This window comes from Ktedonobacter sp. SOSP1-52 (genome assembly GCF_016587395.1).
Genome location: NZ_BNJH01000002.1, coordinates 1,326,443 through 1,384,113 on the forward strand (window position 1 = coordinate 1,326,443; position 57,671 = coordinate 1,384,113).

At 50.2% G+C, this 57,671-nt stretch carries 34 protein-coding genes and 2 pseudogenes (2 of these 36 running past the window's edge); 24 read left to right on the plus strand and 12 right to left on the minus strand.

The window, feature by feature from the left end; genetic code table 11:
* The 4 genes from JMJ16_RS21265 to JMJ16_RS21280 all read left to right on the plus strand — a co-directional run.
* Nucleotides 1–1,811, plus strand: the 3' portion of a protein-coding gene (locus tag JMJ16_RS21265; protein ID WP_201384789.1) for a helix-turn-helix domain-containing protein. 352 nt of this gene lie to the left of the window's left edge; only the last 1,811 of its 2,163 coding nucleotides appear in the window; its start codon lies beyond the left edge, outside the window; it ends in the stop codon at nt 1,809–1,811.
* The gene (locus tag JMJ16_RS21270) at nt 1,808–2,347 is read left to right on the plus strand and encodes a hypothetical protein (protein WP_201384790.1); all 540 of its coding nucleotides are present in this window, start codon (nt 1,808–1,810) and stop codon (nt 2,345–2,347) included. The genes JMJ16_RS21265 and JMJ16_RS21270 overlap by 4 nt, the downstream gene beginning before the upstream one ends.
* 36 nt (nt 2,348–2,383) lie before the next feature.
* Nucleotides 2,384–3,694, plus strand: coding sequence for an NAD(P)/FAD-dependent oxidoreductase (locus tag JMJ16_RS21275; RefSeq protein ID WP_201384791.1), 1,311 nt, complete (start codon nt 2,384–2,386; stop codon nt 3,692–3,694).
* Between the two features lie 477 nt (nt 3,695–4,171).
* On the plus strand, nt 4,172–5,278 hold the full coding sequence (locus tag JMJ16_RS21280; protein ID WP_201384792.1) for a restriction endonuclease: 1,107 nt from the start codon (nt 4,172–4,174) through the stop codon (nt 5,276–5,278).
* Nucleotides 5,279–5,280: 2 nt separating this feature from the next.
* On the opposite strand, the pseudogene JMJ16_RS21285 reads toward JMJ16_RS21280, so the two are convergent.
* Nucleotides 5,281–5,427: pseudogene (locus JMJ16_RS21285) on the minus strand (IS6 family transposase); the annotation flags it as partial.
* A gap of 149 nt (nt 5,428–5,576) precedes the next feature.
* Nucleotides 5,577–6,032, minus strand: coding sequence for a UPF0158 family protein (locus JMJ16_RS21290; RefSeq protein ID WP_201384793.1), 456 nt, complete (start codon nt 6,030–6,032; stop codon nt 5,577–5,579).
* A gap of 508 nt (nt 6,033–6,540) precedes the next feature.
* On the opposite strand from JMJ16_RS21290, the gene JMJ16_RS21295 reads away from it, so the two are divergent.
* On the plus strand, nt 6,541–10,137 hold the full coding sequence (locus JMJ16_RS21295; RefSeq protein ID WP_201384794.1) for a hypothetical protein: 3,597 nt from the start codon (nt 6,541–6,543) through the stop codon (nt 10,135–10,137).
* A gap of 14 nt (nt 10,138–10,151) precedes the next feature.
* Nucleotides 10,152–12,521: a hypothetical protein gene (locus JMJ16_RS21300; protein ID WP_201384795.1), complete on the plus strand. Its 2,370-nt coding sequence runs from the start codon at nt 10,152–10,154 to the stop codon at nt 12,519–12,521.
* Between the two features lie 354 nt (nt 12,522–12,875).
* On the opposite strand, the gene JMJ16_RS21305 is transcribed toward JMJ16_RS21300, so the two are convergent.
* Nucleotides 12,876–14,558, minus strand: a complete 1,683-nt coding sequence (locus JMJ16_RS21305; RefSeq protein WP_201384797.1) for a hypothetical protein — start codon at nt 14,556–14,558, stop codon at nt 12,876–12,878.
* Nucleotides 14,559–14,987: 429 nt separating this feature from the next.
* On the opposite strand from JMJ16_RS21305, the gene JMJ16_RS21310 reads away from it, so the two are divergent.
* Nucleotides 14,988–19,232 carry an NACHT domain-containing NTPase gene (locus tag JMJ16_RS21310; RefSeq protein WP_201384799.1) on the plus strand — a complete coding sequence of 1,415 codons (4,245 nt, stop codon included), beginning with the start codon at nt 14,988–14,990 and terminating at the stop codon, nt 19,230–19,232.
* A gap of 792 nt (nt 19,233–20,024) precedes the next feature.
* On the opposite strand, the gene JMJ16_RS21315 is transcribed toward JMJ16_RS21310, so the two are convergent.
* From JMJ16_RS21315 to JMJ16_RS21325, 3 genes are all read right to left on the minus strand, one after another.
* On the minus strand, nt 20,025–24,239 hold the full coding sequence (locus tag JMJ16_RS21315; protein ID WP_201384801.1) for an NACHT domain-containing protein: 4,215 nt from the start codon (nt 24,237–24,239) through the stop codon (nt 20,025–20,027).
* A 1,388-nt stretch (nt 24,240–25,627) separates the two neighbouring features.
* The gene (locus tag JMJ16_RS21320; RefSeq protein WP_201384803.1) at nt 25,628–27,280 is read right to left on the minus strand and encodes an MDR family MFS transporter; all 1,653 of its coding nucleotides are present in this window, start codon (nt 27,278–27,280) and stop codon (nt 25,628–25,630) included.
* Between the two features lie 106 nt (nt 27,281–27,386).
* Nucleotides 27,387–27,974 carry a TetR/AcrR family transcriptional regulator gene (locus JMJ16_RS21325; protein WP_201384805.1) on the minus strand — a complete coding sequence of 196 codons (588 nt, stop codon included), beginning with the start codon at nt 27,972–27,974 and terminating at the stop codon, nt 27,387–27,389.
* Between the two features lie 813 nt (nt 27,975–28,787).
* Between JMJ16_RS21325 and JMJ16_RS21330 the strand changes: the two genes are divergently transcribed.
* The 6 genes from JMJ16_RS21330 (at nt 28,788) to fxsT (JMJ16_RS21355) (ending at nt 39,934) form a co-directional block, all read left to right on the plus strand.
* Nucleotides 28,788–29,735, plus strand: a complete 948-nt coding sequence (locus JMJ16_RS21330; RefSeq protein WP_201384807.1) for a CBASS oligonucleotide cyclase — start codon at nt 28,788–28,790, stop codon at nt 29,733–29,735.
* A 2-nt stretch (nt 29,736–29,737) separates the two neighbouring features.
* Nucleotides 29,738–30,244: a hypothetical protein gene (locus tag JMJ16_RS21335; protein ID WP_201384809.1), complete on the plus strand. Its 507-nt coding sequence runs from the start codon at nt 29,738–29,740 to the stop codon at nt 30,242–30,244.
* Nucleotides 30,241–31,176 (plus strand): ATP-binding protein, encoded by a 936-nt coding sequence (locus tag JMJ16_RS21340; RefSeq protein ID WP_201384811.1) that lies wholly within the window; start codon nt 30,241–30,243, stop codon nt 31,174–31,176. Before JMJ16_RS21335 ends, JMJ16_RS21340 begins: the two co-directional genes overlap by 4 nt.
* The gene (locus JMJ16_RS21345) at nt 31,176–31,925 is read left to right on the plus strand and encodes a DUF6602 domain-containing protein (RefSeq protein ID WP_201384813.1); all 750 of its coding nucleotides are present in this window, start codon (nt 31,176–31,178) and stop codon (nt 31,923–31,925) included. Before JMJ16_RS21340 ends, JMJ16_RS21345 begins: the two co-directional genes overlap by 1 nt.
* Nucleotides 31,926–32,712: 787 nt before the next feature.
* Complete coding sequence (gene fxsT, locus JMJ16_RS21350) at nt 32,713–35,415, plus strand: FxSxx-COOH system tetratricopeptide repeat protein (protein ID WP_201384815.1); 2,703 nt, start codon at nt 32,713–32,715, stop codon at nt 35,413–35,415.
* An 811-nt stretch (nt 35,416–36,226) separates the two neighbouring features.
* Complete coding sequence (fxsT, locus tag JMJ16_RS21355; protein WP_201384817.1) at nt 36,227–39,934, plus strand: FxSxx-COOH system tetratricopeptide repeat protein; 3,708 nt, start codon at nt 36,227–36,229, stop codon at nt 39,932–39,934.
* Between the two features lie 247 nt (nt 39,935–40,181).
* Here fxsT (JMJ16_RS21355) and JMJ16_RS21360 read toward each other — a convergent pair whose 3' ends face one another.
* Nucleotides 40,182–40,328, minus strand: a complete 147-nt coding sequence (locus tag JMJ16_RS21360) for a hypothetical protein (protein WP_201383980.1) — start codon at nt 40,326–40,328, stop codon at nt 40,182–40,184.
* A 163-nt stretch (nt 40,329–40,491) separates the two neighbouring features.
* Nucleotides 40,492–41,124 carry a TetR/AcrR family transcriptional regulator gene (locus tag JMJ16_RS21365; protein WP_201384819.1) on the minus strand — a complete coding sequence of 211 codons (633 nt, stop codon included), beginning with the start codon at nt 41,122–41,124 and terminating at the stop codon, nt 40,492–40,494.
* 205 nt (nt 41,125–41,329) lie between these two features.
* Here JMJ16_RS21365 and JMJ16_RS21370 point away from each other — a divergent pair, with 205 nt between their 5' ends.
* Both JMJ16_RS21370 and JMJ16_RS21375 read left to right on the plus strand, forming a co-directional pair.
* On the plus strand, nt 41,330–43,387 hold the full coding sequence (locus JMJ16_RS21370; RefSeq protein ID WP_201384821.1) for a hypothetical protein: 2,058 nt from the start codon (nt 41,330–41,332) through the stop codon (nt 43,385–43,387).
* Nucleotides 43,388–43,540: 153 nt separating this feature from the next.
* Nucleotides 43,541–45,034, plus strand: coding sequence for a glycosyltransferase family 87 protein (locus JMJ16_RS21375; RefSeq protein WP_201384823.1), 1,494 nt, complete (start codon nt 43,541–43,543; stop codon nt 45,032–45,034).
* Nucleotides 45,035–45,100: 66 nt separating this feature from the next.
* Here JMJ16_RS21375 and JMJ16_RS21380 read toward each other — a convergent pair whose 3' ends face one another.
* Complete coding sequence (locus JMJ16_RS21380) at nt 45,101–45,892, minus strand: response regulator transcription factor (RefSeq protein WP_201384825.1); 792 nt, start codon at nt 45,890–45,892, stop codon at nt 45,101–45,103.
* Nucleotides 45,893–46,067: 175 nt separating this feature from the next.
* The gene (locus JMJ16_RS21385; RefSeq protein WP_201384827.1) at nt 46,068–47,042 is read right to left on the minus strand and encodes an ROK family protein; all 975 of its coding nucleotides are present in this window, start codon (nt 47,040–47,042) and stop codon (nt 46,068–46,070) included.
* A gap of 397 nt (nt 47,043–47,439) precedes the next feature.
* Between JMJ16_RS21385 and JMJ16_RS21390 the strand changes: the two genes are divergently transcribed.
* Nucleotides 47,440–47,967 (plus strand): hypothetical protein, encoded by a 528-nt coding sequence (locus JMJ16_RS21390; protein WP_201384829.1) that lies wholly within the window; start codon nt 47,440–47,442, stop codon nt 47,965–47,967.
* 14 nt (nt 47,968–47,981) lie between these two features.
* Nucleotides 47,982–48,368: a hypothetical protein gene (locus JMJ16_RS21395; protein ID WP_201383967.1), complete on the plus strand. Its 387-nt coding sequence runs from the start codon at nt 47,982–47,984 to the stop codon at nt 48,366–48,368.
* A 70-nt stretch (nt 48,369–48,438) separates the two neighbouring features.
* Here JMJ16_RS21395 and erpA read toward each other — a convergent pair whose 3' ends face one another.
* Together erpA and JMJ16_RS21405 are read right to left on the minus strand one after the other, a co-directional pair.
* Nucleotides 48,439–48,840 (minus strand): iron-sulfur cluster insertion protein ErpA, encoded by a 402-nt coding sequence (erpA, locus tag JMJ16_RS21400; RefSeq protein WP_201383965.1) that lies wholly within the window; start codon nt 48,838–48,840, stop codon nt 48,439–48,441.
* A 192-nt stretch (nt 48,841–49,032) separates the two neighbouring features.
* Entirely contained in the window at nt 49,033–50,667 is a 1,635-nt protein-coding gene (locus JMJ16_RS21405; RefSeq protein ID WP_201384831.1) for a S8/S53 family peptidase, read from the minus strand.
* Between the two features lie 262 nt (nt 50,668–50,929).
* Between JMJ16_RS21405 and JMJ16_RS21410 the strand changes: the two genes are divergently transcribed.
* The 7 genes and pseudogenes from JMJ16_RS21410 to JMJ16_RS21440 all read left to right on the plus strand — a co-directional run.
* The gene (locus JMJ16_RS21410) at nt 50,930–52,015 is read left to right on the plus strand and encodes a M20/M25/M40 family metallo-hydrolase (protein WP_201384833.1); all 1,086 of its coding nucleotides are present in this window, start codon (nt 50,930–50,932) and stop codon (nt 52,013–52,015) included.
* Nucleotides 52,016–52,260: 245 nt separating this feature from the next.
* Nucleotides 52,261–52,800 (plus strand): RNA polymerase sigma factor, encoded by a 540-nt coding sequence (locus JMJ16_RS21415; protein WP_201384835.1) that lies wholly within the window; start codon nt 52,261–52,263, stop codon nt 52,798–52,800.
* A gap of 12 nt (nt 52,801–52,812) precedes the next feature.
* A complete protein-coding gene (locus tag JMJ16_RS21420) occupies nt 52,813–53,487 on the plus strand; it encodes a hypothetical protein (RefSeq protein WP_201384837.1) in 675 nt (224 codons plus the stop codon).
* Nucleotides 53,487–54,311 (plus strand): WD40 repeat domain-containing protein, encoded by an 825-nt coding sequence (locus JMJ16_RS21425; protein WP_201384839.1) that lies wholly within the window; start codon nt 53,487–53,489, stop codon nt 54,309–54,311. The genes JMJ16_RS21420 and JMJ16_RS21425 overlap by 1 nt, the downstream gene beginning before the upstream one ends.
* A gap of 260 nt (nt 54,312–54,571) precedes the next feature.
* Nucleotides 54,572–55,521, plus strand: a pseudogene (gene trxB / locus JMJ16_RS21430) (thioredoxin-disulfide reductase).
* Between the two features lie 97 nt (nt 55,522–55,618).
* A complete protein-coding gene (locus JMJ16_RS21435) occupies nt 55,619–56,275 on the plus strand; it encodes a helix-turn-helix domain-containing protein (RefSeq protein WP_201384841.1) in 657 nt (218 codons plus the stop codon).
* Between the two features lie 132 nt (nt 56,276–56,407).
* Nucleotides 56,408–57,671 carry the 5' portion of a tetratricopeptide repeat protein gene (locus JMJ16_RS21440; protein WP_201384843.1) on the plus strand. 620 nt of this gene lie beyond the right edge of the window, so the window shows 1,264 of its 1,884 coding nt (coding positions 1–1,264); the start codon lies at nt 56,408–56,410; its stop codon lies beyond the right edge, outside the window.

Consider the following 57,671-nt stretch of genomic DNA (forward strand, 5'->3'; position numbering starts at 1 on the left):
TGACAGGTTTGCTTGACCGTATGGGGCCATCATCGTTGATTACGCTTCGGTTGCGTATGCAGTCGGCAGTTGCAAGCGTATGGCGAGAGCAGGGGGATATGGGCTTACCGTCTTCTTTGGAGTTGCCCTTTGGGACAACTATTGTGCAGGTTTATGATACTGCGTCGGGTGAATTGCTTGTGCTGGGGGAACCGGGGGCGGGGAAGACGACGCAATTATTGCTTTTAGCTCGTGAGTTAATTGAGCGTGCTTTTCTTGATCCGGAGCATCCTATTCCTGTTATTTTTAACCTGGCTTCTTGGGCTGGCAAGAAAGGGCTGCTTGTTGATTGGTTGGTCAGTGAGCTCAATGAGAAGTATCAGGTCCCGTTGCGCCTGGCGCGGTCGTGGATTGAGCAGGACTGTATACTGCCGTTGCTTGATGGTTTAGACGAAATTGATCCGCAAGATCGTCCTGCCTGTGTTGCTGCTATTAATAAGTATCGGCAGGAGCATGGTTTACTCCCAATTGTCGTGTCTTGCCGAACCGGCGACTACAACGAGATGGCCGTGAAACTTGTTCTTGGTGATGCAGTTCTTCTGGAAGCGCTCTCTTCAGAGCAGATTGATACGTATCTTGAGCGTCAAGGGGAAGCCGCAGCTTCCTTACGTGCTGCTCTGCAACGTGATCAAGGGCTTGCAGAGATGGTAGCGACGCCACTGATGTTGAGTGTCATCATCCAGGCATATAGTGGTCTTTCGCTTGATGATGTGCTTGTGGCTTCTACACTAGAGGAGCGCCGTCATATCGTGTTTGATCGCTATGTTGAACGCGTTCTTGCAAGAGGTTCGAGGAAGTATTCGGTAAAGCGAGTAATTGCTGGGTTATCATGGTTGGCGCGTCAGATGCGTGAGAAGAACCAGGCTGAGTTTTATGTTGAGCAGCTCCAACCTGATTGGCTTGCAGAGGTGTATCGGATTCGGTATCGCAGTGCTGTTTCGCGCTGTGTCTTTGGCTTGCAGGTCATAATATCCTATTTTTTTACTGCTTGTTTACGAGGTCCCAATGTGAGGACTCAGGGGTTCCCGTTTGTTGTCAGTAGTCGTGATATTCTGGGATGGATGTCGCTGGGTCTAGGTGGTATTTTTCAGGGAACAGCAAGCCTGGAGGCGATGTGGGCTGTTATCTCGGTACCGGTGGTTTTCCTGGTTTATCGGCAAAAATTGCCCCCGCAGCGGTTGTTTCGAGGTATTTGGCAGGCGTGCCGCTATGGGTTGGTAGTCTTTGTCCTCGTAGGGAGTATTTCGGTGTTTCTCTTTCGCTTTGCTGCTCCAGCAGGTGGTGATGGTAACGGTGGCATCATTCAAGGGTTGGGCTTAACGTTGCTAACCTCTTTTATTGTGTTTTTCTTGGTTCAGTTCTTTACGTTCATCCGTGGAGAAGGAGATGTGGCTCATGGAGAAGGGAAAGGGAGGAAGAGCGTTCGTCATTCTTTTTTCCAGTCTTCGGTGGTGAATAGTTTTGTTGTTGGTGTACTCGCTGCCAGCGCTTTTGTGATCATGTACACGGCCCAGGGTGAGCGTTTGGGGCAAGCTGTTGAGTATGGTATTGTTATGCTGTTGGCGTCATGGTTAATGAGTTTTTGGGTCGTGCGAGTTCATGATGGCTTTGAGTTCTTTCATGGACCTGGAGGAGAAGAGGTTATTACACCCGTCGAGGTTGTGTCGTGGTCCTGGCCCGCTTTGCGATCAGGGCATGGGAAAATGGGCGAAATGCGTTGGCTGTCGGCTCTTTTTATGCTCTTTGGGGAGTTATTTTCTTGGGGAGCATGAGTGCTCTTTTTCACGGATGGCTGTACGGTCTGCGGTATGGTCTGGCATATGGGATCATCATTGGCGTGGTTAGTGGATTGGCAATGTTATTGACGGCAATGATCAAAGACCTCTGGTCAAGTGATGTTATGCCAGTGCATCAACATAACCATCCAAATGTCGGAATTGTGCTTTCGGCTCGCCATGGCTTACGAGCTGCGCTACTTTTTGGGCCTTGCGCTGGGATAGGGAGTGGAATTGCCTGTGCGCTTGCTTTTGGTTTAATCGGCCAACTTGCGTCGTGGCCCATACTGAGTGCTGCGTTTACTGTTGTATTCACTCTCTACTTTGCATATGCTTTTTTCTTTGGCTTTGGTGGGAATGTTGTGGTGGAGCATTATATTCTCCGTTGGTATCTTTGGCGTTCCGGTGTTGTCCCTCTCACCATTGTCCAGTTCTTGGACTATACCACACATCATATTTTATTACGTAAAATTGGTGGGGGATATATGTTTGTACACCGATTGCTTCTTGAGTACTTTGCTGATCTTTCGTAAGGGAATATATCCATTTAGCAGATGAAAAGGAAACATATGAGTAATGCTTGTGGTACTGCGCTTGTGATTGGTGGAGGACTTGCTGGTTTGTTAGCGGCCCGCGTTCTTGTGGATCACTTTCAGGAAGTGATCGTGATGGAACGAGATCACTTCCCTGCTTCTCCGCAAGCGCGGTCTGGCGTTCCCCAAGGGAGGCAGCTTCATCTGCTCCTTTTGAAAGGGCAAACTGTTTTGAGGCAGTTGTTTCCTCATTTGGAGAAGCATTTGCTAGAGAAGGGAGCGTTGCAACACGACTATGGCTCTCAATCTCTTTACTACTATCGTTCTCGTTGCCGGGTCGAGACGGCACTGCCTGGCTGGCAATGTTCTCGGATCTTGTTGGAATGGCAGATCCGTGAGGAGTTGATTGCGTCTTCCCCGCAGATTCGTTTTCTGGAAGGGTATGAGGTTGTTGGGCTTTGGGATGTGGGAGATGGCACTGTTCGGGGTGTCAAGTTTCGTGAGCGCGGGGGTCAACAGGTGCAGGAACGGGCTGCTGATCTGGTGGTTGATGCTAGCGGAGCATCTTCACATGCTCCTGACTGGTTAAAAGAGCTAGGGTATGAGCCGCCAGAGGAGGTTCTAGTAAATGCTTCTCTGGGATATGCAACACGCTATTATGGCGTTCCTGATAGTGAATTACAGTGGCGTTTTATATCCATACAAGGGATGGGAGGAAGTCGATCTGGGACACTTATGCAGATAGAGGGTGGAAATGTCGTCGTTGTTTTGGCTGGGATGAGAGGAGACTATCCTGATCAAACAGATGATGGATATTTAGAGTTTGCCAAGAGTCTTCCAGACCCGACTCTTTATGAGACGGTGAAAGCCCTAAAGCCGCTGACGCCTGTCTATGGGTATCGGCGTACGGCAAATCGCTTTCGTCATTATGAGCGGGTGACCATGCCTGATAATTTTTTGGTGATGGGTGATGCTCTCTGTTGTTTTAACCCAGTCTATGGACAGGGGATGACGGTAGCCGCGCTTGAAGCCCAGGCCCTTGATACATGCTTACGGCGGCGGCATGGTAGATTGTCTTCCCGGTTTCATCGACGTATCGCGTACGTTGTACGGATGCCTTGGTTTCTTGCGACAGCCGTAGATACAAGCTTATTAAAGGAGGGGGCGGCAAGTGAGCAGAAACCTAAAAGTCTTCCACATCGTTATCTGGATCGAATAACAACGCTCATATCTGTGGACGCATATGTGTTGTTGACCTTCGTGAAGGTGGTACATATGCTCCACTCACCATTAGCGTTTTTGCATCCCGGCGTCATGTTGCGTGTCCTTTTTCGGCGGGTAGATTAGTGGAAATGCCCTGAAATCGCCCCCGTTTTTGCCCTGAAACCGGCACATGTGCCCCCAATCCTGCACATTGGGACAACGTTTCCCGGGAAAGCCGCTTTCCATCGGGGTTCCTCGCATCAAACGTTGGAAATAAAAAAACCTGGCAAGCTGGAATGAGACCCAACAACCAGGTTAAGAAGAAGCGAATGAGATCCTGAGCCAAAGGAGGACAGAGGAGAAACAGGGAAGAGAAGCGATACAAAGGTCTACTGTTTGCAATGCAAAAGGTAGACTTTTCTGAAGAAGATAGACCCTTAGAGCATCTCTACCCTATTGTGTATGTGGATTGCCTAGTGGTCAGTGTGCGCGAGAACCGGAGCATACGACTTTAATAGAGAGATTTTTAACAGCACCCAAGACATCTAGGTACTTGAATATCTCGATTTTTATCTTATTTTCAGTCATTTCTTGTCTTAACAAAGGAGTAAATCTTAGCTTATGTACTCTCTAACTGAAGCAGTTCTCGAAAAGTTTGATAATCCACATGACTTTGAACGAATGTGTGCAGATATATTGAATGCGTTAGGATACCAAAACGTTGTACCTATTGCCCCTCGTGGAGGAAGTGATGGAGGAAAGGATATTACGTTTACAACAGAAAATGGAGGAAGAGGATTAGCTTGTGTTACTCTCCGAAATGATATTGATAATAAATTTCGAGAAGACTTTACTCAAAGGCATCTAGGAGAATACGACAAGTATATGTTATTTTGCAACTCTTATCTAACCGCACAGCAAAAACAAAAATTTGAAGAATATTGTTCAAAGACTCTTAAGGCTGAGTTTATTCCCCGTGATTTAGAAGCCATTCGGAGTCTACTAGATAGTTCTTTGCAAACAATCAGGCAACAGTACATAGAAAAATACGCACGAGTACAAACAAGTTATGTTCTAGATGAACCACCAGAAGAAACGCTTTATGACTTGCTAACACTCTGTACAGTACACATAACAGTTTCTGGGGCAGGAAAACATGGAACAGGCTTTTTCATTGCGCCAGAACAAATTCTTACCAGTCTTGAAGTAGTAAAAAATATATACCATGCATTCGGAAATAATTGTCCAGAATCTCTCACAGTACATTGGAACGGATATGGGTACGCCGCTCGACTCGTCCAGATTACACCAACTTTTGTTGAATGTGGACTAGCACTGATCGAACTCCATATAGGTAAAGGACCCTGCGTTTTTTTGCATGAAGATGCACGACCATCAGATTTTCTCTATAGTTATGGGTATCCTGATGATTTTCTCTCAGGAGCAAGCTCTACCTTTGAATGTGAGGGAAAAACTAGATTACACAAAGACTTTATTAAATTTAAAGCCGGACATGTATCGTCTAGCATACTCGGTTCACCCCTCCTAAACCTTCGAACAGGGAAAGTCTGCGGCATTATTGCTCATGCTCGCGATAACGGAAATGCTGATGGAGGCATTGCAATACCAGCAAAAACGATTTTCGAGTGTTTGCCAGATTTAAAAAATATACAACAGCAGTATCACCAAGAAAATACTAGATGGCTAAATTCATTAAACCGAACTTAACAGGTGGGCACAATGCCACACTCAGCCATGAGTTCTTCGACATCACGATAGATGAGCGAAAAACGAAAGTACAACCAGACGCAATGACTGATGATTTCAGGTGGGAAGCGATAGCCTTTGTAGAGCGATAGAGATGCTTGTGTTTTCATGCTCTCAGTATGCCCTCTTTGCAAGTTGACAATACCGGAATATGACTATTCCAGTGTATTGCAGTCATGGTATCTATTGCTATTGCGTAAAAGGACTCTTTCGAATTCTCTTTATTTCCGAGGCAAGGGAGAGCTTATTTTGATCACCATCAATCTTTTATAATCTGTATTGGAAGGCTAGCAAACCATTCTTCGAGAGTTTCATAAAAATGATCGCTTTCCCATTGATACCACTTTCCCATCAACTTTTCATCTATACCAGATAAGGTATCTTTAAAACGCCTAAACGCACCTTTCCCAATTAATGCTGTAGACAATTTTTCAGCAAGCAATGTGTTTTGTGGGAAAACGATTTGATCAACGAAATCACACCTCCATTGATATGCTACCTGTGAAGTAATATGTTCAATGGGTATATATATATCAGCATTCTCCTCTATCTCTTCTAGCTGCTTTTCTTGAGCTTCAGAAGCGTGACCAAATTCAGAGAAAAATATTACTTCTCCTGTTTGTATATTCAAATAATAAGAGTATTCTCCGCTTGAATCCTGCATTGCTAACTCAATTTTACCAAGTCGATAGGTTTTCCATTCGAGAGTTTCCACATACTTGCGTCATTCCTTCTTTCTGTTTTTGCACCTGAAGTGATTATAGCATGGCATTTCTGGGACCAGGAGTACATGAGTTTAATGTATACATTACAGAATAAATTTGCTGAATTTCAAGAGGTAGCACTATTAAGGCATGAGATCACACTTGGCCTGGACCCATTAAGTTTTTACCCTCTTCTTTCCATACCTCATTTAGACCTCAAACCACTCTAACGTTAAATCTATGCTTGTGCTTTTATAAAAGGCCCTGCTTTACCCTTATTATTTAATGGTTTTCAATACTACGACTTTCATAAGCTAACATCAAGAAACTTCAAACTTTAGCAGTAGAGAAACGGAAGAAGGTAAAAAAATCACTATGATTAAGCATTACTTGCGTTTTGCTCCTAGTTAATATTTAACCATTCTAATACATTATATTTACACACAACAAAAACAAATATATAATTTTTGTACTTTTAATCCTTTTGCTCATTTTACTTACTTTCACATGAGGTACACTATGCTTGCTTTTAATGGCGATCAACCAGGATACGAACAATTTTATATCCCCGCAATTAGGAAACATGCTACAGGCTTAAAGCTAGCACCTGGCGGCACTGGGTTGGGGAAAACAAGTGTTATTGACAAGGTCATTCATGTTCCGGACTTTTCACAGCGGAAATTTATATACTTCGCGAATCTCAAACAACTTGTCGAGGATGTGGGGCATTTTGAACATTCCATTATTCTTCATAGTGATCGAGATACGGTTTTCTTTACTTTGCGCGATAAAAAACAAGCTTTTTACGAACTGTTTCATGATGAGGCACACTTTCGAGTCCCTATCTTGCAATGGAATCAACGTCACCGCAATATGAAAGTGGATTTAACCAAAGTAAAGCGTGCATGCCAAGCGTATGAAGAGATACTCACCGAGCATACCAGTATTCCCTCATCTATTGAGGAGCAAATGAGTGATCATGCCCGCACAATTATGCATTGCTTCCAGGCAGCAGTACTTGGGACGAAGACAAAACGGGGAAATAATGCTTCCTACCTTTTTCTCCTCGATCATCCAATCATTCAAACGTTATTTCCTTTTATTGCCTTTAAACGGCGTCCTGAGATTCGTCTCATCGCGCTCACGGTTCAAAAAGCATATTATGGCTTCTTTGATGGGTCAAAGAAGATAAATTTGGGAACACTGACAGAAGATGATGGTGGCTATATTCTCTTTTTGGACGAATTTGATTACCTGGAAAACACTCTTGCACATTTAATTTGTGAATCTGCACAAATTACCAATCCCTTTCATTTTGTCCAGCTCTTTTTCCATGCAATGGAAACCCACAAACTGCCTCATGGCACCTATCCCAGTTCAACAGAACTGAGGGAACAACTGATTTTGATCGGGCAAGTGATCAAGGACCTCCGAGAGGAAACGAAGTTACGATACCCCGACATTTATCAATTTACCGGAAATATTTTTGAAGATCATGAGAAGGCAGGAAACAAGCACCCTTCTCATGTTATCTTTCGTACTCAACATATCGTGCGAACTGCTTCTCAATATGTGCTTCAAACAGAGCGTTCATTCGAACTTCATTCTGGCCCAATTGCTGAAGAGGAAGATTTAGAAGAGGAAGAGCAGCGCAAGGCCCTTTCAGCCCTCAGACTTTTTAGCGCCGTGAGCCATGCGAGCGAGCTGATTATTCAGTTCTTTCGAGCATTACGATCTAGCAATGATGAGTTAGTGTACCAAGAAATTATGCGCCATTGCTTTCAGGACACTATTTATCCTGAGGAATTGGAACGTATTACGCAATATATTGTGCCTCATCAAGCAGAAGATGGAACAGACTTGGGAGCGCTCCTTGAGCGGGGATATCGCTTGTATGATATCTATGATCCTCAGCAAGTCACGGACGAGGAAGAAGTCGAAGTTCGCCACTATGGTATGCACGTGACACCTGAAGTGATCCTTCGTAGCCTGACCAAAGATAATTTGGTTTTTGGTTTATCTGCTACGGCAGATATTCCCCGTTTTGTGCATCACTTTCACTTGGATTGGATACATCAGAATATAACGGTCCATGAGGCAACACCGGACGACACCATACTATTACGAGAACTGAACCAGCGAAAAGCAGGGAAACGGGGCAACCGTATCACGCTCCACATTGTGCCAGAGTTGAATGCAATCGATGCTGACCAGCATGCCATCTCCCATTATATCCGCCAAGTAGCCAGTGATGAGGATTTTGGCAAAGATTCTTCTGGATATCTCAAGCATCGTGTAGAACTCTTCTTTTCTGTGCTGTTACAACTTTGCCAACCATCTGTAGTTGAAGAGAATGATGCTAATAATTCGCAAGCGATTGATACTACGCTTCTTTTCTTCAATACCTTTCGTCAGATACACCTTTTGTTTGAACGCTATCCGCAGCCAGAATCTGGTATCTTTTCTATTACCAAGCGTTCACACAGCAATGACCTCGATATTTTTGAGATAGCAATCAAAGGGAGAACATTTCTTGTCGCATTTTATAATGCCAAACAGGGCAATAAAATGCGACAGCTCGCACATGTACAGCACGCATTCGATCAACTCTTCTGGGAAGGCAAGCCTGTTGTCATCGTCACACAATATAAATCTGCGGCCATTGGCATTAACCTCCAATACTGGACATCGCCAGAAAAAGCACAACGCATGGATTTTACCCGCATTGGCCTTCTGGAAACTCCTTACTATTATTTTGGAAATCCTCTTGATGAAGATATGACCGAACCAGAGCGAATTACCTGTTTGAAGGAAAATATCTGGTACTTGGGGAAACTCTATTCAGGAAAACTAATTTCCTTAGGACAATTCCGCCAGATGCTTACTACCATACATGCTTCATCAAGCTGGAACAGTTACTATCACAAACATGCTCGCACGATGTACGACGCTCATCTAAACTCGATGACAAACTTTATTCAGGCTCTAGGTCGTATTGAACGCATTTGGGAAAAAATGCCCGACCAACAAGCGTTGGTTAGCAGAGAAGTTTATCAACACTTTCAGCGCTTTTGTTGTCCTGAGTTTGAGCAATTACGGGAAGATCGTGACGCCTTTATCCCTCACAATTTGCGTCAGATTCTCCAGCAAGTCAGTACTGCACTCCCACAAAAGCAGAGAGAAGCACGACAACTCAAAGATGCTCGTCTCGTCGCTCAGAATCATTACTGCCGAGAGGCTATTCGTCCTTTGCTGACCCGACTAGAGAAGATACGTCAAGGGAACAACGATCTTGAAGCGCGGCAGATATGGCAGCAGATGCGCCAGGCCGTACTTAAGCACGACTATTCCAATCCTGTGCTTCAACACTATGCATGTGTTGTTGAATCACCCTATTATCAGCAAGGGATGCTACTCTTAACACGCGAAAACGAAATTCTTCCTCCTCACATTCTTCTTGCAGATACCTTTCTCTGGGACATGAACCTCCTCTATCGAGTAATTAAGGATAACCTGGTTATCTCAGAGCATTTTCAGTCACAAGGTTATCGTCTAGCATTCCCACCTGCTGGCCGACACTTTCTTACACCTCACTGTTTCCAGGCTATTTTGAAAGGAGCTATTGGCGAAGAAGCCATCACAGCCATTCTCCTCGATGAGGGATTTGCTCTTGAAGAAATTCCACAAATCCTGACTGAAACGGCTGATCTCAAAGTTGCTCGTTATCCCTACTACTTCGATTGCAAGTTTTACAATGAATATACGCTTGGGCGTTTCTCCTTACCCAAAGAGGATCCTGAATGGCATATCAAACTGAACGATGAGGCGTTCCGTGAAAGCGCGCGTAGAAAAGTTGCACGCTTACAAGCGCAGCATGCAGAGCCAATCAAGCTCATCTATCTCAATCTTGTCACTACACAGCCTCGTTCTCTCGGTTATTATGACCTTGATTTCCAAAAGGCAAACCTCGCTGATGCCTCTATCATTGTTGTCCAGGGTATCCTCCAGGGAACAAAACCAAACGATTACCATACTGCCTTTATCCGCTTTCTTCGGGATATCTCGCAAATTGTACCTCTCGGCAAAAATCTTGCAGCAGAAGCTGTAGCAGAGTAAAAAGGAGTATTGATATGTCAGAAAAACGAACAACCACAACAACAACGTTACTTATTACGAAACCCACAGACTTCACCTTGTTAGAGGCAAAATACCAATTGTTGCGATATGAGTTGCCCGACGATTTGCGTTGGAAATTCAAAAATGCGAAAAAGCCCTCAGAGATGTGGGCAAGTATGCAAAATAGTTTGCAGGCCCAAATCAATTCTCCCTATCGGGTTTTCACCCATGATCGGCTAGATGGTAGAGCTTATCACAAGTGGGTCATCTATGTGCTTGCTCCTCGCCATACTTCACCTCAACCTATTACATTACCTCTCTGGAGTAATGGCGCACTACCATACAAACCTATAAAATTTACCAATCTAGCTTTTCATATGGTCATCAAACTGTTACAAGTTGCTCAGATGCATGGGAATCAGGCGGGACGCTTTACTGGTCAAGGGCGCTGTTATGTGCATGCAAAGCTTAAGACGAAAAGCTCCCATATCTGTGTGCAACTTGACTTGCATGAGGATATTCTTACGCAAGAGGAAGATTCGATACGCCAATTTAAAGTAGAGGCACAAGCAAAGCTTTTTCAACGCTGCTCTGCAAATGAGTATCTTTCTTATCATGAGACTTATTTTTGCAAAAGGAATGCCGCTGATAGTGCCGTCTATTTTCTCCAAATGAAGCTAGATGAAATCAAACGCCTAAAAGAAGAGAATGGTGTTTTCTATAAGATAGGAACAATACCAGGAAAAAAGACGACTCTCGCCTTTCACGATCTCAATCACATAGAGGAGAGTACCGGCAAAATCTTGGCTGATTTTATTCGCGATTTCCGCCAATTCCTGGCACATTGCGGCATCAAGAGCCAGTCCCAGACACGCACGTTCACCGAATATGTCCCTCCAAAAGAGGAAGAGTTGAGTCTGAAGAACACACCGTTTCAACCTGTCTATGTCTTCGACAATCGGAAAAATAAAACGCTCCCATTACATACCTATCTTCAACTCTTCGAGAATATGCGACCCGATATGCATTTTCTTGGCATCGATGACCTCTCTCAAGTTCAACGGCCCGTGCTGGTGCTTCAAGATTATCAGCAGAAGGATTTTCTTGATAAAGGGATATTTGCAGGGGAAGCTGATCCTTATCAGGAACTATACCGTAAATACCGCAATTTACCAAAGCAAGCTTTCAATATCAATCTTCTGGAGGCGCAAGACCTAGATGTCGATGAGTATTTATCCTATACTCTACCAGACCAGAATCAACTCAAGCATAAACTAGGTACGTCACTCCTGCAACTCGCATTGAAGGCAATTCTCTACTCAGACAAACCATTATCAGGATGTTTACCCTTTTTCCCAGAAAATCTGATGTACGTGTGCAAGCGACGCAATATCGCTGGACTCGCTCAACCATTTGAAACAATGATGTACGTAGAAGATGACCACCTCCGTTTTCTAGACCTGCGTGATCCAGAGCAACGGATACAGGCACAAGAGCGATGTCTGCGGCTAGGAGTTGATTGGTTTGAGTGTTCAGAGCAAATGATTTATAAATATAAACGAGAGGAGAGACCTCAAGACGAGCGAGCGCTGCCCAACTACCATGTGATTATCGGTCCCAACCTTTTTGTTGAAATCGAAAATTGTAAAGAGCGTGTGCTCTACGATTACGATGAAATTGTCAGGCGTCAAGATGAGGCAAAAACGTTGCTCCCTGTAGAAATGTTCAAGTTGCTACCCCATTATGACACTGTGAAGAATGAGGGTTATCTCAGCTTAGAAGAACTTCAACGACGTGGTCTTCTTCAGAGGAAAAAACCTGAAGGCAAAACAGAGATAGCTTCTTTACATTTTTATGCTCAACTCGAAAGATACGATGCCTATCTAGACGACATCCAACTAGAATATCCCATGCTTTCCTTCCTTCAGCTAACAGACGATGAGATGCCATTTATTGCAATGATTCGTTACATCTTTGAAATCAAGCCGAACAAACATGGTAAATACACAAATCACAAGTTTATCGGATATTATCAGAAACGTAAGTGGTTTCAAAGCGATAAGGCAAAGGATGTGCATATGTACCAAGGGATTTGGTATGACGATGAGCACTGTTACATGGTCGGGGCAACAGAGGGAATGCAATACCAGCAGCCACGCGCCCACCTCATTCGGCGTTTCGACGTTTATCAGGGAGCAGAACATTTTGATATTCAGTCGTTGTTACGGCTGCTCAGTGTCCAATTTGTTCGTTTGAATCAATATACTGTATACCCCTATCCGTTTCATCTTATTGATCTCTTTGTGGAAAATATCCTTCTCTTTAAAGAAGGGCAAGCAAGCAAAGAAAGATTAGCGATTGTGGGAACACCTGGAAACGAATAACATAACTGCTATATAGTGCGTTGTATATGTCTTGTAGCAATTCAATGATCTTGACCCAGAAAGGTAGTTCTCCATCATTTTCTATGCTCCTATAATAGGAGCAGTGTTCCAGAGTGGTAGCGAGATTAATTTCGTGCATGCAACACTAATCACGATGCTTAGAGGAATCCCTGCCACTCTCGGGGCTGCCCTCGTCTAAACAGTATCAAGTGGTTCAAACCACATACTATAAGCACAGATAAGAGACCTGCTGGAACGAAACTATCGCGGCCCAGAGAAGCTATATACTGTGCTAAACACAACTAGCGTTTTGTCTCGTCATGGAAAAATATGCGAGGCTTTCAATTGCTCAGTTTATTTTAAGCTGTTTTCTTCATTCCTTTTACGCACTATTATCGTTGCTCTTCCATCTCTCGCTAGCCAAACTGTAATTCCAAGTAAAGCATCATTATTGGGATTAGGATAAGGAAATTCATCCCATGACTCCCCAAGGAAAAACTCTTCTTTCCCATCTGCTTGAAAATATTCCCTACGCCAGGTAACACTCCTAGCATATGAAGGACGCAATTGCCGAATACATAACTCAACATACTCTTTGAGGATGGCATAATCCATCTGTGTAGACAAAATGCGAATGGCAATAGTAAAACGATCTTCGCGTTGAACAGAACCAAAAATATAATCATCCTTAAGCTGGGTACCTATCAGTAACTTACCTGTTTCCTTGTCTTCTTTGACAAATTCTGTGAGTGTCTCAAAGTTTATCTCTTCAGATTTCCTAGATGAGAGTAACATATACCTCTCCACTTGTGCTTCCCTTGGTTCATTATTTGTTCTTGGCCCACTATCTTCCTTGTTTGATAAAGACAAATTTTTTGGTCGAATGGTATCTGCAAATTGCGTTGCATCGCGTGGATCTGGCATTTCTGTTCTTAATACAACCTCTTGTTTGACTCTTTGTGACCTAAACTGAGCCAGCTTAAAGTCCTCAAGAACATCGTTTAAAATATCTTGCAAGTCTTCTGGAGTAATTTTTCTCAAGCTTTCTGTCTCAATTTCAGCATGTGTGAGCCTTTGTGAAACAGCGGCTTCTATTAATGTAACAGCCATAAATACTAACGTGGAAGCCATATTTTCAAGAGGGGAGTTTGGAATACGCTGAATGAATGCATTTAAAAACGCTCCAAAAATTTGATCATTCCCTGACCATATAGCTCTTTGCACCGAGCGATAATGAGCAAGAAATTGTGTGAGATTTTTATCAAGGACACCTCCCTTTGCTACTTTTTCTTGATGAAGCACGCTAATAACATTAGCTGGAGATGAAGCAACCTGGCTCTTCATGCACGTCTCGCAAGTAACTTTTGGAGAGCACTCAATTCTCTTTGCAAACTGAACACTATTGCGGCATGAGCCAATGATCCGGGCATCTGGGATAGCGCTCACCAAGACGTTTTTCGTAACAGCCATTGAGGAAATGCCTAGAGGAATCTGTTGTTTAATTTTGATTCGCGAACCTGCCCGTGCCTGTGCTAATTGTATAGTTTCTACCTGATCTTTACCCTTTTTGCGAAACTCCCGTATTTCCTGGCATAAATCATAGACTCCACTGCGAGAATTAATATTATGTACATCTTCGACACGTCCTTTGCATTCAAGGATATGAGCCATCTCAGCAGTACCAGTCGTTTGTATGAGGACAAAGTCGGGCATCTTCCCTTCAGTGATTTCAAGCAACCGAATAAGCTCAATATCTCCTCCTAACTCTTGGCAAAATAGCATAATGCCTATTAACTCACCAAGAGTGGATGCAAGCAAATCCTGTTTTTCTGGATGCAGATTGGTTAATTTGCCATTTAAAATATCGATCAAGCTATCAAATAAAATCCAGCGTGCGGGTTCGGTCATACGTCGACCGACAAGCGCCGACAGAATGTAGAGAGATCCTGGAGTAATGGTAATATATCTAGGTTTGGCTTGCTGAATCTCTTTTGCTTGCTCGCCTAACAATCTATCAGTAAAGCCACGTATCGACAAACGAAAGGGCATCTGGAAGGGTGAAGTCCAAAGCGTAATCCTCGGAGCGCTCAATTTCTACCTCGATATCTTGTTTTAAGTGTGTTTCAATTGACGTTTGTATGCCAGGAGCTTCCGATCATATCATTTTGAGGCCTGTAATGAGTAGGGGTACCGTATAGCACAAAACAGACATTCGAAGTGAGCAATGATGAACTACATTATAGCATCCTATGCCCAAAGATTGCGGTCTTTTCTCCCTCAAAACTCAATAACTGCACCTTTAACAGGCGAGTCAAAACCCGAAAAGCAGTAAGGGGTGTTCAGGACCTAGATTCGTTGAACTATCGATTCCTTCTCCTCATTCCCTATTTTTTTGCCGAAACTTGCATGCATACGAGCCAATAAGCGATAATCATTCTTAAGAAGAACATTGTTGAGGGCAAGAAATTGAAGCAGCTATATCCTTGGAGGCGGTTTTGGTTTCCAAGAGGGACGACCATTGATCAGACGGATAGAGGATATCTACGCGATCCTGAATCACAATTGGGAAAACTCACGCAACCTCATGTGGCATCACTACATGATCTTTTGGATCGTGCATGCATTATCTTGTTGGGTGAACCTGGAAGTGGGAAAACGGAGACCCTACGAGCAGAACGACAACAAATAGCTATCGAGATCAAAAAGCGTAATGATGATATTCTCTCTCTAGATCTACGTTCCTATGGGAGTGAAGATCGTTTGGTCCATTCCCTTTTTGAGTCACCCACCCTTGCTTCATGGAGGGAAGGAGACTATCGTCTTCACCTCTTTCTTGATAGTTTTGATGAGTGCCTTCTTCGAATCGACACCCTTGCCGCACTGCTCGTTGACGAACTTCAACACTTCCCCATTGAGCGCCTTTCATTGCGCATCGCCTGTCGAACTGCTGTCTGGCCTTCCAGTTTTGAACAAGAACTTTGTCTCCTATGGGAACGTCATCATGAAAAGGTACATGTCTACGAGCTTGCTTCACTTCGCCAGAGAGATGTCATCGAAGCCGCTCGTCACAATGGTATAAATGATCCTCAGACGTTTCTCAAAGAGATCGAGCGAAGAAATGCCGTACCATTTGCTCTAAAACCCATCACTCTCAATTTTCTTCTGAAAGCGTATAATCGGACAGGAACACTGCCTTCCTCCCAGGAGGAGTTGTATCACCAAGGCTGTCTTGCCCTTTGCTCCGAGATCAATCCGAACCGTCTCGCTGCTCATCGAACCGGAACACTCACTCCCGAAGAGCGCATGGCTGTTGCAGCTCGCATTGCCGCCATCATGGTATTCACGAATACATCAGCCGTGTGGAAGAGTCAGGATCAATCCGATATGTCTGAAGCCGACCTCGGAATCCATGAACTCGACGGGAGCAAGGAGAAGGCGAAGGGAAAGCAGTTTCCGGTAACGCTAGCAGGCATCGAAGAAGTTCTCGACACTGGCCTCTTCACCTCACGTGGACTTTCCCGAATCGGATGGGTACACAAGACGTATGCGGAGTATTTGGCCGCCCACTATTTGGTACAGCATCAGGTAAATCTCCTACAAGTCACAAGCCTTATCATTCACCCTGATGATCCCGAAAGGAAAATTGTTCCTCAATTGTATGAAACGACAGCATGGCTTGCGGCAATGCAGCCTGATTTGTTTCGAGAACTGCTCAAGAAGGACCCCAATGTCCTCCTCTCAAGTGCTGTGATTGCTACAGATGAACAAGGACGAATGGATTTTGTCGCAGCCTTGTTACAGTTAGGAGATGAAGAATGCACACTTGCTCTTTCTCGTCATTCCAGACAACTGTATGCAAAACTCACGCACCCTCAGCTTGAACAGCAACTTCGACCCTATCTGAGGGACCAGACCCAAACGCTTCCAACACGACTCCTCGCCATTCATATCGCTGAGGCGTGTGAAGTCCGATCTCTACAACAGGACTTAGCGACAGTGGCCTTAGATTCATCAGAGCCACCCTCAATACGAGAAGGCGCAGCACATGCAGTCGTTCATATTGGAGATGCTACTATAAAGGTGCAACTCAAATTGCTCTTGCAGCAAAGTCAGGAGGACGATGGAAATGACCAATTGAAAGGATATGGACTCCAAGCTGCATGGCCAGAACATATGACACTACCAGAACTCCTCAATGTACTCACTCAGCCCCAAAAGGAAAACTTTTTCGGAGCATACCAGTACTTCTTAATATCTCTCGCCTCACACAAGTTTAGGGCAACGGATTTACCAGTTGCGTTGGTATGGACAGAACAGCACCAAAACACCGACCCAGGGATTCCCTCTCAAGATGCTCTCAGCACATTTCGAGACGCGATTATGATACAGTCCTGGGATCATCTCGATATGCCAGAAGTCCTTCATGGATTCTCTAGAACACTGTTTGTCAGCTTCAAACACTATCATCCATGGCTTGAGACACATGAAAACAATGATGTCTTCCTCACGCGCGTCAGGCAAGAGCATCAAAAGCGTCGTCGCGTTCTTGTATCCTTGTTCCACTTGATGTTAGATGGGCAAAGTGATTCAATCGAACTCTTGAGTTGTAGACCACCGCTCGTCTTTGAGCAAGATGTCTATTGGTTGCTTGATATATTTGGCAGGACTAATGAATTTAAAGAAATACAGCCTGTAATGGCACAACTTCTCTGGAGAATTGCTGATATCAACAATACAGAACAAACGGAGGCGCTTCTTTTTGCTTGTGAGAGAACGCCAATCCTGGCCGCTGCATTCGCTCCACTTCTTCTCCCTGTAGATCTGAACTCTCCAGAGGCACAACACATGAAAGAAGAGTATCAGCGATCTCAAAAATGGCAGGCAATCAAAGATGCACAGGAACAACGAACTACATCCACTCCGAGAGAACGTATTTCTTCACTCCTTCAAGACTGTGAACTAACGGATATTGCTTTATGGCAACAGCTTATTTACGAGCTTACCTATCGACCAGATGGAAGTCCTTATCAAGACCCCTGGGATCGTAAAACATTTCCGGGGTGGAACGAGGTCGATCTGCCCCTTCAAAAGCAACTGCTCGAAACTGCAACAACATACCTTCATCAGCATGTTCCTGCTCATAAATGGAGGGAGGATAGCGAACTCCCCTATGAAGCATGGGCCATTTACAAATCATTACAATTGCTCTGTCAAGAGACTCCTCAGGTGATTTTCCTTTTCCCTCTTTCAGTATGGCAACGCGTATTACCAGCATTCCTTTGGCTAAGTGATCCTCACACGGTCACGATTGATTACAAACTACTTACAATAGCACATAATATGGCTTCCACAACGGTAGTGGAATCTATACTCCTTTTGATTGATGTTAAAGACAAAAGAGGGGAACAGATCGATATCCTCTCTAAGATAGAACTCTGTTGGGGCGATGAACTTGCTCAGGCTCTGCTGGAGAAAGCACAGGATCAATCAATGTCCTTAGAAAACTTAGGCCTCCTCCTTCGTACACTGCTGACTCATCAGATGATGCAAGCACAGGCCTTGGCAACGTCGCTCATACCCGTCCCTCTCCCCAATGACCAAGAAAGACGGGCAAAAGCACTTGTAGCGGCACACGCGCTTCTGACCTCTGCTCAGGACGCTGGATGGTCTCACCTATGGCCTCTCCTTCAAACGGATGCAGATTTTGGCCAGCAGCTCCTCTCACGTGGCATTTCTAATCCCAACTTTGCTGGTATGACCGAACACCAGGTCGCTGACCTCTACATTTGGTTGGTTCGCCAACGCTCTCCCAAAAATGATTCAACACAGGTCGCTGGCTTTGTCACAACAGCAGATCGCTTATCTATGCTCAGAAACACTATCTTGACCTATTTGCAGCGGCGAGGTACATTCATTGCATGTGAAGCCATTCACTACATTATGCAAGAACTGCCAGAACCAGCACCGGATCTTCCCTATATGCCGTGGGTCTTGCGAGAGGCGCAAATAATAGCACGTCAAAGCACCTGGATACCTCTTAGAGCGGAAGAGTTGCTCCAGGTCATCCGATCACAAGAGACACGTTTGGTCCACAATGGAGATCATCTCCTTGACGTCTTGATTGAATCGTTACAGCGGCTCGAAGCAAAATTACAAGGAGAAACCCCAGCCGCGATTGACCTTTGGAATGATCCAACAGACAAACAGGCAAAGAAGAGGATCTATACACCTAAAGATGAAAACCAGTTTTCCGATTATGTGAAACGTCATCTGGATGAGGATTTAGTACGACGAGGAGTGATTGCCAACCGAGAAGTGGAGCTACGTTCTGGTACAGGATCATCTGCCGGCGAGCGAACAGATATTCATGTTGATGCGCTAGTGAGGCAATCTTCTTCCTTTCAGGAAGTATACGATGTGATCACAGTTATCATTGAAGTGAAAGGATGTTGGCATAAAGAACTTAAGCAGGCTATGCAAACACAACTTGTAGACCGCTACCTCAAGGAGAATCGCTCTTGTCAACATGGCCTCTATCTCGTTGGCTGGTTTCTATGCGAACAGTGGGATGAGACTGTTGATTACAGAAAAAAACAGAGTCCCAAATTCAGCTTAAATGAAGCACGTCGTTTCTTTCTTCAACAGTCAGAGGCTCTTTCACAAGCAGACATTCAGGTCAAAGCCTACGTAATGAATACAGCACTCCGCTAGGAGGAACTTACCCTGTAGCGATTAAAATTACTTCCTGTCAAACAGGTACTCTTGTGTGCTTCAAAATGGAAGAGGCATAATTTAACGTCATTCTTATTTTGTGGAGACTGAGAACAGAAGAGGACCTTTCCCCAAGGAAGGGATATGTGTTGAACAAGGAAATATGCAATCGTCACTGTGGTATTTTTTCTCAATTGAAGCTTCACCAAGTTGATACGAAAAAAGAGGTGGAAGTGACATGATATCATTTCAACCTCTTCTTCTTGTCTCTTCTGATTAGATTGAGGCCACGATTTCCTTTTCTCTCCAACAATTCATGTATGTTACTGAGCAGGTTCTCTAATTTGGGAGATTCTATAAACCCAAGGTCATCAAGACGGAACTGTCGCTATTGTTCAGATTTGCCCACTTTCCACGATCACATCATTTGCAACATTCGCGATAGTGCGAAGGAGTAAACAGGAGAGGAAATAACTGCCACCTTCCTGTTTTGTATTATACGGCAATGCCCAGCAGCTTGGTCTATTCGGGCGACAGCTGAATTAGGTGTTGAGTCACTTTGGGTTGTATCAAAGAAAGTTACTAGCGTCTCTGTCTCGGTGCGCATATGCTTCTGTATCAGAATCCTATACAGTAACATTCCTCCCTTTGTTCTACTGCTTTCGGATATGGCCAACATTTCTGCAAAGATAGTTGTTCGCATAGCCTACTGACAATAGCAATTGGGCAATATTGGCTTGTTGAAAAACTCTGTAGTAACACCAAAAAGGTGCGAATTAGCTTCTTCCTGTGCTACTCAGATGACTCTATTACTGAAACAGTCTGGGTATTGTCCAATTCATGAAATCTCGGAATAAAACGCTGAAGCATTGTATATATTTGATTCCGTGCTTGCAGTGGTACAAGCTCTTGGTTAACCAACTCGATTAATGTTGGGATGTCGTGTATTGCTACGGGTTTAGGACTGCTCCAATGTTCGCTAAGGAGAACCCTGGCCTCTTGTTCTGCTTGCAAGGTAGGCACAATCTGTATAATGTGTGCTGTTCGAGACCATGACCAGCTATCTATGAACTGAAGCAATTTGACCAGTGCACTTCGTCGCTGTTCAAGAGAGAGCGTCGTGTCCTCTGTAATACGCACTAACAATTGCCAAGCCTTATCGTTTGCCCATGTTTTTTTGCGAAACTGTAGTAAGGTAACAGCCAAAGAGAGGGCTTGCTCGACAGAAAGATCAACGCTCTCCGCATAGCTCCTCAACCACTTTATGAGAACCGCCTGCTGGATCTCGAATAAACGTTTGCGACTAGAAGGTAGGGATAGCCTATCTAGGCTATCATTGCGTATAAGCTGAGCAATTTTGCTAGCATGCTCGATTGACATATCAGATCGCTGCATGATCTGCAAGAGGAGAAGCGTTAGCAAGAACAAAATTTTTCTACTAACATTCTTCTTCCAGAGCATGTGAAGTGTTTGATATGCTTGCTCAATTGTTATATCTTGATGCAAAGAGTAGAAGATGAGCAAGGCAGCTGTTAATTCTCTCTTCACTTCATCTACTTGAAAACTATGGTAATAGTCTTGTGCTGCTTGGAACGCTTGTCCCCTTGGCATATTTGAACATTGTTCATAGCTTTTTAAAAGGTGATACTCTAAAGGCACATCTCGATCCAGAAATAGGTGACGCACAAATTCAACAATTTTTTTGTCTGATAAACGAGGATGATAAAAGCGGTCCAATTTTTGGACAAGGGCTTGGTCCTTCTGTGACCTACTAAACCGTAAAATTCTTAGAGCGCTGTCTATGAGCATTTCAACTGAAAGATCAGGACGTTGAGCCAAAGACTCTAGCATCCCATAGAATAATTGCTCTGGCATACCGTGGAGCTGTTGCTCCAGCTCGCTTCCAGACTTGAGGTGGTTGTAAAATCTTTCGATCTCATCAATAATATCCTCAACTGAAAGATCAGATCGATGGATCAACACTGTCAGCGATTGGGCGATTTGTTGCCACATCTCGTTATCAATAGTAATTTTCTGATAGAAGCTCAATATTATTCCCAACGCTTGTTTGGGAGGAATAGCAGGATACGGCGCTAACTCCACCAATAGTTGAAAAGCAACATACTGCTCTGGAGATGCTGCCAAGCTGAGATTGAAAAGCCATTGCGCCACTTCAAATCTCTTCGCTGGTGGTAGTTGCGGATAGTTAGTAAGCTTCATTAGCAAGTATACAAGACAATAATCCTTTTTACGCTGATTTATACCTCTTGTCGTATATCCTACAAAGGAAATTGCATTGACCAAGTCAGGGCGCTGAATAATTTCCTCCAGCAAGTCCAAAAATTCCTGCTTGTCTTGCTGCACACTATCATCAGTACAAAACGTGAGTGCTATCCTCATCACGATATCTGTATCTAGCTTTTGCTTTTGCTTGGTCAGTTCACATAAACCAGCTAGAGCTGTCTCACTATACTGTTGCGTATTTAAGAGCGAATCCAGCAGTTCTATAGCTTGACGTCGCTGGGACACGAATAAAGATTGAATCGTCAGGTCAACCAAATCTGCTACGACTTTTTGTGCTAGTTCTTGCTGTACAACAATCTCTTCAACTAGACAAGAGCCAACGAAAAAGAGCGCCTGTTGCAAGATATCATTGTGAATGCTGCGAGGACTCATGATCCTTTCTTGCTTGACACTTTCTAACACCTTAGTAGCAGGCCTGGTATTAAGCTTACCAAGAAGCAGCAAAATCACTTCATGCCAGTGTGGATCATGCAGATGCTTTTGCAAGAAATCCTCGATGACTTTAAGGCTGACATCCTCCTGAAACTGGTCAAAGATCCAGAAGGCGGCAAAGTACTCTTGAAAGGTGCGATGAATGAAGCCGTAGAGGAGTTCACCATCGCTGCCAGTACCGCGTTCTACAATCAGGCCTGCCTCTTCGAGCATCAGGTCGCAGAATCGCTTAGCTTCTCTTTGTCGCTCGTTGCTATCTGCAATTACTTTGCGCTTCGCCAAAAAATTTTCAATGATTTGCAACAGAAACGTTTGAGGGACATCATTATCGCCCTCTTCTAGGACAAGTTTCTTTTCTGTTCCCAGCTCATACACCTGCTGTGCCCGCTCATGGAGGATAAAGCCAAGGTACGCGACACAGGCATACTGCTCATCCTTACCCATTTTCATATCTCTCCAACGTCCATCGGTACCACGTAAGCGAGCCCATGTATCTAGTAACAGTGCAGCGCAGCGATCATAGACGCGAACTCGTTTGTCGGGAAGGCGCTCATAGCGATGCAGGGCAGTAATGACTGTTAAGAGGAGCGGATTCTCGGCCAGTTTACGTAATCGTAGGTTTGTCTTTAATGTGTCAGAGATTTCTTTAAGCTCTCGCTGATCATCTTGCGATAAGGACGGGAGTTTGAGGACATGATGGTACCAGTTATTTAGAAACTGTTCAATTTGCTGTTCATTGAAGTTTTGCACTTGTGTACGAACAAATCGGAGATCTGTACAAGGCGCCAGGTCATATCCAACAGGACGTGAAGTTACTAGTACACGATTACCAGGGTAATCTATCATAAGCTGTTCGATTTCCTGAACGAGTAAATTTCGCTCATTGAGAGTGGCTGCTTCATCAAGACCGTCAAAGATCAGGAGCATAGCACCACGTTTCAACAAGATTTCGAACATTTGCTCATTTACTCCTACACCTTCTCGCTCTAGAAGCACATCTATTGTGTAAGAAAGAAAGGTATAGTTGGGCGTGCGCCGACGTTCTTCGCTATACCGACGCAGTTCAATACGCAGCGGGAGGGGCTTTCCTGGCAGTAATGAGAGAGCATCAGAGATGGCAGGCAGGTTAGCAGCGGCATGGCTCCAAGCAAGATGGCGCGCTGAGGTTGACTTGCCTGATCCAGGCCCACCGAGCAGAACGATATACGGATTGTTTATGAGCGCATCCAGAAGAGAGCCTTCCCATGCCTTCTTGGTAGCCTGATCTTCAATCGACACACGCAAGGGCACAAACGTTGTATTAAGTTCGGGGTCTGTTGTATTACGGTCTTTAGGCACGACGCCGAGGAGCTTGAGGTTGTGAAGTGTTTTTTCTATGTAGGTTGTGTACGTTCCGAGGTCTTGTTCAAACTGATCAGGAGCATAGTTTGGTGCTAATTCGCTATATGCGCGAAGTGCTCTCACTATATTTATCGGGTCGCGATATGATCCGGCTCGGTCACGCTGATGCACAACTTCTCCCGATGATGACCTCAACGAAAAATCACTAGATATTTCAGCTATGAATGCCTGGAAAAAGCTACGCAGATATGGTTTCATGTCCCTATCAATAGGAGCTTGCGTCAATGCGCTGATAGCAAGGAGACTACTACAGATATCGTTCAGGTTTTCCAGATTCGGTTCCCTGGATATGAATTCACGTACTGCTTCATATCTCAGTTCTCCGCTTAGTGAGGAAGGTTCAGCAAGCAGCGCAAGAAACGTACTATATTGAATATGCTGCTCGAAGCCTTGGAATATCAGTAACCCTTGCTCTGCTGCATTTCTTAGCGCCCGTTCTATAGAATGTAGTAAAAGTTTATCATCCATGGATTGTGGGTGAGATAGCAGTGTTTCTCTGCCCATGAACGGTAGATAAGAAGGCATTCCGGTGTCATCATTCCTAAGAAGTACCGGAAGCAATAAAGGAACCCACAGCGGGGCATTCTTTACAAGATGTGCAACTGCCCCATCAAATGATGAAGCATACTGTACCTGTAAAAGTCCGCTTAATGCTCCCTCCGAAAATCCCAGTGCTTCCTCATATTTCCGTAACAGCTCATGATGAAGCCGTTCTTTTCCATTTTCAACGGCAGAAAGATACCCACGAGAATACGTCAACCGTTCAGCCATCTCTTTGAGCGTGATACCACGTTCCAGGCGCAGCTGTCGTAACTGTGCACCTCCTGTAAACGCATTCGCTCCTTGCGGCAAAATTGGTTTGCGTCCCATAAATTTATAAACTCCAAACAAAAACTCTAAAGTTTTGCCATATTACCAAACAAAAACAGTTGATCACTTTACCGCGATAATGTATTGTTTACAACATGATTTTCTTTAACAAGAACAATCATACAAAAGTTTGGTTTAAATGTCAAATTATTACAGGAAGCAGATCATGAAAAAACAGATTCATCGTGCCAGATTGAAGAAGTCTTCCAAGCGTCAGCATCATTACAAGAATAGCAAGCGTTACGTTTCGTATAAGTGTGCTTGTCAGAAGCCTCACAAAGCAGATAGAGCATCATACATCGCTTCTCTTCTGGGATTAGCGATGTATGTTCTGCTTGCCATAGTTCTGGCGATAGCATGCTTCATTACCCAAAGCTACACAATGCTCCCCATCGTCAATGTTATGGTACACGAACTGGGATACGTTGTGAGGCATATGGCTGAATCGATATATGTCCAAAGGCGCAACCAGAAGAGCGTGGCGAGAGGGGACAGGAATGTCTTGATGCCTCTAAAAAACCAAGTCGAGATAATTGATGGATCGTATTGACAAGCCATTCAGGCCGACTGCGCATGATCGAAGAGGTTGTACGAAGATTGGAGGAGAGAAGCCACAACGGAGAGATACTCCTGTCTCGTCATGCAGCATGATAACCATACAGTACAATAGGAGACTGAATTTGCCCCAATTCAGTAGAAGCCAATAACAAAAGGAAATTTCCTTCTCATAGAGATCGAGGCTGAAGCGATACGATTTCACTTCAGCCTCGATCTCTTAATGACAGGACACAGTTAGATAGTGGCAAGTATTCCTTTCCATCTCAACAACACATGGACATTCTAGTAGCTCCTCTAAACTCTGGAGTTCTAGAAGAATACCTTCATCAAGACGAACTTTATCCCAGTATTGTTCAGATCTGACTGCTTCCCATGACTACAAATTTGCACAACCATGTTCGATGGTCAGAAGCATAAGGTCATGAGCGGTTCGTGCAGCGCTGCCTACATATCCTTTCATCAACCTGATCCTTTTGCGCTTTCAGACCCGAGCATATTCGAGCTAGCACTCGCAGAAGCTGGTTTTTCCGAGGTCATCACTCGTGCTCTTCCTTTTCAGTCCCATTACACTTCGCTCAATGTGTTCCTGCAATTGACAGCCAACAGGTTGACGCCGGTGCAATGGAGCATCTCCGCACACCTGGGCAGTTCCATCTATTGGAGGAGAGGAGGCAGGCATTGAGCCAGTTTGAGGGATCTGATGGCCTGGTGGCCCCGGCAGGACTCTCGCTCGGGCAGAAGGCAAAGAGATGCCCGAGGTCGGCTCGACCAACATGTGAATAACAAGAGGAGATGCCTGCCCCCATGAGGAAGCAGACATCTCCTTCCTGTTAGAGGTGCAGGGGTTCGGGTTTCTCTGTCGATTTTTTGCCGCGCAGGGGAATTTCTTTGAGGAAGACGACGACGAGCAGGCCAGCGCAGAGTAGCAGAGTGCAAAGCAGGAAGATCTGGTGAATGCCCTGGGTAAGGCCGATCTTGACAGCTTGCATGAGCTGGATGTAGAGGTCCTGGCCCGCTGGACCGAGCGCGGAGAGTCCGCCATGGACGCGGTTCTGCATCTGCTCGGAGAGCAGGATCTGAGGGTTGTCGAAAAAATGGAGGGTCCCGGCGGGCAGGACCTCTTTGTTGGCATCGGGGAGGGCGCTATGGAAGGCAGGGAGGTAGCTGGCATTCATGACGGAGCCCATGGCAGCAAGAGCGATAGTGCCGCCAATGGAACGGAAGAAGATCAGCGAGGAGGTAGCCTGACCGATCTTGTGCGGCAGGGCATTCTGCACGATGAGCGTGTAGAGAGACATGCTGGTTCCCATACCCAGACCAAGCATGATCATAGCGAGGAGCACATCACTGTCGCTGGCATTGATATCCAGGCGCATGAGCAGCCAGGAGCCCGCGATACCAATCAGCATGCCACTAATGGCGGCCCACTTGTAGCGCCCGGTGCGGGCTACGAGCTGACCCGAGATGACGCTGCCTACAACTGAGGTCAGCATCAACGGCGTCAGGACGAGGCCGCTACTGGTAGCGGTGGTGCCCACCACGCCCTGGACAAAGAGCGGGATAAAGAAGGTGCTACCAAAGAGCGCCATGCTAAAGATAACCGTGGCGATGGTCGAGATGGTGAAGATGCCATTGCGAAAGAGCGAAGGCTCAATGATAGGCTGTCCGCCCTCGCGTTGCACAATGGACTCATAGAGCACGAAGACACAGCCGACGCAGAGAGCCAGGACGAAGAGTCCCAGGATAATGGGTGAGCTCCAGGCGTACTCCGAGCCAGCCCAGGAGAAACCGAGCAGCAGCGGGAGCGCCGTGGCGATGAGTAATGCCGCGCCCAGGTAGTCAATCTTTGGCTTCTTGCTTGTCTGCTTGAGCGGGGGCATGAGGAAGATCAGCACAAGCATTGCCAATAGACCTATGGGCAGATTGACGTAGAAGACCCAGCGCCAGGTCGTATGCTCGGTAATCCAGCCACCTGCCGTGGGACCAACGATAGAGGAGAGGCCCCAGACCGCGCCCGTGACGCCCTGCCACTTGGCACGCTCACGGGGCGCGAAGAGGTCAGCAACGATGGCGATAGCGATAGGCATAAGTGCACCCGCGCCAATGCCCTGGAAGGCGCGAAAGAGCACAAGCTGATCCATCGTCTGCGCTGCCCCGGAGAGTGCGGAACCAGTCAGAAAGATGACAACACCCACCAGGAAGATGGGTTTACGCCCAAAGATATCTGAAAAATTGCCATAGATCGGCACCATCACCGTCGAGGCCAGGAGATAGGAGGTCGAGACCCAGGTATAGCGGTCGAAGCCTTGCAGATCGGCGATGATTCTAGGCGTAGCAGTAGAGACAATAGTCTGGTCCAGAGACGCCAGGAGCATCACCATGAGGACCGCCAACATGGTCAAGAGGGTCTCGCGGGTGGTGTATTGTGGCTCTTGGTAGGTCTCTTCCTGCCTGGTTTCACGGGGCCTGGAAACAGTAGTCATGGGCTTGTGTCCCCTTTCTACGCTCTTAGGCCTTCCCTGGCATGACTTTTCGCGCCTGCGGCACTCGCTAGGGAGTGTGTGGAGATGCCGTTGAAGTAGATGTGTTTCAGGTGCTGGACCTGGTCTTGAATGCCATGTGCTCACCCAAGACCAGGCGTTCGTAGCTGCGGGGCGAGAGCAGGCTGAAGAAGGTGGCGCTTGTGGGCGTTACAGAATCGAAGTCGCCACTGACCTTGCCTGCCTCTAGAATGGAGCCGGCGCGCATCGCGAGCTGCACCCACAGGCGCGGCCCCTCCTGCTCACGACTGACCTCAAAGAGGCGCTTCATGTCGACGCTATTGTAGAGTGGCTGGATCTGCTTGAGAGAGAAGCCGCCATACATGCACGCCAGGATCGTTTCAAGCTGCTGGCGCGGCAGCATAGTCTCGCTAATAACCTCATCAATAACGCGTACAAATGCGTCGAAGTTATGCAGAAAGATGGCGAAGACCAGGTCTTCCTTGCTCGGGAAATGCAGATAGACGGTACCTTTAGCAACGCCTACGCGCGCAGCGATCTCGTCGATGGAGGAGGTATCGTGATACCCTTTCTCGTAGAGTACCTCTTCCGCCGCGCTCAGGATCAGTCGCTCCCGCTCCTGGCGTTGTTTCTCTTTTAAGGTCTGTGTCTGCTCGCTCGTTGAGGTTTGTTCCATTGCTCCGCCTCCTCTGACCCTCTCGTCACAATTTTGCATACCGGTCAATCTATAGATCAGTGTACAACGCCCACAAACTCTCCTTAAAGGGAAGGGGATATGGGCGTGGTGCGCGGGCTCTGCCTGCGCACCACGCCCATATCCCCTTCTCCCGAGCAAGAGGGACGCGAAGGCTGATGAAGTTTCTTCTTGCCGCGTACTAGATTATAGCGTGTCGATATCTTCTCGTTAGACAAAAGAGCATTGGTAGCACCAGCAGCGAATCAAGTTTCGCGTGGGCTACCTGATCGCTATCGGTAGTCTCAGCAATCTCCGCCTGCTGGGCGAGGTTGGCAAATCGTTTGGCGGCTTCTACTGGGCTGTGAATACAGATGGGAAGGTGGTTATTATCTCGACGGTACCCAAGTTGACGAATTTCGATGTTAAGACCCATTTTATAGGAGATATCAACTATAAAGAGGGAATCTATGCATCAAACATCGGTCTATGCCGATCTCAGGTGGGTCAATTCGACATGAAAGTAGTTGCCACTTTAGCAATTATAATTGGCGTTCTGGGCTGTTGGTGGTTGGCCTTTCAACATTTTAGCCACAGTTCGCGATTCGCTATTTGTAACTGTCTACGAGCCGAACATTGGGAATCACCTATCATGACTTTTGGCACTCTAATTGACTGATTGCCAGTCATTGATTATAATCCTCCGTAATTACAATTAATGAGGGTAATGGTACGCCGAGAACGCTAACACTTTTAGTGAATGACTCGTTTGCTGCCAGCACTGCATAGGTAGAATGGGGTATATGAAATAACAAAATGAGTGAAATTACGCACGACGATATTGCCCAGTTCACCAAAGAAAGAATCAATCTCCCTAAAAAGATAGTTGACAAGCATCGTAAGCAAGTTAATCTGTTACGCGAGCGCTTAGAAGCGAAAATCGACGAAGATCCAGCGTTTGACCTTATTAAAATGCTCCATGCTGGTAGTGTAGCTAAGGGAACAGCACTGCGCACAGTCAATGACCTGGATGTAGCCGTATACGTCAAAACTGGCAAAGTGCCGAAAGCCGATAGCCAGCTCATTCCCTGGCTGGCAGAGCGCTTAGCGGAAGCGAATCCAAATATGAAGCCCGACCAGTTTGACCCACAGACTCATTGCGTCACCATCAATTTTCGTGGCACTGGTCTTGACGTAGATGTGGTTCCAGTGCTTTACGAAGGGGATGAAGATGATTGCGGGTGGCTGGTGCGCAAACATACCGGTGATCGTGTACTAACCAGTATCCCGCTGCATCTTCAGTTTATGAGGGACCGCAAGCTGCTTTACGGTGACGACTACAAGCAGCTCATCCGTATCGTCAAGTGGTGGAAGCGGCAAAAAGATTTGCGCTTCAAGTCTTTTATGATTGAGCTGCTATGGGCTCGGCTTGCCGCTAGTGGGGCATCACTGACTAACTACCCAACAGCCCTCGAAGATTTCTTTACGTATATCGTTAAAAGTGGGCTGAAAGAGCGTGTGTTCTTTACCGACTATTATTCTGTGGCCAACCTGCCTGCCAGCAATACAGGCATCATCGAAATTTTTGACCCGGTCAATGCAAGCAACAACATCGCAAAAAACTATGGAGAAGCCGACCGCCAAGCTATTGTTAATGCGGCACACGAAGCCCTTGATGCTATTGGCGAGGCCAAATACGCTACTACCAAGCACGAAGCAGTCGAGTGCTGGCAAGATATCTTAGGCAGGGGATTCAAGGGATAATTATGTCATCCACATACACAACTTCTGAAACCTTCACGCTTACCCATGCTCGTCGTCTTGCGGCCAAAGTTGCTGCGGATATGCACCAATGCCAACGATTTTACGGTCATCCCACGGATCAACAGATCAAGAACTACGAGCAGGAGCTAACTATTCTTTTACATGGTGGCTATGTTAAGTCGTATGAGTTCGGTTTCCAAACCAAGTACGAGCGGCGGATAGTGTCGTGGTATTACACGGTCGGTCCATCAGGCGGCTTAGAAGGTGGTCGGTCTGGCGGATTGTTTTCGGCAGCGGATGTCTCTGGTGCCGTTTTGTTTAACTTCCTTTCACCCAGTTCAGAGTGGTTTGCGCTCTCTACTATGGAGAGAGATAAGATTAAAGCCAGCTACTCAGTACGAAGAGCTGACGGGTCAGCGCCGCAGGATGGTAGTGGTTACTGGGATAGTTCGCGTCACTACACCTCTGGTGGTGTAGTCGTTACCCGGAAGGAGTTTAGACCGTGGTGAGTACCGACCTCTTTAGCGAAGTATTAAACTTTCCCGATCCAGATGCGCAACAACGCTTCGCCGCACTGGTTGGCGTGGAGGAGGTCAAGCAACGATTGGTCAGTGAGGCACTAATGTTGCTCGATCATCAGATCGTGATTACCTGGAGCGAGCGTCATCACGGCAATGCAATCCGGGCAGTTAACGAGCTAGCAACGCGCCCGCCACTTATTATTTTGGCTGGCGACGTAGGGACGGGTAAAACCGAGCTGGCTGAAACGTTTGTTGATGCTGTAGCCAGGCGCATGCACGTCAATGGGACACTCTACACTCTCAGTCTCGCGGCCCGTGGTGAGGGTGCGGTAGGACAGATGTCAACGTTAATCGGTAATGCGTTCAAAATTGTAGCCGATGAATCACGCGCTAGTAATCACAGTGGGAAACCCTCCAAGATCAGCGTCTTACTAGTGGACGAGGGAGACGCGCTTGCCCAATCGCGTGAATTAATCCAGATGCATCATGAAGACCGTGCAGGGGTAAACGCGTTAATTAAGGGTATAGACGGTCTAAAACGTCATAATACCCCATTGCTTGTTGTTCTGTGTACCAATCGGCTGGGTGCCTTAGACCCCGCAGTAAAACGCCGTGCAGCATATACAGTGACACTCCAGCGTCCGAATGACACTCAGCGGCGGTTGCTCCTTTCCGAACTTCTGGATGATATTGCCCTGACTGACAACGAGCTGAACCATCTTGTCGCACTGACAGGTCCAGTGGATGGGCATGATTTTGGTTATACCTATTCTGATTTAAGGCAGCGACTCGTGCCAGAGGCTGTAATCTTAGGAGTCACCTACAATGTTCCCCTTTCTTACCAGATACTGACAGAAGCCGTAAAACGGGTTTCGCCTACTCGACCTTTTGCACATAAGGGGGAAGGGAAAGCAATATAATGCAAGATGAACCATTTGATTTACACAGTGCTTTTTATGGCAAGCAGGATGAATTAAGGGCACAGCTAGAGACGGGTCGCAAAGTGGCCACCCATCCAGGGGCAAAAGGTGACAGCTCTGAGCTGCGTTGGAAAGAGATGCTTTCGGAGCTTCTCCCAAGCCGGTATCAGGTGTCAAAGGGATTTGCTGTGGATTCAGCCGGCAGGCGCAGCGAACAGATCGACGTAATTATACATGACCGTGTTTTTTCGCCCCTCCTATGGGAAGACGGTGGTTACCTCTATGTTCCCGCTGAAAGTATTTATGCTGTTTTTGAAGTGAAGCAGGATCACTGCCTTGATCACATTAAATATGCAGGTCAAAAAGCAGCTTCAGTACGACGTCGACGTCGTACTGAAGCTGAGTTTGGTTGGATAGGGGGCATAGCTAAAAAGAAGGCACTATTTACCCCCCTGGCAGGCTTGCTCACTGTTGACTCTGCCTGGACTCCAGCATTTGGTGACCCATTTTATAAGGCACTTGGTGGCCTCTCTCAGGATGAACATCTTGATCTTGGCTGCGCCCTCAAGCAAGGAAGTTGGGACCTTGAAGACCACACCAATCCGCGAAGCGCACAATTAAGTGTACCAGAGGCTGCATTGATCTCGTTCTGTATGCACTTGCTTTATAGGCTTCAGCAGCTGGGTTCAGTTGGTGCTATAGATTACAGAGCCTATGAGCGAAGCGCTGGCTTAACCCGCGAACTATAAACTAGACAATTCATCATACCTTCAGTAAGGTGAACTTTCTCTGGTTATTGCTCATATTTGACTGCTTTCCACTACTACATCATTTGCAACATTCGCGGTAGTAACAAGGAGCAGGAGGAGGGCGCCGCCTCCCTTCTGCTTTGGTTTAAACGGCAATCCCAAGCAGTTCGGCCAGTTCCGCCGTCACCGGCATTAGGTATTGTGTCACTTCGGGCTGCATCAGACGAGGCATAGTTATCAGACACCACCACTATCGGAAAAAGAGAGCCCAGCGGAGAGGCTGAAGCTTTTTGAGCTTCACCAACAATGCAGTTTTCGGATATGCTCATAGGCAAGGCAGGAGAGAAGAGTGCTTCTTCTCTCCCTCTCACATTAATGCCACAATGACAGAAGCTTCTTCGCTCCTTCCTGGATCAATTTCCCCCATGCTGACGCTACCTGCTTGCGCAGAATAGGGCTGCGTTGAAGACGTCTGACCCATGGAAGCGAAAAGCTCCAGGTAGAACGTCTTCTTCGAGAAGTGAAGGAGAATCGCCAGAAAAGAGCTGAAAGAACGAGCGACTCCAGTTTTGCCCCTCTTCCTCGTTTATTGAGAGAGTACGGAATGATGCTCAACACGAGCCAGATCCACCAGGGCAAGTGAAACAGAATCTCCATCAAAATCCTCCAGTAGGAATGATGGTGCGCACCACAGCGAGAGTTCCTGACCGGTCAAGCAAAGTATGAGGGAAAAAGCAGGATCAAGGATGTGCCAAAACAGTGCATTCGATGTGCAAAGGGGACATGGATGGCAAACAAAGCACAATTTGCTGAGCTTCTTGTTACCTATTACGGGCGATGTGGATGGAAACAGAGCGAACTCGCGAAGAGGATGGGTGTACATCGCAATACCATTGCCTCATGGGAAAGTGGAGCCATCCCCTCAAGAGGCATTGTTCTCCGACTGGCTGATGAGCTCTTACTTTCTCAAGAGGAACGCAAAGGATTGTTAGTCGCAGCAGGGATGAGCATCGAGCACTGGCCAGCCGCCTACTGGGACGTTCCCTATCCACGCAATCCCTACTTCATTGGACGTCAAACGGTTTTGCATACGTTACGACAAACCCTTGTTCCAGGAGCAAGAACAACCGCATTAACGCAATCACTTAGTGGCTTAGGAGGCATCGGCAAGACCCAGGTCGCAGTGGAGTATGCTCATCAATATGGGAAGTACTACGAAGCCGTACTCTGGATACCAGCAGACTCGTTGGCAGTTGCCACAGCAGTGTATCTTCGACTAGCGACCGAGGTGTTGGGACTCCCAGAACAGCAAGAGGCGGATCAACAGCTTGCAGCCGTCAAAGGCTGGTTACAGAAACATGCTGGCTGGTTGCTTATTTTTGATAATGTCGAGGACCCTCATGCCATTCTTTCCACCTTCGTCCCAAGTAAACATCAAGGAAGTGTGCTGATTACCACAAGAAGGCGCGAGTTAGGGACGCTCGCTCACAGTGAGATCCTTCCTTTGTTTTCGGAGGAGGATGCCATCCTCTTCCTTTTGCGGCGCTCCAAGCGTATCGCCAGGCAAGCTCCTGTCACGAAGGCGACCGAGAGTGACATCGTTCTTGCCAGAGAGCTATGTCAGCTTCTAGACCGGCTTCCACTGGCCCTTGATCAAGCGGGAGCGTATATTGCCGAGAATAGAAAATCACTGAAGCAATACATCGATCTTTATCATCAGCGTCGGCAGGACCTGCTGGATCGTCGTCAGGCCAAAGATCTGAGCAACATTACTGACCATCCCGATTCGGTCTTCATGACCTTCTGGCTCTCCTGGGAAACGATTCAGGAGCAAAATGCACTAGCAGGAAAAGCGCTCCAGTTCTGTGCCTTTCTCGCTCCTGATCAGATCCCAGTATCACTGGTGGTCGCAGGGATCACTGCATCTGAGCAGCCAAGCGATACCTTGGCGACCGATGAAGCCCTTGGACTCATTTACCGCTATTCATTAGTCGAGTGGGCAGAACAGATCCTCTCTCTGCATCGTTTAGTGCAGGAAGTCATCCAAGAGGTACTTGCTGAAGAGGAACGGCAGCAGTGGATGGAGCAAACAGTCCACCTTGTCAATGCCATTTTCCCAAGCGGAGAATATGGAACGTGGGCAGAATGTGAGTTTCTCCTTCCCCATGCGCTCATGTGTGCGAAGAAGTGGATCCCCGTCTTGAAACACAAGAAGCTGGAAGGAGCACAGTTGCTGCATGCGGCAGCTTACTACTTAAACAACCGCGCTCAGTATAAGGAGGCTGAACCACTCTACCAGCATGCCCTGGCGATTACTCAAGAGCAGTTGGGAACTGACCATCCTGCTACTGCCACCAGTTTTAACAATCTGGCGCTCTTCTATCATGAACAGAGTCGCTACGCTGAGGCTGAACCTCTGTATGAGCGCGCTCTGATGATTATTCAAGAGCAGCTTGGTCTCGACCATCTTGATACTGCTGCCAGTCTCAACAACCTGGCGGGACTCTATCGAGCCCAGGGTCGCTACACAGAGGCCGAACTACTGTATCAGCGCGCTCTGATGATTATTCAAGAACAGTTGGGAGCTAACCATCTTCAGACCGCCACCAGCTTCAACAATCTGGCAGGACTCTATCGAGCCCAGAGTCGCTACACAGAGGCCAAACCTCTGTATGAGCACGCACTGAAGATTACTCAAGAACAGTTGGGAGCTAACCATCCTCAGACCGCCACCAGTTTCAGCAACCTGGCAGGACTCTATCGAGCCCAGGGGCGCTATGCTGAGGCTGAATCTCTTTTCCAGCGTGCTCTGCACATTCGAGAAGAGCAGTTGGGAGCTGACCATCCTCAGACTGCCACCAGTCTCAGCAACCTGGCAACACTCTATTATGAGCAGAGGCGCTACGCTGAGGCTGAACCTCTGTATGAGCACGCTCTGATGATTATTCAAGAGCAGTTGGGAGCTGACCATCTTAAGGCTACCGCTAGCTTCAACAACCTGGCAGCACTCTATCGAGCCCAGGGGCGCTATGCAGAGGCCGAATCTCTTTTCCAGCGAGCCCTGACGATTACTGAAAAACAGTTAGGTGCTAACCATCCTGATACCGCCACCAGTCTCAACAACTTGGCAGCACTCTATTATGAGCAGAAGCGCTACGCTGAAGCCGAACGATTTTTCCAGCGAGCCCTGATGATTACTGAAAAACAGTTAGGTGCTAACCATCTCGATACTGCCATCGGTCTCAACAACCTGGCAACACTCTATTATGAGCAGAGGCGCTACGCTGAGGCTGAACCTCTTCTCCAGCGTGCCACAACCATTGCTCTTGCATCTTTAGGAAGGGAGCATCCTCAAACACAACAGATGCAGAAGGACTACTTCACCCTCTTATCGCATCTGTATACCAACGGAGACCTGGAGGCGCTTCTTCAATTGCTTGTGCAAAAAGAGCAGGGTGAAAACAGGGAAAGTGAAGAAACGCAAGAATAGATCAGTTCATCCCAAGTTTTTGAGCGACGAATCACAGTGCCCGAAGAGAACAATTGTGGGGGTTTTATTGGGGTTGTATACCCAAAGATAGGCAATGCTCCTGGTATCGTACGTTAACTATACAAACGTACGATACCAGGAGTATCCCAAGAGTTTACAGAGGCGTGCGGACTACTCCACCTCTTCCAGAGAAATGCTGGCCAGTTCGTTGTGACGTGTATTAGGTATTGTGTCACTTCGGGCTGCATCAGACGACGGTATAGTTACCAAACACCAATCCTCTCGGCAAAAGAGAGACCAGCGGAGAGGCTAAAGCTTTTTGAGCTTCACCTCGAATGCAGCTTTCGGATATGCACATAGGCAGGAGAGAAGAAGCGCTCTTCTCTCCCTCCCACATTAGTGCCACAATGACAGCAGCTTCTTCGCTCCTTCCTGGATCAGTTTCCCCCATGCTGACGCTACCTGCTTGCGCAGAATAGGGCTACGCTGAAGACGTCTGACCCACGGAAGCGAAAAGCTCCAGGTAGAACGTCTTCTTCGAGAAGTGAACGAGAATCGCCAGAAAAGAGCTGAAAGAACGAGCGACTCCAGTTTTGCCCCTCTTCCTCGTTTATTGATAGTGTACGGAACGATGCTCAACACGAGCCAGATCCACCAGGGCAAGTGAAACAGAATCTCCATCAAAATCCTCCAGTAGGAATGATGGTGCGCACCACAGCGAGAGTTCCTGACCGGTCAAGCAAAGTATGAGGGAAAAAGCAGGATCAAGGATGTGCCAAAACAGTGCATTCGATGTGCAAAGGGGACATGGATGACAAACAAAGTACAATTTGCTGAGCTTCTTGTTGCCTATTGCGGTCGATCTGGATGGAGTCAGAGCGAACTCGCGAAGAGGATGGGCGTGCATCGCAATACCATTGCCTTATGGGAAAAGGGAACCATCCCCTCAAGAGGCGTTGTCCTTCGACTCGCTGATGAGCTTGTACTTTCCCCAGAGGAACGCAAAGGATTGTTAATCGCAGCAGGGATGAGCGTCGAGCACTGGCCAGCCGCTTACTGGGACGTTCCCTATCCACGCAATCCCTACTTCATTGGACGTCAAACGGTTTTGCACTCGTTACGACAAACCCTCGTTCCAGGAGCAAGAACAACCGCGTTAACCCAATCGCTTAGTGGCTTAGGAGGCATTGGCAAGACGCAGGTCGCAGTCGAGTATGCTCATCAATACGGGGAGTCCTATGAAGCCGTACTCTGGATACCAGCAGACTCGCTGGCGGTTGCGACAGCAGCGTATCTTCGGCTGGCAACTGAGGTGTTGGGACTCCCAGAACAGCAAGAGGCGGATCAACAGCTTGCAGCCGTCAAAGGCTGGTTGCAGAAACATGCTGGCTGGCTGCTTATTTTTGATAATGTCGAGGACCCTCATGCCATTCTTTCCACCTTCGTCCCAAGTAAACATCAAGGAAGTGTGCTGATCACCACGAGAAGACGCGAGTTAGGGACGCTGGCTCACAATGAAATCCTTCCTTTGTTTTCGGAGGAGGATGCCATCCTTTTCCTTCTACGTCGCTCCAGGCGTATCGCTAGGCAAGCTCCTGTCACGAAGGCGACCGAGAGTGACGTTGTTCTTGCCAGAGAGCTGTGTCAGCTTCTGGACCGGCTTCCACTGGCCCTTGATCAAGCGGGAGCATATATTGCCGAGAATAGAAAATCACTGAAGCAATACATCGATCTTTATCATCAGCGTCGACAGGACCTCCTGGATCGTCGTCAAGCCAAAGACCTGGGCAACATTACTGACCATCCCGATTCGGTCTTCATGACCTTCTGGCTCTCCTGGGAAACGATTCAGGAGCAAAATGCGCTGGCAGGCAAAGCGCTTCAGTTCTGTGCCTTTCTCGCTCCTGATCAGATCCCAGAATCACTGGTGATCGCAGGGATCACTACATCTGAGCATCCAAATGATACCTTGGCGATCGATGAGGCGCTTGGGCTCCTTCACCGCTATTCATTAGTCGAGTGGGCAGAACAGATCCTCTCTCTGCATCGTTTAGTGCAGGAAGTAATCCAAGAGGTGCTTGCTGAAGAGGAACGGCAGCGGTGGATGGAGCAAGCAGTCTACCTTGTCAATGCCATATTCCCAAGCGGAGAATATGGAACGTGGGCAGAATGTGAGTTTCTCCTTCCCCATGCACTCATGTGTGCGAGATGGACTCTTGTCTTGAGGCAGAAGAAGCTGGAAGGAGCACGATTGCTGCATGCGATGGCTCGCTATTTATATGAAAGGGCCCAGTATGAGGAGGCTGAACCTCTTCTCCAGCGCACCCTAGCAATTACTGAAGAGCAGTTGGAAACTGACCATCCTCAGGCTGGTAGCAGCCTCAACAACCTGGCCGAACTTTATCGAGCCCAGGGGCGCTATGCCGAAGCAGAACTACTTTTCCAGCGTGCTCTAAAGATTGCTGAAGAGCAGTTGGGAGTTGACCATCCTCAGACTGCTGCCAGCCTCAACAACCTGGGAGCACTCTATCTTCAGCAAGGGCGCTATGCCGAAGCGGAGCCACTTTTCCAACGTGCCCTAGCAATTATTGAAGAGCAGTTGGGAACTGACCATCCTCAGGCTGGTAGCAGCCTCAACAACCTGGCGTTACTCTATCTTCAGCAGGGGCGCTACGTCAAGGCAGAACCACTGTATCAGCGCGCTCTGAAGATTGCTGAAGAGCAGTTGGGAACTGACCATCCTCAGACTGCTACCAACCTCAATAACCTGGCCGAACTCTATCGAGCTCAGGGGCGCTATGCCGAGGCAGAACCACTGTATCAGCGCGCTCTGAAGATTACTGAAGAGCAGTTGGGAGTTGATCATCCTCAGACTGCTACCAACCTCAATAACTTGGCCGAACTCTATCATAAGCAGGGGCGCTATGCTGAAGCAGAACCACTGTATCAGCGCGCTTTGCACATTCGCGAACAGCAGTTGGGAGCTGATCATCCTGATACCGGCACCAGCCTCAACAATTTGGGGGCACTTTATCATGAGCAGGGACGCTATGCCGAGGCAGAATCACTGTATCAGCGCGCTCTGAAGATTGCTGAAGAGCAGTTAGGAGCTGATCACCCTCAGGCTGCCACCAACCTCAATAACCTGGCCGAACTCTATCTTCAGCAGAGGCGCTATGCCGAAGCAGAACCACTATATCAGCGTGCTCTGCACATTCGTGAAATGCAATTGGGAGCTGACCACCCTGATACCGCTGCCAGCCTCAACACTCTAGGGGCACTCTATCGTCAGCAGGGGCGTTACACCGAGGCAGAACCTCTTCTCCAGCGTGCCCTGATGATTACTGAAGAGCAGTTGGGAGCTGACCATCCTGATACCGCTGCCAGTCTCAACACTCTAGGGGCACTCTATCGTCAGCAGGGGCGCTACGCCGAGGCAGAACCTCTTCTCCAGCGCGCTCTGCACATTCGAGAAGAGCAGTTGGGAGCTGACCACCCTGATACCGGCACCAGCCTCAATAACCTGGCATTACTCTATAGAGCCCAGGGTCGCTACACCGAGGCAGAACTACTGTATCAGCGCGCTTTGCACATTCGCGAACAGCTATTGGGAGCTGATCATCCTGAGACCGGCACCAGCCTCAATAACCTGGCATTACTCTATCTTCAGCAGGGGCGCTACACCGAGGCAGAACCTCTTCTCCAGCGTGCTATGGTAATTACCGAAGAGCAGTTGGGAACTGACCATCCTCAGACTGCTGCCAGCCTCAACAATTTGGGGGCACTCTATCTTCAGCAGGGACACTATGCCGAGGCAGAACCTCTGTATCAGCGCGCTCTGAAGATTACTGAGGAGCAGTTGGGAGCTGATCACCCTCAGACTGCCACCAACCTCAATAACCTGGCCGAACTTTATCGAGCCCAGGGGCGCTATGCCGAAGCAGAACTACTTTTCCAGCGTGCTCTGCACATTCGTGAAATGCAATTGGGAGCTGACCACCCTGATACCGCTGCCAGCCTCAACACTCTAGGGGCACTCTATCGTCAGCAGGGGCGTTACACCAAGGCAGAACCTCTTCTCCAGCGTGCCCTGATGATTACTGAAGAGCAGTTGGGAGCTGACCATCCTGATACCGCTGCCAGTCTCAACACTCTAGGGGCACTCTATAGAGTCCAGGGACGCTACGCCGAAGCAGAACCACTGTATCAACGTGCTCTGCACATTCGTGAAATGCATTTTGGTGTTTACCATCCTGATATCGCTACCTGCCTCAACAACCTGGCGTTACTCTATCATGAGCAGGGGCGCTACACCGAGGCAGAAGCGCTTTGTCGGCGCGCCGTGACTATTGCTTTCGCATCTTTAGGGAAGGAACATCCTCAGACACAGCAGATTCTGATGAACCACCTGACCCTCTTATCACATCTGTATAAGAGCGGAGATCTGAAGGCGCTTCTTCAATTGCTTGCGCAACAAGAGCAGGGTGAAAACAGGGAAAGTGAGGGCTCACAGGAATAGATCGGTTCATCCCAAATTTTTAAGCGACGAATCACAGTGTCCGAAGAGAACAAATGTGGGATTTTTATTGGGGTTGTATGCTCAAAGTTAGGCAATACTCCTGGTATCGTACGTTTGTATAGTTAACGTACGATACCAGGAGTATCCCAAGAGTTTACAGAAGCGTGCGGACTATTCCATCTCTTCCAGAGAAATGCCCAGGAGGTCGGCCAGTTCGAGGGTCAGGCGCATAAGGTCATGTGCGGTTTCATAGCGAATTAGTCTGGTCCAGCGAGGCTAACAGCATGACCATGAGGACGCCTAGCATGGTCAGGAGAGTATCGCGGGTGGAGTACTGTGGCTCCTCGTAGGTCTCCTCGTGTCTGGTTTCAAGTGGCCTGGAAACTGTAGTCATGGGCATGAATCCCCTTTCTACGCTCTTAGGCCTTCCCTGGCGGTATTTATAATAATGCTTCGCGCACTGGCTCGCGCCTACAGCGCTCGCTGGTGTATGTGGTTGTGGTGGGTCGTGGCAACCTCTGGCTGCCACGACCCACCACAACCACATACACCATTATTTACGCCTTGTGGGCTATGATGCCATTGAAGTAGATGTGCTTCAGGTGCTGGACCAACTCCTGGACATCCATGTGCTCGCCCAGGACCAGACGTTCGTAGCTGCGCGGCGAGAGCAGGCTGAAGAAGGTGGCAACCTGGACGCTGGTCGGTGTTACAGAATCGAAGTCGCCACGGGCCTTGCCCGCATCCAGGATGGAAGCGATGCGTACCGCGAGCTGCTCCCAGGGACGCGGCTCCTGCTCGCGCCTGACCTCGAAGAGACGCTTCATATCGACGCTGTTATAGAGGAGCTGAATCTGCTTGATATAGAAGCCACCATACATGCAGGTCAGAATAGTCTCAAGCTGCTGGCGCGGCGGCATGCCCTCGTTCAGAGCCTCATCAATGGCACGTACAAATGCGTCGAAGTTATGCAGAAAGACAGCGAAGACAAGCTCCTCTTTGCTGGGGAAATGCAGATACACCGTGCCCTTGGCGACTCCCACACGCGCGGCGATCTCGTCGATGGAGGTATCATGATACCCCTTCTCGTAGAGTACCTCTTCCGCCGCGGCAAGGATGAGCCGCTCACGCTCCTGGCGCTGCTTCTCCTTTAATGTTTGTGCTTGCTCGCTTGTAGATGCCTGCTCCATACGCCACCTCCCACATAGGGAATTTGACCCTATCGTCATCTTTTCGCATTCACGGTCATTCTACAAATCAGTGTACAACGCACACAAACTCATATGTGGATCAGGTTATATAGCGGCAGTGCGCAGGCGAAGTCTGCGCACTGCCGCTATATAACCATTTTTTGCGCCTCTTGCGGTTTGATTTCATAGCGTGCTAGACTATGTTGTGTCGATATCTTCTCGTCAAACCAAAGAGAATTGGTGGCACCAGCAGCGAATCAAGTTTCGCGTGGGCTACCTGCTTATAGGGCTTATCCTGCTAGCTATCGGTAGTCTCGGCCATCTCCGCCTGCTCAACGAGGTTGGAAAATCGTTTGGCGGCTTCTACTGGGCTGTGGATACCGATGGACGGGTTGTTATTGTCTCCACCGCGCCTGAGCTCACAAATTTCAATGTCAGGCCCGATACCCTTACCAGTAGCACACGCCTGGTCTCGGTGAATGGGGTACCCGCCCCACAAGGGCTAACGCAGGCCTATGCACATGCCAGGCCCGGCACGCTCATCACCTATACCTTCACTACAACGAGTAACAGTCAAACGCAGATCAGCACCATTAGCAGTCCCGCCATGACCTTTACGCTGATGATGTGGTGGCAAAACTATGGTCTGAGCCTGGTAGCTGGCTTTATCTGGCTGCTGATCGGGGGTATCCTGCTCTTTACGGCCAGCGATTGGAACGGCGCGGTGGAGGGCATTACGATGATCCCGCCCGCGATGCTGCTCCTGCTCTATAGCCATTGGGGAAATATCCAGGTGGCCTATGCGCCGAGCCTGGTCTTTCAGTTGCTGTGGGTCCCGGCCTTCGCCCTGATGGGGGCTTGCTTTATCCACCTGAGCCTGACCTACCGTCCTACCTCGCTGCACCATTCGCGCATGCCCAGCTTGAGTATAGATCTACCGCCCTACCTGCCGCTGATCGCGCTTCTGGCCTACGAATGGAGTTCGTTACTGCTTACCGGGCGGGTACCTACGCGAGTGAACCTGACGGCGAGCCTGGGCTACGCGGTCTTTGGCGGCCTGGTAAGCCTCTTGATTGGCCTGAGCACCCTGATCTATGTCTTACCGGGCCGCGATGGCCACAGGCAGGAAGGCCCCATCCCAACGCGGGTGCGCCACCGGATCTTCGATCTCTTTATGCTCTGGCTAGGGGCTGTGGGCCTGGGCGCTTGCCTTGGCGTTGTGCCCATCCTCTTTACCGGGCATACGCTAATACCCCTGACGACCTTCTATATACTGGCGGCGATCTATCCCCTGGTGCTCTTCTACGCCATTCGTTCGTTGCGCCTGCTGGACCGCTTACACCTGACGCTTGAGCAACGCGAGATGGCCCTTCAGGAGCTACAGAAGACCTCGACTGAGCGTGAGCAGGCGCTCTATGAGCAGCAGAAGACGGCACGCGAACTACGCCAGAGTAACCAGGAGCTGGAGCAGGCAACCTCCCTGCTGCTGCATGCCGATGCCCACCTGCGCTCACTGCTCTCACAGCGCATCCACGATCAGCCGAAGCAGCACGCGCTACGCATCCGCTCACTGCTGGGACACTGGCAACATAAACTCAGTGTAGAGACCGACCGCTCGCCTGATGGGCGCGTCGATGTCCGGCCAGTGGTGGAGGCTCTGACCAGGGTGCGCAAGATCAGCGAGGAGCTTGAGAGCGATCTGCGGGGGCTGCAATTGCTGGTTGAGGATGCCTATCAGCGGCGCAGCCTGGGCCTGCGCCTGCACCTGGAGAAGCTGGTCCGCGAGGATCTGCCCGCGCTCCATCCCGAGTCGCATGTACGTGTACAGGCCGATCTCTGGGCGCTGGATGTTCTGACGCTGGATCTGGAGAAGACGCCCGAGGGGGAGAGCATCGCGGAGGCCATCTCTTACACTATCACCCAGGCCCTGCTCAATGTCTACAATCATGCAGGCGCCAAATATGCGCGTGTCTTCACAGAATATAATTCCAAGAACGCCAACGCGAAGCTTGAGGTGACCATTCAGGATAACGGGCGAGGCTTCGATCCAGTCGCGGTACCCCTGACCAGGACAAGTCTCTTCAAGGCCCGACTGAAGGCACGCGAGGCGGGCGGCTTCCTGACCGTCGATTCCGTTCCCAGGACACAAGATGATGCCACAGAGCACGGGACCGTGGTGCGCCTGACGCTCCCGCTTCCCGCCTCCCTCCTGCACCAGGAGGCCGCGCTCAACGCGACCCGCGCTCGCGAGGAGCATGAGTAGGTGAGAGCGTACGTGGGCGACCACCGGTCGTCCACGTACGCTCTCACCTGGTCAATAACATTTTTGCTAACTGCGTTACCTCTTCTACGCCTGTGCGTATATGCAAACGTGCACATATTTTAATTCTCTCTTTAAATAAGGAACACCCCTGCTATGCAAGTAGATATGCATCTCAAGAGCAAAAGACGCCCTATGCAATTTCTCCAACTTATCTTCTTTCTCTTGGATATCCTGGTTATCCTGGCGATGTGCTACTGTATTATCGGCAAAAACTGGATGAAGCCAACCGATATCCGGTCCGATATCGCGCGCTACGAGTGTTACGCGGTCGCCTTCGCGCATGGCGATGGAGCGTTTCAACACTTCCCGTCCCGCCAGTGCGCGCCTATTCTTGGCAGCCCACCCAAGGCCACGACCGATAGCGTTGTTGCGTCGCTGAAGAAGATCGGCGCGCCCGGCTTTATAGTGCAGTTTGTGGCCTCCCAGTCACCCGAGAAGCCTTATCACTATCTGCCCCTGGAATATCCAATCCTGGCCCTGCTCCCCTTCGCTCTGGCGGCGATCATCGCCAATGCTATTTATTACCAGATCGCCTTCGCCTGCTTGATGGCCTTGATCGCTGTAGGGATCTACCTGGTCTTGCTTCGGTATAAGTCGCGCACCTCCGCGCTAAGCTTCGCACTCTGGATGATGATTGGCTACCTGCTCAATCGCTTCCCCGACACGGCCACGGGGCGCTTCGACCTCATGCCTGGCGCGCTAACCCTCATCGCGCTGGTCTGCGCCATGAAGTCGCGCTGGAACTGGGCTTTTGCCTTCCTCTCCCTGGCTACCTTTACCAAGTTCTATCCCGTCCTGCTATTACTCCCCTTCCTCATTGCGCAACAGCAAGCGCCGCGCTATGCCACGCTGAAGTGGAACGCCTGGCGCCGCCTGGGACCGCTGGCGACCTTTAGTCTCACCAGTATCGCCATCGTTGCCATCTCACTCCTGCTCAGTGTCGCGGGCACGCTCAATCCCTTAACCTACTTTGGGGATCGCCCTATCCAGGTTGAGTCGTTTCAGGCCTCGCTCCTCTGGCTTGTGAACGGCATGGACATCTCTCATCTGTCTGTTGTCTACACCTTTGGCTCACTCAACGTCCTGGGACACTTTGGCTCGCTGATCTCGCTGGTCAACAACGCGCTGCTGGCGGTAGGTATGCTCTACCTGCTCTGGTTGCAGTGGCGCGGCAAGCTCTCGCTCCCCATGGCCACCATCCTGCTCTTGATGCTCGTTACCCTGACGGGAAAGGTCTTCAGTCCCCAGTATGTCTACTGGCTCTTCCCGCTGGCTGCGTACGCGATGGGTGAGCAGCGTGGCTGGATCATCACCTGGGCAGCCTTCTCCCTGCTCACAGTCTGGATCTATCCTATTCTCTACGAAACTGTACACGCTGTTATTCTGGTGGCCTACAAGCCCATCTTCTGGCAGGTAGTTGCCATACGCAACTTCCTGCTCTTCACAATGTGCATCTATGCCTATGGCGCGGCCACCCTCCACAAGCCTGAGCAGACCCGCTCCACAAGCGAAACTCTCTCGCGTGCAGGCAAACCCATCCTCACCAGCACAGACAGTGGTCCCATTGCCACTATCTCCAGCATCTAAAAATATAGGTCGATAAATAACAAACGAGCCTGGCGTGTACACGCCAGGCTCGTTTGTTATTTATCTTTAATCTCGGACGGGATCGGAAGGCTTGCCACGCAGGCCGGCGTAGGCCTCATAGGCGTGGGCCAGCAGGACACGTCGGCCGGGATCGCTGGGGGCGCCATAGATGGCAAAGAAGTTATAGAGCTCGCTCACGAGGTTCTCGACCGGGCCAATATTGGGCAGCCCCTTGTTATTTAGGAAGCCCATACGCGCGGCAATCTCATCATTACTCAGGCCAAGCGCGATAAGGGAGGCGCATTCCTCCTGACGCGGCGTCAGGCGCTCGCCCCGCAGGCGCTCCAGCAGGAAGTTCAGCACCTCGTCATCGATGAAGGTCTCATTCTGGTCCACGACCTTCTCAACGATGCGCTCAAGGTAGTCGGGAAGCATATTGCCGAAGAGGACATAGCCATGCAGGCCCCTGGTCTTGCCTCGGCGGCGGCTGGTGCTACGCGATGTTCCACGGCGCGAGTTGTACTCCTGGCGAAAGATCTCCGCTGCCAGCGCCCAACTCGGGTCCTGGGTATAAACAACGATCCGCAGGCCAGGCGCCATTTCAAGCAGGGCTCGCCCAAGTTCTACACCGTTGTCCGCACCTAAGCGCAGATCAGAAAATATGAGCCAGCCTTGTAATGAGGGGTTTTCTGGCTGTCCCTGAATCAAACTCTCTACCAGGTGTAAAGCCTCCTCAATACCCTCAGCCTGCCCACATAGTTGTAACGTCTGCGTCTCCTCGATAAACTCGCAAACGCCTCGCCGTTTGATTGGTGTGTCATCAACGACCAGAACTGGTATCCGCTTCTCTTCCGTCATAGTGCTTGTTCAAATTCCTTCTCGTTGACCAGCAAACGCAAGCTTTCGCACTCTTTTCCACTAAATAAATTGTATCGCATTCGCCCTTGCAAGGCCAACAGATCCGCTACTGGCGTACGCGGCTACTACAAGGGTAAGGGGATGTGGTGCGGTGGCGAGAAGTTTGGGAAATTTCTTAAAACAGAGGAACGACAGAGCCGAGGAGAGCGGCCTCGCGTCCGAGGAGGCCAGGAACGACCTTGACCAGGCTGCGTACACGGGCCTTAGTATCGGCGTTGGCGGCGCTTTTGGCGCTGGAGAGAAGGAAGGCGCTGCTACAGAGGATGTCGCCGCCCAGGATAAACATATGAGGCTCAAAGAGTTCAACATAACGGGTAATGGCATTGCTGAGCCAGCGTCCCATCTCGCTGTAGATCTGGAGGGCGACGCTATCACCGTTCTCAGCCTCCTCGGCCAGCAGACGCGGCGTGAGGGTTTCGCGATTCACCAGGCGCGTGATGAGGTTGCTTTCATCGCCGCGGCGCACGGCCCGCTGGACCATTTTCTGCATGGCGTCCAGCGAGATCATGGTGTTGATGCAGCCACGCTTCCCACAACTACAGCGCGGGCCGCTCGCGGAGACAGAGATATGGCAGATATGCCCCATATATTGGCGCAGGCGCTGCTCATATTCATGTCCGGCTATCTTGCCATCCACGATAAAGGCCGCCCCGACAATAGCATTCACATGTAAATAAAGCAGGCGCTGTGCCCCCTGACCCGAGCCAAAGCGCTGCTCGCCCAGGAGCGCAGCCTCCATATCTTCAAGCAGGCAGACAGGCAGCTTATAGCGTTGTTGGAGTAGTTCGTAGAGGGGAAAGGCATTGAGGGCGGGGATTGAGGGAATGAGAAGCGGTCGCTGTCTTGTGTAGTCAAGCGTACCGGGAAGGCTGACCCCAATGCCCTCGACACTCCAGCCTTCTGAGCGAGCTTGCGCCAGCAGGCCCTCGATAGCGCGGACATAGGGTTCAAGCGTGGCCATGGGAGGTCGCCCGCGCAGCGTTTTAGTCTCGCTCCGCAGTCGTACACGCCCCTGCCGGTCAATTATAGCTACAGTTGTTTTACTCCCCCCAACCCCCAGCCCCACCGCGACACTCCTGTCTGCACGCATTGGCCAGACCGCCGTTCCGCAAGTGTTCTCACCCTGGCTCTACTCATAGGCTAGAACATCGGTTCGCACTACAACAGGTCTACAGCAATAGATATGAGATTCAAAACTGAGTTTATTTAAAGAAAGTATAACTGGCCAGTAGAACATTTGTCAATACAACATAATACATATAGAACATGCGTTCAACCCTTTCTTGAGAGGCAAATACTTCTCGCGCCTACGGCGCTCAAGGGGTAAAGTGGTGAAGTGAGGATGATGGTCGGCTGGCATAGCCAGCCGACCATCATCCTCACTTCACCACTTATAACTTCTCTCTGGTCAAGCAATTCGATCCGTGGTACAGTAGGACTATGGCTTGATGTCATGATAGCGCAAAGAAGAGACAAGGAGATAAATTATGCCCGATATGCCCGATCAGTATTATGACGATGAGCAGCAGCCGCAGAAGGACCCCATTCTCGGGCAGGGACATGGCCTCTCCGACCAGGAGGGGGAGATGATTACACGCATGATCCGCGAGGAGCAACATACACGTCGCCAGCTCCATATCCCTGAGCAGGACCTGGCCGAGGAGGCTACGACGGCGATGCGGCCCGAGGTGGCGCGCGTAGTCGCGGTCAGCAAGGTGCGCCAGGTGCTCGGCATGTTTAATCGCGATTTCCTCTATGGGCAGGGGCGCTTCGATGAGTATAAGGACGGCCTGATCCTCAAGTGGGGCGATGGCTACTCGCGCAAGCATATCTGGGTCACCGTGGAGGCCAACAACCTGGTGATGGAGACCAGTCACTTCAAGAAGTGTGACAAGTCCTACTGCACGGGGACGCATCACGTACTCACGCCCGACCTCTACACCAATATCGACGTCATCAACCAGGAGCTGGGAGATCGCTTCCGCCGCCCGGTCTACGAGCGCTCGGAAGATTAGACAAGGGGCGAGCCGTGACCATACGCGTTCTAGCACTTGAGAAGGATCTCTTCTTCTCGGTCAAAATTCAAGACACGCTACGCCACCACGAGATGGAGGCCAGCATTGCGCGCACCCTGGCAGCCTTTGAGGAACGCCTGGATGCCAGCGGCGAGGAGCGAGCCAACCTCGCCATCGTCAATATCTCCATCCGAGGCGTTGACTGGGAGGCAGCCATCCGAGCGGCCCGCGAGCGCGGCTATCCCGTGCTCGCCTTTGGCTCACATATGGACCTCGATGCACGCGCCAAGGCCCTGCAAGCCGGTGCTCAGCGCGTTGTCGCCAACTCCAAATTCGCCACCGATATGCCCGGCATCATCCACCGCATGCTGGAACAGCCTGGCGAACAACTCGACGAATAAGCAGAAAAACAGAGAGGGAGAGCCGTTCGTACGAACGGCTCTCCCTCTCTGTTTTTCTGCTTTTGAAGGTCTAGTGACCGCAACCGCAGCTGCGGGCCTCGCCGCCGCCATCGGCGGTTTTGAAGGAATGGCCACAGCCACAGGAAGAGACGGCATTGGGGTTATTGACGGTGAAGCCAGCACCCATCAGGCTATCAACATAGTCTACTTCGCTACCATTGATATAACTAATGCTCATCTCGTCGACGAAGACTTTGATGCCACTCATGTTAATCACGGTGTCACCTTCCTGCTCCTCGTCGAGGGTCATGCCATACTGGAGACCAGAACAACCGCCGCCAGCGACGAAGATGCGCAGACCGAGGCTAGGATCATTCTCCTGCTGCAACAGTTCGCTAACCTTCACAGCTGCGGTCGGGGTCATGGTGATGACCTGAGTCTCTGTCGCTGTTTGCTGGTTCTGCTCAATCATGTATTTCACCTCTCATAGGGGCCATACAGCCCCAGGCAATCCCTATTAATAGACTAAAATGTGTTTTTCTGGCTTCGTTTGTGCGTATTATATCCTACACAAAATGAAGCGTCAAGATAACTGTACAAGCCTTTGAGGTAGTGTTGTAGCAACATTGAGCCGCGTGGCTCAATGTTGCTACAACACTATTCTCTATAAACCAAAACGCTGCTGCACCCGGATCATATTCCCTAATAGGGACGGAATTTCTGGCTCGGCCCCGAAGAGCGGCTCCCCTCGTCCATCGCCACGTGCGGCCAGGCGAATCATAGAATTGGCCGCCGACCAGCCCTGGGCCATCAGGTGCGCGCCAAGCCCGCTGGCGATTGCTGTGGAGAACGAGGTTCCACACCAGTCGGCCCAGCCAATATCATTATGATCCCCATTGGGAAAGGTTGAGGCAATATACAGACCCCGTACGGCATCAGGGAAGGTATTGCCATCCGCCACCCCATAGCCATCGCCGCCAAAGGTCGCGACCCCTGTATCCGCGGGGGCGATATTAGCAGCATTGGCAAACATCGATGCTTGCCCCTGGCTGTTGACGGATGAGACGCTCAGGACCGAGTCGTAACGCGCGGGTGCGCGCGGCGGGCGCGGAGCTGCACTCTGTTGTTGGGATGCCACCGAGTCATTTCCGGCGGCGGCGATGATGAGCGCGCCATGGGCGTGCAGGCTCTCAAAGAGCAGGCGTAGCCCGGCCTCAACATGTTCCAGCAATCGCGTGACACCGTAGAGCTGCGTGGTGGGCCACTGGCGCTGGTCCAGCCAGACGTAGGGCAAGCGGCGCACATCGGGCATAATCGTCAGGCTCAGGTTAATGACCAGGCGCCGGATCGAGCCCGCAACCATCTCGCGCCCCAGGTCGCAGAGGGCCGCGAAGAGCGGATAGAGATCACCACCGCCAAAGTCGTTGAGGACGCGGATCAGGCGTATACGGGCGCGGGGCGCGACATCGCGGACCAGGCCCGCCACTGCCAGGCCATGGTCGGCCATGTTATAGTAGCGCGCATCATTGTAGTAATCGCGGCCCGTGCGAACCTCATTCGTCAGCGGATAGCGGTCATACTCCACTGAGAACGCACCATCTTCGTTGCGCAGGTCGGACGCCAGCTTTTGCAGCAGCCAGTTGCGACGAAACTCGGGCCGGGTCGCAGCGCTCATAATGCGGTCGGGATGGGGCGCGCTATCCAGAATAGCCACCAGGACATCTTCGGCAGACCTGGTATCCAGCGGAATGTCAGGCTCCATGAGGCGCATGCGCCAACCTATCAGGGCATTGCTGGGCGCGGGGGCCTCTAGCTGGGGCGCGGGGCGCGGCGGCAGCGCCGGTCCCCCTTCGCTAAAGTAGAACGGGGCCGCTGTCACCAGCCAGTTGGGCATAGCCGAAACGATCTGCAAGCCTTGCTGTGCCAGGAGATCCAGGCGGGCTTGCAGGTAAGAGAGGACCATAGGCGTAGCATCCGCCACACCCGGGTCCATATGGCGGGCGTGAAAGAAGATCGCGAGTAGTGGCTGCTTGCGGTGCAGACCAAAAATAAATGAGCGACGACGCACTGGCGGCATCGTCGGACTCCCCTTCCACCTTCCCGCCGTACCATACGGCTCCAGCGCCAGTTGATATGGAGACAGAAATGTGTTGAGTCGAGTGCGGGCCTGCTCTAACAAGGACTCCAGGGCCTCATCAGCAGGCAGGCGCGATAAACGCACCACAACGACCAGTTCACCAGGAATCCAATGGTAAAGCTCGTTGGGCGCGCCCATAACCTCCGAATAACTACGAGACATGCGGGCATGCTCCCCCTCTAGTGGTGTGGGACGTGTGTGCCCTCCGGGGCAAATTGTGCGTATGAGTGGAAATGTTAAACCAAAGAGCTAGAAATGAAGCGCATTCGTTAGCCTCAATTATAGCTGAAGCGGCACCAGGAAACAACGTTCCACAGCACTTTCCTGCTACAATGAAGGGGTGAAAGAGGCTCGTTTTTACATAGGCGCCCGATTTATCGCGCGCCTATGGATTTTGGATGGCCATCACCAGAAGGAGAGAGAGATGTACGCGGAGCAATTGTATCAGACGCTGCGGGAGTTAATTCGCCTCCCGAGTACTTCGGGGCATGAGGAGCAGGTGCGCGAGTATCTTGCCGGAACGCTTGCCAAGCTGGGACTGGAGAGCACCGTTGACGCCCAGGGGAACTTGATCGCCTTCCTGCCGGGCGAGGGGCGCCCCCTCCTGCTTAACGCACATATGGACCGCGTGCCGCCGGGTCTGGGGCATGAGCCGGTCCTGCGCGAGGGCGTGCTCTACAGCGATGGCACGACCAACCTGGGCGCCGACGACTGCGCCGGGTTGACGATCATCCTGGAGGTACTGCGGCGCACGCTGGAGCAAGGCCTGCCCCACCCACCGCTGGTCCTGCTCTTTACCGTCATGGAGGAGACCGGCCTGTGTGGGGCCTCGCGCTTCGATGCCAGTGCCTGGCATATTGAAGAGGGATTGGTCTTTGACAATGCCTTTGAGGCGGGCGTGGTCGTCTCGCAGGGCGCGGCCTACGAGGCCTTTGACGTCACCATCGAGGGGAAGACCGGCCATCCTGGCAAGGATCTGGCCCAGACCGTCAACGTCCTGAGCATCTTCCGCGAGACGCCGCTCACCCTGGGCGCGCTCAATGAGGATCAGACGCGCATCAATATCGGGCGCATTACGGCTGGTAGCGCGCGTAACGCCGTTCCCGCCACGCTGACGCTTGAGGGCGAACTACGCAGTTTTGAGCCAGAGGCGGCCATTCACCACTATAGGCAGGAGCTTAAGGAGGCCTTCACACACACGGCACAGCAAGCAGGCGGCTCGGCACACGTCAAGTTCAATACACACTCGCGTGGCTATCGCGTCGATCCCGGCGAGCCGCTGCTCCAGGTCTATGGCGAAGCTCTGCGTGAGCGTGGAGTACAGCTTGAGCTACGTCCAACCTTCATTGGCAGCGACGCCAGCGGCTTCCGTGCCTCGGGCATTCGCGCCTTTACCGTCTCCACCGGTGTCGTCAACGAGCACTCCTTCGAGGAATGTGTCGCGCTCGCCCCCCTGGAGCAACTCGTACAGGACACCCTGCGTCTGCTCTCAATTTGGAGGAATAGATAGCACGCCCTTTCGGTACGACGACGCTGCTAAAGCACGCGTCTTCATATAATAGTACGAAAGGCACCGTACTATTATATGAAGACGCGTGCTTTAGCAGCGTCGTGCCATACTCCGTTATTTCATGTTTTATACGCAGGAATACCAAACAGGTTAGAGAGATGTAACATTTGCTTGTGTGCTACGACTGTGTGGGTGAGGCCCCTGGATGATATGTACGTACATTCAAAAAAATGGAATTTAAAAGAATGTTATTGAGATCGAGTCAAAAACTACATCCCAGATCGTCAAGCACGACGGAATTATTTGAGCGCTATGCCCCGGCCGTCTTCACCTTTCTGAAACAACGTATGAACACGCGGGAAGACGCCGAGGATATGCTGCTCGATATCTTTACGGCCGTGCTGGAGAATGAGCTGGTTCACGATTGGTCTGAAGTTGAACAACGCCGCTGGATCTGGCGCGTGACGCGCAACAAGATGGTGGATGCCTACCGCAGGTCCTCCCGCGCGGCACAGGTCCCCCTGGAGGATGCCTTCGACGGTCTCTTCGCTGACGAAGCGCACGCACCTGAGCAAACGGCCCTACGTGGCGAGGAATACACGCAACTACGCGCGGCCATAGGCACTCTACCGCCCTTACAGCAGCAGATCCTGACCCTGCGTTTTGTACATGAGATGCGTAGCGCCGATATCGCCAAACAGGTAGGCAAAAGCGACGGAGCGGTACGTGTCCTACTCTCGCGGGCGCTCAACGCACTGCGCCGTGTCTGTAGTGAGAAGATCTAGGGAGAGCAAACAATGATGGCAGAACACGAAGGTTTCTTCCTACCGGGACAGGTAGACGAACAAATAGAACAGCTTTTACACGAGGGTGGTCCCACGCGGAGAGAGCAGCGGCTCACCAGGTCCCTGCCGGCCCTCATGCGCGAGCATGAAGACCAGCAATCCTTGCAGCGCGTCCTGAGCAAACTGCACAGCAATCTCAACGCGACAACGCCCGAGGATACGAACGTCGTATCCCTTCCCCAGCAACGCCAGCGAAGAGGAATAAACGCCGGGAATGCGCCAGCCGGGCGGAAGCCGAAAACGCTGCCCAGGGCCTTCACGCTTCTGGCCGCCTGCCTCGTCCTGGTAGCCGTGGTTGGCAGCCTGCTCCTCGTCCTGAACGCTGCCCAGCAGAAGAGAAACGCCTCCAGTAATACAGCGGCCCACACCCAGACGCCAGCCCAGCAAAAGACCGTCCAGAGCGAGCCGCCTGGAAAGATTGTGTACCAATCTGGAGACTACGATAATGCCTCTACCCCGCAGTGGTCGCCCAATGGGCAGCGCCTGGCAAGCATACTTAATAATAATAGTAATATAACGCTCGCAAGCTGGGATGCAAAAACCGGTGCTCATAAACTCACCTATGCCATCTCCCCTGGTGAAACAAATGTAAGCAATGTCGCCTGGTCCCTGATGGCAAATACTTGATGGTTTCGGGTAGCTCAAAGATCTACATCTTTAACGCTCAGACTACACAACAGATCAGAATCTTACCTGTTCCCAGCGGGACAGCTAGCACAGCCTCACATGTTATGAGCAGCGCAACGACGCATGGCACCTTCTTTAGCAGCCAGGTCTCACTCTCAGGTGGGTTTAACTTTGGCAAAGCTATCTGGTCGCCTGATAACAGGTACATTGCCGCGAGCTATCACGCGGAGGATTCGCGCAACGAACTCTTTGTCTGGAAGGCAGCCGATGGCACTCTCCTCAAGACTCTGGACAGCTTCCCAGACAATATTACCGACATCTCGTGGTCGCCCGATGGAGGTTCGTTAGCAACGCTGGCCTATCCATACTCAAAGGATGGCGTCACAACCACGGCCATCATCTGGGACACCAACACCTGGGAGAAGCTCAGAGAATATCCCGCCATTAGCGCGCTCAGCTGGTCGCCCGATGGCAAGCAAATGGCTATTGCGGACGCCGATCCCTCCACAGGGCTGGGCAAGGCCATCCACATCGTCGATGCCCACAGCGGGCAAACCATCAAGCAATTGATCTCGGAGAAAAACATTTTCGCGATCAACTGGTCACCCGATGGAAGCAGGATTGAAGTTGAATTGCAAAGTACGCACTTCACCATACAGCTTCTGAATGCCTCAAACGGCGCTGTTCTCTACACATTTACGGGACATGGTTATGACGGAGCCTGGTCCCCTGATGGGAGATATATCGCCTCTACTCAGTCCTTTGAAGTTGATCCCAAAAAACACACCAATGGTGTCCACATCCTCGTCTGGGTAGCGAAATAAGTTTTATACATAAACGCCACACCGCGTCCCATTCTGGGACGCGGTGTGGCGTTTATGTATAACTCATCCCTATGAGAGGGAATAAGCGCGTGTTATAATCAGTGGACATTATTTTTTGTGGTGAGGATCAGCAAGGCAAGCCTATAGGAAAAACTCGGGCATAAATTGGGTACGCTCGCTGTTTTCATAGGCGAAAGCAAATTCACTGGCAATACGCAAAGCAGACTTAGCTTCCAAAATAAAAGTGAGGATTGAGAGACATGGCGAAGGTTTACGGCACAATCATTATCGGCTCAGGCCCTCGGGCTATACGGCGGCGATCTACGCGGCTCGCTCCAATATGTCCGTCCTGGTGCTTCAGGGCTATCAGACCGGCGGTCAGTTGATGCAGACGAGCGAGGTCGAGAACTACCCCGGCTTCGAGGATGGCGTCATGGGGCCAGAGATGATGGAGAAGTTCGAGAAGCAGGCGCAGCGCTTCGGGGCCGAATTGGTACCTGAGGACGCCATCAAGATCGATACCAGCGCTAAGCCCTTCACGGTCACGACCGATAGCGCCGAGTACCAGGGACATACGATCATCATCGCTACGGGCGCCAGTGCGCAGTGGCTGGGCCTGCCCAATGAGCAGCGCTTACAGGGGCGCGGCGTCTCGGCCTGTGCAACCTGTGATGGATTCTTCTTCCGTGGCAAGGATGTCGTGGTCGTGGGTGGCGGCGATACCGCGATGGAGGAGGCTACCTTCCTGACGCGCTACGCCAACCATGTGACCCTGGTCCATCGCCGTGACTCTTTCCGCGCCAGCAAGATCATGCAGGATCGCGCGCGCAATAATCCGAAGATCAGCATCGTCCTGGAGAGCGAGGTCGCCGACGTCCTGGGCGAGGAAGAGGTGACCGGAGTACGCCTGCGCAACGTCAGGACTGGCGAGGAGAGCACGCTCGGCGCGCATGGCCTCTTCATTGCCATCGGGCACAAGCCCAACACCGAGATCTTCAAGGGCCTGGTCCAGATGGACGCCCAGGGCTATATCGACCCGGTCGAGTACACCATGACCAATATCCCTGGCATCTTCGCCGCTGGTGACGTCACCGACCACCGCTATCGCCAGGCCGTGACCGCCGCCGCTGATGGCTGCCGCGCCGCCATCGACGTCGAGCGCTGGCTGGAGAACCAGGGCATCCACGTCGGCATCGAAAACTGGGAATAAATGCAATTGTGATAATATATAGGCGGGGAGCGTGCTAGCATGCTCCCCGCCTATATATTATCACAACGTTATTCGCAGGCCTTGAAAGGGATTTTTCATGGATGATATACGATCTGCCCCCTTTGGAGAGGTATTGCAGACACTGCGCAAAAAGAAGAAAATCGCGCAGCAGGTTCTAGCCGAGAAGCTGGGCGTGCATCGCAATACGATTAGCGCCTGGGAGCGCGGCGAGCGCCTTCCCGACACCAAGGGTATGGTAGCGGAGCTTGCCACCCAGCTCCGCCTCGACGACCAGCAGACACGCCTTCTCCTGGAGGCAAGCTTAACGGCGGTCTCGCCCTACTGGTGTGTTCCCTATCAACGCAATTATTATTTCACCGGGCGCGAGGCGCTGCTGGAACAGCTTCATACCTCTTTCGCCTCCGGACAGGCGCTGGCCCTCACGCAATCCTATACTTTAAGCGGGCTGGGCGGCATCGGCAAGACGCAGGTCGCGCTTGAATACGCCTACCGCTATCATCAGCACTATGCAGCCACCTTCTGGCTGGCCGCCGAGAGCAGCGAGACGCTTACGTCAAGTTTTCTCTCCATCGCGCAGACCCTGCGCTTGCCTGAACGACACGAACAGGACCAGCACAAAATCATTGCCAGCGTGCTCCAATGGCTCAACAGCCATAAGGATTGGCTCCTCATCTTTGATAACGTCGAAGATATTGGCGTCCTCAAACCTTTCCTCCCCACGACGCGGCAGTGATCATTCCTGTTTAGCACGCGTCTGCATACCCTTGGGCATCTTGCCCAGACCCTTGAGCTTTCGCGCCTGCCTCGTGATGAAGGCATCGCTTTCCTCCTGCATCGTACACACATACTACCCACGAACGCCCCCATGACCCAGGCCACAGCTCGCGACGTGGAGCTTGCCGCGACTATTGTTGATCTGGTGGATGGTCTGCCCCTGGCACTTGACCAGGCGGGCGCATATATCGAAGCTACCCAATGCAGCCTGGAGAATTTCCTCCACCTCTTTCAGGCCTATCCCATACAGCTCCTCGACGAACGCGACGCCCATGCCCAGCATCCTCACTCCGTCACTACGACGTTTCGCCTCGCCTTTGAGCAAGTGCAACGTAATAAAAATTCTGCCGCCATTGAGATCCTTACCCTGTGCGCCTTTCTCGCGCCCGATGACATACCAGAAGTCCTCTTTCTGGAGGGGAAACGCTGGCTTGAGCCTTCCCTGGCAACAGCTATCGAGCAACCGCTCCAATTTCAAGCGGCCCTGAGGGACCTGCTTGCCTACTCTCTCATCCGTCGCAATAGCCAGAAGAAGACGCTCAGCATCCATCGCCTCGTGCAAGAGGTACTCAAGGCGCATATAGGTGAGGAGGAGCAGAAGCTCTGGGCGGAACGCGCCGTCAGGATCATCCAGCACATCTTTCCAGCAGTCGATTTCTCCACCTGGGAGCAATGTGAACGTTTGCTTCCGCACGCCCTTACCGCCGCCCAGCAGATGCAGCACTGCTTCTCCCTGGAGGAAGACGCAGAGCGCTTTCAGCCAGTAGCATCTCTCTACACCAGCATCGCGGAATATTTCATCGAGCATGATCGTTATAGCGAGGCAGAACCACTGCTCCAACAGGCCCGGCGTATCTGGGAAGGCTCGCCAGAATCGTCGCACATCGATGTGACGCTCGCGCTCAATGGCCTGGCCAACCTCTACCGCAATCAGGCGAAGTTTCAGGAGGCGGAGACACTATATTTGCGTTGCTTGCAGATACGGGAAGAGGCGCTCGCGCCCGATCACCCCCTGGTAGCGCGCACGCTACACGGGCTGGGGCGACTATATGGGCGGATGGGGAACTACCAACAAGCGGAACCCCTCCTCCTACGCGCCTTGCGCATCCAGGAAAAGCAGCCTGCATCCATCAACTTACAGAAAGCGCTCCTGCTGAACAATCTCGGAGAAGTGTATCGCGAGCAGGGCAGATACGCGGAAGCAGAGCCGTGCTATCGCGAGTCCATACGCCTGCTTGAACAAACCCAAGGCATGTATCATCCCGATCTGAGACATTCCTTGAACAACCTCGCCATTCTCTTCGCGGAACAGGGAAAGTATCGCGAGGCAGAACCCCTCTTTCGTCGTTCGCTTC

Bases quoted from the DNA above. Each gene is read 5' to 3' on its own strand.
- JMJ16_RS21425 (WP_201384839.1), top strand. From the start codon at position 53,487: ATGGTTTCGGGTAGCTCAAAGATCTACATCTTTAACGCTCAGACTACA.
- JMJ16_RS21375 (WP_201384823.1), top strand. From the start codon at position 43,541: ATGCAAGTAGATATGCATCTCAAGAGCAAAAGACGCCCTATGCAATTT.
- JMJ16_RS21345 (WP_201384813.1), top strand. From the start codon at position 31,176: ATGCAAGATGAACCATTTGATTTACACAGTGCTTTTTATGGCAAGCAG.
- fxsT (WP_201384815.1), top strand. From the start codon at position 32,713: ATGGCAAACAAAGCACAATTTGCTGAGCTTCTTGTTACCTATTACGGG.
- JMJ16_RS21435 (WP_201384841.1), top strand. From the start codon at position 55,619: ATGGATGATATACGATCTGCCCCCTTTGGAGAGGTATTGCAGACACTG.
- JMJ16_RS21325 (WP_201384805.1), bottom strand. From the start codon at position 27,974: ATGGAACAAACCTCAACGAGCGAGCAGACACAGACCTTAAAAGAGAAA.
- JMJ16_RS21270 (WP_201384790.1), top strand. From the start codon at position 1,808: ATGAGTGCTCTTTTTCACGGATGGCTGTACGGTCTGCGGTATGGTCTG.
- JMJ16_RS21385 (WP_201384827.1), bottom strand. From the start codon at position 47,042: ATGCGTGCAGACAGGAGTGTCGCGGTGGGGCTGGGGGTTGGGGGGAGT.
- fxsT (WP_201384817.1), top strand. From the start codon at position 36,227: ATGACAAACAAAGTACAATTTGCTGAGCTTCTTGTTGCCTATTGCGGT.
- JMJ16_RS21330 (WP_201384807.1), top strand. From the start codon at position 28,788: ATGAGTGAAATTACGCACGACGATATTGCCCAGTTCACCAAAGAAAGA.
- JMJ16_RS21300 (WP_201384795.1), top strand. From the start codon at position 10,152: ATGTCAGAAAAACGAACAACCACAACAACAACGTTACTTATTACGAAA.
- JMJ16_RS21275 (WP_201384791.1), top strand. From the start codon at position 2,384: ATGAGTAATGCTTGTGGTACTGCGCTTGTGATTGGTGGAGGACTTGCT.
- JMJ16_RS21315 (WP_201384801.1), bottom strand. From the start codon at position 24,239: ATGGGACGCAAACCAATTTTGCCGCAAGGAGCGAATGCGTTTACAGGA.
- JMJ16_RS21335 (WP_201384809.1), top strand. From the start codon at position 29,738: ATGTCATCCACATACACAACTTCTGAAACCTTCACGCTTACCCATGCT.
- JMJ16_RS21390 (WP_201384829.1), top strand. From the start codon at position 47,440: ATGCCCGATATGCCCGATCAGTATTATGACGATGAGCAGCAGCCGCAG.
- JMJ16_RS21295 (WP_201384794.1), top strand. From the start codon at position 6,541: ATGCTTGCTTTTAATGGCGATCAACCAGGATACGAACAATTTTATATC.
- JMJ16_RS21365 (WP_201384819.1), bottom strand. From the start codon at position 41,124: ATGGAGCAGGCATCTACAAGCGAGCAAGCACAAACATTAAAGGAGAAG.
- JMJ16_RS21280 (WP_201384792.1), top strand. From the start codon at position 4,172: ATGTACTCTCTAACTGAAGCAGTTCTCGAAAAGTTTGATAATCCACAT.
- JMJ16_RS21380 (WP_201384825.1), bottom strand. From the start codon at position 45,892: ATGACGGAAGAGAAGCGGATACCAGTTCTGGTCGTTGATGACACACCA.
- JMJ16_RS21410 (WP_201384833.1), top strand. From the start codon at position 50,930: ATGTACGCGGAGCAATTGTATCAGACGCTGCGGGAGTTAATTCGCCTC.
- erpA (WP_201383965.1), bottom strand. From the start codon at position 48,840: ATGATTGAGCAGAACCAGCAAACAGCGACAGAGACTCAGGTCATCACC.
- JMJ16_RS21420 (WP_201384837.1), top strand. From the start codon at position 52,813: ATGATGGCAGAACACGAAGGTTTCTTCCTACCGGGACAGGTAGACGAA.
- JMJ16_RS21360 (WP_201383980.1), bottom strand. From the start codon at position 40,328: ATGACTACAGTTTCCAGGCCACTTGAAACCAGACACGAGGAGACCTAC.
- JMJ16_RS21320 (WP_201384803.1), bottom strand. From the start codon at position 27,280: ATGACTACTGTTTCCAGGCCCCGTGAAACCAGGCAGGAAGAGACCTAC.
- JMJ16_RS21415 (WP_201384835.1), top strand. From the start codon at position 52,261: ATGTTATTGAGATCGAGTCAAAAACTACATCCCAGATCGTCAAGCACG.
- JMJ16_RS21405 (WP_201384831.1), bottom strand. From the start codon at position 50,667: ATGTCTCGTAGTTATTCGGAGGTTATGGGCGCGCCCAACGAGCTTTAC.